Annotated in this window: 49 protein-coding genes, 1 tRNA gene and 1 pseudogene (2 of these 51 running past the window's edge); 17 read left to right on the top strand and 34 right to left on the bottom strand. The window is 62.9% G+C overall.

The genetic code is table 11. The features are described from left to right. From QZ634_RS21565 to QZ634_RS13780, 6 genes and pseudogenes are all read right to left on the bottom strand, one after another. A pseudogene (locus QZ634_RS21565) lies at nt 1–186 on the bottom strand (c-type cytochrome); its annotated part reaches 51 nt to the left of the window's first position; the annotation flags it as partial. Nucleotides 187–781: 595 nt separating this feature from the next. After that, nucleotides 782–1,018 carry a hypothetical protein gene (locus QZ634_RS13800; protein ID WP_291989272.1) on the bottom strand — a complete coding sequence of 79 codons (237 nt, stop codon included), beginning with the start codon at nt 1,016–1,018 and terminating at the stop codon, nt 782–784. 10 nt (nt 1,019–1,028) lie between these two features. Beyond that, nucleotides 1,029–2,546 (bottom strand): cytochrome c, encoded by a 1,518-nt coding sequence (locus QZ634_RS13795; RefSeq protein WP_291989271.1) that lies wholly within the window; start codon nt 2,544–2,546, stop codon nt 1,029–1,031. Between the two features lie 24 nt (nt 2,547–2,570). Beyond that, a complete protein-coding gene (locus QZ634_RS13790) occupies nt 2,571–4,778 on the bottom strand; it encodes a hypothetical protein (RefSeq protein WP_291989270.1) in 2,208 nt (735 codons plus the stop codon). A 31-nt stretch (nt 4,779–4,809) separates the two neighbouring features. Beyond that, a complete protein-coding gene (locus QZ634_RS13785) occupies nt 4,810–5,760 on the bottom strand; it encodes a hypothetical protein (RefSeq protein ID WP_291989269.1) in 951 nt (316 codons plus the stop codon). 19 nt (nt 5,761–5,779) lie between these two features. Continuing rightward, on the bottom strand, nt 5,780–8,401 hold the full coding sequence (locus QZ634_RS13780; protein WP_291989268.1) for a cytochrome c: 2,622 nt from the start codon (nt 8,399–8,401) through the stop codon (nt 5,780–5,782). Between the two features lie 432 nt (nt 8,402–8,833). Here QZ634_RS13780 and QZ634_RS13775 point away from each other — a divergent pair, with 432 nt between their 5' ends. Further along, a complete protein-coding gene (locus QZ634_RS13775; protein WP_291989267.1) occupies nt 8,834–11,806 on the top strand; it encodes a diguanylate cyclase in 2,973 nt (990 codons plus the stop codon). A 164-nt stretch (nt 11,807–11,970) separates the two neighbouring features. Next, on the top strand, nt 11,971–13,359 hold the full coding sequence (gltX, locus tag QZ634_RS13770; protein WP_291989266.1) for a glutamate--tRNA ligase: 1,389 nt from the start codon (nt 11,971–11,973) through the stop codon (nt 13,357–13,359). A gap of 21 nt (nt 13,360–13,380) precedes the next feature. On the opposite strand, the gene QZ634_RS13765 is transcribed toward gltX, so the two are convergent. The 6 genes from QZ634_RS13765 to QZ634_RS13740 all read right to left on the bottom strand — a co-directional run bounded on the left by QZ634_RS13765 (nt 13,381) and on the right by QZ634_RS13740 (nt 17,000). Continuing rightward, nucleotides 13,381–13,929: a peroxiredoxin-like family protein gene (locus QZ634_RS13765; protein ID WP_291989265.1), complete on the bottom strand. Its 549-nt coding sequence runs from the start codon at nt 13,927–13,929 to the stop codon at nt 13,381–13,383. Nucleotides 13,930–13,971: 42 nt separating this feature from the next. After that, a complete protein-coding gene (locus QZ634_RS13760) occupies nt 13,972–14,388 on the bottom strand; it encodes a GFA family protein (protein WP_291989264.1) in 417 nt (138 codons plus the stop codon). 33 nt (nt 14,389–14,421) lie between these two features. Continuing rightward, nucleotides 14,422–15,396: a zinc transporter ZntB gene (locus tag QZ634_RS13755; protein ID WP_291989262.1), complete on the bottom strand. Its 975-nt coding sequence runs from the start codon at nt 15,394–15,396 to the stop codon at nt 14,422–14,424. A 116-nt stretch (nt 15,397–15,512) separates the two neighbouring features. Further along, the gene (locus QZ634_RS13750; protein WP_291989260.1) at nt 15,513–15,716 is read right to left on the bottom strand and encodes a hypothetical protein; all 204 of its coding nucleotides are present in this window, start codon (nt 15,714–15,716) and stop codon (nt 15,513–15,515) included. Nucleotides 15,717–15,800: 84 nt separating this feature from the next. Then, nucleotides 15,801–16,706 carry a GGDEF domain-containing protein gene (locus QZ634_RS13745; RefSeq protein WP_291989258.1) on the bottom strand — a complete coding sequence of 302 codons (906 nt, stop codon included), beginning with the start codon at nt 16,704–16,706 and terminating at the stop codon, nt 15,801–15,803. Between the two features lie 117 nt (nt 16,707–16,823). Further along, a complete protein-coding gene (locus QZ634_RS13740; protein ID WP_291989256.1) occupies nt 16,824–17,000 on the bottom strand; it encodes a hypothetical protein in 177 nt (58 codons plus the stop codon). A 259-nt stretch (nt 17,001–17,259) separates the two neighbouring features. Between QZ634_RS13740 and hrpA the strand changes: the two genes are divergently transcribed. From hrpA to QZ634_RS13725, 3 genes are read left to right on the top strand one after another with little or no spacing between them, the layout of a single operon-like run. Continuing rightward, nucleotides 17,260–21,219 (top strand): ATP-dependent RNA helicase HrpA, encoded by a 3,960-nt coding sequence (gene hrpA, locus QZ634_RS13735; protein WP_291989254.1) that lies wholly within the window; start codon nt 17,260–17,262, stop codon nt 21,217–21,219. Between the two features lie 43 nt (nt 21,220–21,262). Then, on the top strand, nt 21,263–22,015 hold the full coding sequence (locus QZ634_RS13730; protein WP_291989252.1) for an EI24 domain-containing protein: 753 nt from the start codon (nt 21,263–21,265) through the stop codon (nt 22,013–22,015). Continuing rightward, nucleotides 22,012–22,770, top strand: coding sequence for a molybdopterin-binding protein (locus QZ634_RS13725; RefSeq protein WP_291989250.1), 759 nt, complete (start codon nt 22,012–22,014; stop codon nt 22,768–22,770). Before QZ634_RS13730 ends, QZ634_RS13725 begins: the two co-directional genes overlap by 4 nt. 92 nt (nt 22,771–22,862) lie before the next feature. On the opposite strand, the gene QZ634_RS13720 is transcribed toward QZ634_RS13725, so the two are convergent. From QZ634_RS13720 to QZ634_RS13700, 5 genes are all read right to left on the bottom strand, one after another. Then, nucleotides 22,863–23,411, bottom strand: coding sequence for a phasin family protein (locus QZ634_RS13720; protein ID WP_291989248.1), 549 nt, complete (start codon nt 23,409–23,411; stop codon nt 22,863–22,865). A gap of 215 nt (nt 23,412–23,626) precedes the next feature. Further along, nucleotides 23,627–24,178, bottom strand: coding sequence for a phasin family protein (locus tag QZ634_RS13715; protein WP_291989245.1), 552 nt, complete (start codon nt 24,176–24,178; stop codon nt 23,627–23,629). Between the two features lie 263 nt (nt 24,179–24,441). Then, nucleotides 24,442–25,038 carry a lipopolysaccharide transport periplasmic protein LptA gene (gene lptA, locus QZ634_RS13710; protein WP_291989243.1) on the bottom strand — a complete coding sequence of 199 codons (597 nt, stop codon included), beginning with the start codon at nt 25,036–25,038 and terminating at the stop codon, nt 24,442–24,444. Further along, nucleotides 25,035–25,631: an LPS export ABC transporter periplasmic protein LptC gene (gene lptC / locus QZ634_RS13705; RefSeq protein WP_291989242.1), complete on the bottom strand. Its 597-nt coding sequence runs from the start codon at nt 25,629–25,631 to the stop codon at nt 25,035–25,037. The genes lptA and lptC overlap by 4 nt, the downstream gene beginning before the upstream one ends. A gap of 76 nt (nt 25,632–25,707) precedes the next feature. Next, nucleotides 25,708–26,691 (bottom strand): KpsF/GutQ family sugar-phosphate isomerase, encoded by a 984-nt coding sequence (locus tag QZ634_RS13700; RefSeq protein ID WP_291989241.1) that lies wholly within the window; start codon nt 26,689–26,691, stop codon nt 25,708–25,710. Nucleotides 26,692–26,802: 111 nt separating this feature from the next. Here QZ634_RS13700 and QZ634_RS13695 point away from each other — a divergent pair, with 111 nt between their 5' ends. Further along, entirely contained in the window at nt 26,803–28,770 is a 1,968-nt protein-coding gene (locus QZ634_RS13695) for a monovalent cation:proton antiporter family protein (RefSeq protein ID WP_291989239.1), read from the top strand. Nucleotides 28,771–28,852: 82 nt separating this feature from the next. Here the strand turns inward: QZ634_RS13695 and QZ634_RS13690 are convergent, their stop codons facing one another. Continuing rightward, nucleotides 28,853–29,569, bottom strand: coding sequence for a prepilin-type N-terminal cleavage/methylation domain-containing protein (locus QZ634_RS13690; RefSeq protein ID WP_291989237.1), 717 nt, complete (start codon nt 29,567–29,569; stop codon nt 28,853–28,855). A 179-nt stretch (nt 29,570–29,748) separates the two neighbouring features. Between QZ634_RS13690 and QZ634_RS13685 the strand changes: the two genes are divergently transcribed. After that, nucleotides 29,749–31,485, top strand: coding sequence for an ATP-binding protein (locus QZ634_RS13685; protein ID WP_291989235.1), 1,737 nt, complete (start codon nt 29,749–29,751; stop codon nt 31,483–31,485). A 19-nt stretch (nt 31,486–31,504) separates the two neighbouring features. Here the strand turns inward: QZ634_RS13685 and QZ634_RS13680 are convergent, their stop codons facing one another. The 12 genes from QZ634_RS13680 to QZ634_RS13625 form a co-directional block, all read right to left on the bottom strand. After that, entirely contained in the window at nt 31,505–32,800 is a 1,296-nt protein-coding gene (locus QZ634_RS13680; protein ID WP_366145401.1) for an adenylate/guanylate cyclase domain-containing protein, read from the bottom strand. Between the two features lie 117 nt (nt 32,801–32,917). Next, nucleotides 32,918–33,706 carry a type II secretion system protein gene (locus QZ634_RS13675; RefSeq protein ID WP_291989233.1) on the bottom strand — a complete coding sequence of 263 codons (789 nt, stop codon included), beginning with the start codon at nt 33,704–33,706 and terminating at the stop codon, nt 32,918–32,920. Then, nucleotides 33,703–34,863 carry a hypothetical protein gene (locus QZ634_RS13670; protein ID WP_291989231.1) on the bottom strand — a complete coding sequence of 387 codons (1,161 nt, stop codon included), beginning with the start codon at nt 34,861–34,863 and terminating at the stop codon, nt 33,703–33,705. Before QZ634_RS13670 ends, QZ634_RS13675 begins: the two co-directional genes overlap by 4 nt. A 125-nt stretch (nt 34,864–34,988) precedes the next feature. Next, entirely contained in the window at nt 34,989–35,456 is a 468-nt protein-coding gene (locus tag QZ634_RS13665; RefSeq protein ID WP_291989230.1) for a hypothetical protein, read from the bottom strand. A 45-nt stretch (nt 35,457–35,501) separates the two neighbouring features. Beyond that, nucleotides 35,502–36,104: a hypothetical protein gene (locus QZ634_RS13660; RefSeq protein WP_291989228.1), complete on the bottom strand. Its 603-nt coding sequence runs from the start codon at nt 36,102–36,104 to the stop codon at nt 35,502–35,504. After that, the gene (locus QZ634_RS13655; protein WP_291989226.1) at nt 36,101–37,639 is read right to left on the bottom strand and encodes a hypothetical protein; all 1,539 of its coding nucleotides are present in this window, start codon (nt 37,637–37,639) and stop codon (nt 36,101–36,103) included. The genes QZ634_RS13660 and QZ634_RS13655 overlap by 4 nt, the downstream gene beginning before the upstream one ends. A gap of 4 nt (nt 37,640–37,643) precedes the next feature. Next, nucleotides 37,644–38,846, bottom strand: a complete 1,203-nt coding sequence (locus tag QZ634_RS13650) for a type II secretion system F family protein (protein ID WP_291989224.1) — start codon at nt 38,844–38,846, stop codon at nt 37,644–37,646. A gap of 5 nt (nt 38,847–38,851) precedes the next feature. Then, complete coding sequence (locus QZ634_RS13645) at nt 38,852–40,564, bottom strand: type II/IV secretion system protein (protein ID WP_291989222.1); 1,713 nt, start codon at nt 40,562–40,564, stop codon at nt 38,852–38,854. Nucleotides 40,565–40,615: 51 nt separating this feature from the next. Continuing rightward, nucleotides 40,616–41,905: a tetratricopeptide repeat protein gene (locus QZ634_RS13640; RefSeq protein ID WP_291989220.1), complete on the bottom strand. Its 1,290-nt coding sequence runs from the start codon at nt 41,903–41,905 to the stop codon at nt 40,616–40,618. Beyond that, nucleotides 41,902–43,722, bottom strand: coding sequence for a pilus (MSHA type) biogenesis protein MshL (mshL, locus tag QZ634_RS13635; protein ID WP_291989218.1), 1,821 nt, complete (start codon nt 43,720–43,722; stop codon nt 41,902–41,904). The genes QZ634_RS13640 and mshL overlap by 4 nt, the downstream gene beginning before the upstream one ends. Before the next feature lie 115 nt (nt 43,723–43,837). Beyond that, complete coding sequence (locus tag QZ634_RS13630) at nt 43,838–45,232, bottom strand: AAA family ATPase (protein ID WP_291989216.1); 1,395 nt, start codon at nt 45,230–45,232, stop codon at nt 43,838–43,840. Next, complete coding sequence (locus QZ634_RS13625; protein ID WP_291989213.1) at nt 45,232–46,683, bottom strand: sigma-54 dependent transcriptional regulator; 1,452 nt, start codon at nt 46,681–46,683, stop codon at nt 45,232–45,234. Before QZ634_RS13625 ends, QZ634_RS13630 begins: the two co-directional genes overlap by 1 nt. Before the next feature lie 140 nt (nt 46,684–46,823). On the opposite strand from QZ634_RS13625, the gene QZ634_RS13620 reads away from it, so the two are divergent. The 10 genes from QZ634_RS13620 (at nt 46,824) to murA (ending at nt 53,839) form a co-directional block, all read left to right on the top strand. Beyond that, complete coding sequence (locus tag QZ634_RS13620) at nt 46,824–47,642, top strand: ABC transporter ATP-binding protein (RefSeq protein WP_043569655.1); 819 nt, start codon at nt 46,824–46,826, stop codon at nt 47,640–47,642. Further along, a complete protein-coding gene (gene mlaE / locus QZ634_RS13615) occupies nt 47,629–48,444 on the top strand; it encodes a lipid asymmetry maintenance ABC transporter permease subunit MlaE (protein ID WP_043569652.1) in 816 nt (271 codons plus the stop codon). The genes QZ634_RS13620 and mlaE overlap by 14 nt, the downstream gene beginning before the upstream one ends. Continuing rightward, nucleotides 48,444–48,911: an outer membrane lipid asymmetry maintenance protein MlaD gene (gene mlaD, locus QZ634_RS13610; protein ID WP_043569650.1), complete on the top strand. Its 468-nt coding sequence runs from the start codon at nt 48,444–48,446 to the stop codon at nt 48,909–48,911. The genes mlaE and mlaD overlap by 1 nt, the downstream gene beginning before the upstream one ends. 18 nt (nt 48,912–48,929) lie before the next feature. Beyond that, a complete protein-coding gene (locus QZ634_RS13605; RefSeq protein ID WP_291989211.1) occupies nt 48,930–49,646 on the top strand; it encodes a VacJ family lipoprotein in 717 nt (238 codons plus the stop codon). 67 nt (nt 49,647–49,713) lie between these two features. Beyond that, on the top strand, nt 49,714–50,328 hold the full coding sequence (locus QZ634_RS13600) for a phospholipid-binding protein MlaC (RefSeq protein WP_291989209.1): 615 nt from the start codon (nt 49,714–49,716) through the stop codon (nt 50,326–50,328). Continuing rightward, nucleotides 50,325–50,618 carry an STAS domain-containing protein gene (locus QZ634_RS13595; protein WP_291989206.1) on the top strand — a complete coding sequence of 98 codons (294 nt, stop codon included), beginning with the start codon at nt 50,325–50,327 and terminating at the stop codon, nt 50,616–50,618. The genes QZ634_RS13600 and QZ634_RS13595 overlap by 4 nt, the downstream gene beginning before the upstream one ends. A 35-nt stretch (nt 50,619–50,653) precedes the next feature. Continuing rightward, the gene (locus QZ634_RS13590; protein ID WP_291989204.1) at nt 50,654–51,577 is read left to right on the top strand and encodes an ABC transporter ATP-binding protein; all 924 of its coding nucleotides are present in this window, start codon (nt 50,654–50,656) and stop codon (nt 51,575–51,577) included. Further along, a complete protein-coding gene (locus tag QZ634_RS13585) occupies nt 51,574–52,326 on the top strand; it encodes an ABC transporter permease (RefSeq protein ID WP_291989202.1) in 753 nt (250 codons plus the stop codon). The genes QZ634_RS13590 and QZ634_RS13585 overlap by 4 nt, the downstream gene beginning before the upstream one ends. Nucleotides 52,327–52,329: 3 nt before the next feature. Next, nucleotides 52,330–52,575, top strand: coding sequence for a BolA/IbaG family iron-sulfur metabolism protein (locus QZ634_RS13580; RefSeq protein ID WP_043569639.1), 246 nt, complete (start codon nt 52,330–52,332; stop codon nt 52,573–52,575). Continuing rightward, nucleotides 52,568–53,839 (top strand): UDP-N-acetylglucosamine 1-carboxyvinyltransferase, encoded by a 1,272-nt coding sequence (murA, locus tag QZ634_RS13575; protein WP_291989200.1) that lies wholly within the window; start codon nt 52,568–52,570, stop codon nt 53,837–53,839. The genes QZ634_RS13580 and murA overlap by 8 nt, the downstream gene beginning before the upstream one ends. 87 nt (nt 53,840–53,926) lie before the next feature. Here the strand turns inward: murA and QZ634_RS13570 are convergent, their stop codons facing one another. The 4 genes from QZ634_RS13570 to QZ634_RS13555 form a co-directional block, all read right to left on the bottom strand. Then, on the bottom strand, nt 53,927–54,217 hold the full coding sequence (locus tag QZ634_RS13570; protein ID WP_291989198.1) for a DUF3579 domain-containing protein: 291 nt from the start codon (nt 54,215–54,217) through the stop codon (nt 53,927–53,929). Nucleotides 54,218–54,461: 244 nt separating this feature from the next. After that, nucleotides 54,462–54,536: transfer RNA gene (locus tag QZ634_RS13565), tRNA-Val, on the bottom strand. Nucleotides 54,537–54,865: 329 nt separating this feature from the next. Further along, nucleotides 54,866–56,164, bottom strand: a complete 1,299-nt coding sequence (gltA, locus tag QZ634_RS13560) for a citrate synthase (protein ID WP_291989196.1) — start codon at nt 56,162–56,164, stop codon at nt 54,866–54,868. A gap of 299 nt (nt 56,165–56,463) precedes the next feature. Then, nucleotides 56,464–57,399: the 3' portion of a patatin-like phospholipase family protein gene (locus QZ634_RS13555; protein WP_291989194.1), read on the bottom strand. The gene runs 240 nt beyond the window's last position; 936 of the gene's 1,176 nt are visible here — the last part of the coding sequence; its start codon lies off the right edge, out of view; its stop codon occupies nt 56,464–56,466.

Below are 57,399 nucleotides of genomic sequence, written 5' to 3'. Positions count from 1 at the left end.
GGCGTGGCAGCTGGCACAGTGGGCGTCGAACAGCGTCTTGCCCTCGGCCACCTTTGCTGAATCGATGGCGAAGGGGTACTTCGGTGGCGGTAGTTCGGAGAGATAGCTGTGCAGCCACTGCACCTGCTCGACGAAGTCCTTTTTGTCGGCTGGCGCGGCGCCGAGCAGGCCGAGGGCCGAGTCCATGATCACCGAGTAGGCGTCGCTGCTGTCACCGGCGTAGTTCATGCGCTGGCCCTTGTCCCAGGCGTACTTCTTGAGGTTCCACACCGAGGGCATGTCGGTGGGGCCAAAGGTATCGTCCATCGGGGCGCCGATCATGAAGTACTTGGTGAGGTTCATCGCGTCGTCTCGACCACGTCCCCAGTCGGGGAAGTCGGGGCGATAGATCCAGGCGAACTGTTGCTCGCGTTCGAGCAGGCGCTTCCTGGTGATCGGGATGACGAAGAAGCGGTAGAGGACCTGGTCGATGATGTCGAGATCGGTGACGCGATTGATTTCGGCCATCAGGATGTCGGCGTTGAAGCGCGGGTCCTTGGCGCAGTCGATCAGATAGCGGAAAAAGCCTTCGACGTTGGTGGTGTGCGCCGGTCCGCCGACGACGAAGACCGGCGTGGAGTCGGGCGACTCCCGGTAGCTGGTCGTGTGGCAGACGGCGCAATTGTTCGCCACGCGTGGAAACCGATGGTTTTCTTGCTGAAGCCGGCCGGCAGTTCCTGGCCCTCTTCCCAGGGAACACCGAGCGAGGCGTAGCCACCGGGAAGCACCTTGCCGTCCTGCGTCAGCTTTTCGGGAAGACGCGCGGCAGGACGTAGAAGATCCAGTAGGGGATGCCGGCGTCGTGCTCGGCGCCGATCGATCCGTACTTGAAGCGTGTCTCGAAATCGGCGGTCACCCAGTCAGGTTGCGGGTGTTCGCGGAAGCCACGGTCCCAGGCGATCCAACCGCCAATGACCACGGCGACGATGATCACCACGCCGATGGCGCGGAACCAGGTTCTGCAGGATCGCATGCTCATCGTGGGCTCCTCAGAAGGTCTTCATGAATTCGACCAGCGCGGTCTTTTCGTCGGCACTCAGCTCGGTGCCGTAGGCCTTGCCCTCGTGGCCGCCGTTGCCGTTGCCGGGGACCGCGGTGTCGAGAAGGAAGAACGGCTGACCGTTGCCCTGCGCCTGCTCCGAGACGAAGCCGACCTTGACCGGGTCATAGACGTCGTTGCCGCGATAGAAAGTCGCGGGGCGCACGGCAGCGGGTTCGAGCAGGTCGCGCAGGCTGGGCACCGAGCCGTTGTGCAGGTAGGGCGCGCGCAGCCAGATGCCGTCGAGCGGCATGTTGGCGTAGCCGAAGGTCTTGCGGAAATGGGTGAACCGCCACGGGTAGCCGGCGTAGAGCGTCGCCTGGTTCACCGCCAGCGTGTAGGAGTAGGAATCGAGGCGTCGCCGGTCGGTGCCGATCTCGGCCAGCGGCGTCACCTTGCCGACCAGCTCGCCGCTGAAGTCGCTGCCCGAGGCGCCGTGGCAGCCGGCGCAGTAGGCCTTGTAGATCGGCGCGCCGCGCAATGCCAGTCCGGCGTCGACCGGGAAGAACTGGCTGAAGCTGGGCGGTGAGACATCGAGAATCCAGTCCTCGACGCGGCCGATACGTTCCAGGTCGATGGTCGGCGGCGTCGTGCCGGTGCCAAAGGCGGCGCTCTTGTTGCGCTCCTCGACGGTGGTGTTGTTGCCGTCCCAGTGCAGCTGCATCTCGTGCGGCTCTTTGCGCTGGCGTTGCCGCCACAGCGAGGGAAAATCGGCCGGCGCGTCGAACTCGTCGGGGTCGAGATGGGCCATCGGGAAGTTGAAGATCACTTTCGCCGAGTTGAAGGTGTCGACGCGTCCGGGCCCCCATTCGCGCTGCTTGAAGACCCAGTCGAAGCGCCCGGCGAGCGCCAGCACGCGGTCGCGCATGATGGCGATGGCCACCGGATAGACGATGTAGCGGTCGAGCAGGTCGAGTTGTCCACCCTGGCGTTCAATCTCCGGCAGGATGAATTCCTTGGCGAACTTCGGGTCGGCGGCGCAGCGGAAGAAGAACTCCTCGAAGCCCTTCATGTTGAAGGTCGCTGCCGGCATGCCGAGGACGATCGTCGGCGGCTGGTCGGCTGCCGTGCGCACAGTGCTCGTGTGGCAGACGGCACAGTTGACGAAGACACGGTCGATTCCCTGGTAGCGGCGCTGCGAGGTGCCGATCGGCAGGTCGCGGTCGCTGCCGTCGGCGTTCTTCTCGAAAACCATTCCCAGCGACTGGTAGCCCTTGCCGGGCAGGTATTGCGGGCAGACATTGGGCAGCGCACGCCAGATCCAGTAGGGGAAGCCCATCTCGTGCTCGCCACCGGTGGACCCGTACTTGAAGTGTTCGGTCGGGCTGGCATAATCCACCGCCACGTCACCGGCAAAGCGCTGGACCAACCAGATGACGACCAGCAGCGGCAAGACGACGGTGACGATGAAGAGAATGATGAAGCGTCGCTTCCAGGGGCTTCTTGCGGCTGCTTGCGGTTCGTTCATGCTGTGTTCCCCTTTTTCTCGTTCTCAGTGCGCTGGCAGGCACGGACGCAAAGCCTCGTAGCCGCCAGCCAGCAGGGTTGCGAGTTGCGGTGGGCGACCCGTCTCGGCGCGTAACCATTGCGTCACCTGAGCGAGCATGGCGGCGCGCACCGGGCTGCTGCGCCATGCTTGGGCGTCGCTGGCAAAAGCCGGCAACATGCTTTCCGGTGGCATTGGCGTCTTGGCGCGCTGCGCTGGCGCCAGGTCGGCCATTGCCAGACGGACGTAGAGGCGTTGGGCGCAGTGGCGGAGGCTGGCGCCGACTTCCGCCGGAGGGCCGTGCAGGAAATTCGGCGGAAAGGTTTCGGCGCTCTGGTGGCAGGCGGCACAGTAGGGTTGAAAGCCACGCAGGAGCGGATCACCGCTGCTGCCCGGCGCCTGTCCCGGCGCGACGGCGATTACTTCCAGCTGCGCTGGCGGCAGGTGCTCGGCGGCCGCGCAGCAGGGCGCCGCGGCCGGCGCGCCGAGTTCGGCGAACAGCGCCGAAAAAAGCAGCCGGCGCGGGAAGGGATCGGGTCCGAAAAGAGTCGCGGCTTGCGGACCGGTGGCGAGGCGGTCGATGGCCTGCTGCACGATGGCGAAATCCTCGCGGATTTCCAGCGTCGCTTCGCCGTCGACCAGCCCATCGCCGCCAGGGGTGGCGCCAGTGCCGGTGGCCAAGGTAGCTTCACTGCGACGAATGGCGATCGAGTGGATCACGTTGGCGGCGGCGTTTCTCGCCGGCAGCCCGTCTGCGCGTGGTGACAAGGTCGCGCCGGCTGCGTTCGCCGCAGTGAGAAGGGTCAGTTCCACATCATTCAGGGCGCTGCCGCCAGGCAGCGCCAGCCTTGCCAGCCGACCGCCACTCGGCCTTCCGGCATGCACCGACAGCGTTCCGGCGAGCAGGGTGCCATCCGCCGCGGAGCAGCGCAGCGACCAGCGCGAAGCGACTCTGGTGTCGATCCGGCAGGGAGCGCTGAGGCGCTGTGCCGCCAGTGGAGCCGATGGAGTGGGTGGTGTCAGCCGCTCCAGCGCACTCGCCAATTGGCGCCGGTCAGGGTCGGCGACGAACTCCGCCAGGCCGGCCACCAGCTGCCGCAGCGCGTCCGCAGCGTCGGGCCGCCAGAGCGCCCCGGGTGGACGCGGCAGGAGTGGATCGAAGCGCGCCTGCACCTCCGACAAAGCCACGCGAGCGGCCGCGTCTGCAGGCCAACTGCTCGTCCCCTGCAGGGGGTTGCGGTTGGGAATGTCGGGATTGCCGCTGGCCAGTCCGCCTGGCCAGCGGCGCCGCGCCTGCGCGCGCAGCGGCTGGTCGACCGAGCGCTCGAAACGGGCATCGGGCGTCCACGTCTGACCGCCGGCGAGGGCGTGCCGCAAGGCGGCCGCAAACAGACCCGCACGGCAGCCTTGCGCCTCGGCGCTATTGCCGCCGCAGCCTTCGCGCCACAGGCGCTGGGTGAGGGCAAAGCCGTTGGCGCGCTCACTGGCGTTGTCGATGGCGTAGGGAACGTCGATGCCGCGCTCGGGGGGAATGCCATAGAAGCTCTGGCCGCTGGCCAGCAGCGCTGCGGCGACCTTGGCGTTGGCGTTGGTCTCGTCCCATAGAGCGCGCGAAAAGATCGGCGCGCCGTTCTGGTGGCAGGCGAAGCAGATCGTCCGGTTGGCGTAGGCCAGACGCGGCTTGCCGCCGGCACGGTAATCCTTGAGCAACAGGAACTCGAAGCGGCCGGCAGGCTCGTTGTAGCTGATGATTTCGACGACCGCCGACTTTTCCTGGTAGCCAAGGTAGAGGCGATCCTTGAGCAGCGGCACATCGCCCGCTATCGGCGGGCTGTCGACGGCGACCACCACGCGGGGAGAGGCGAAGTAGTCGGGGGCGGCGGCTGTCCGCTGCAGCGAGCGGCCCAGCGGAATCAGGACGCGCTTGGCCGGTGGCAGTGGGCTGGCCGGATCGCGCTGGAGCTGGGCGTCGATGCGCGCGAGCAGAGCCTCGAAAGGAAACGGCACTTCTATCTCTGCCGCAACACCGCGCCGCACGGCAAACATCTGCTCGAAGAGCGAACGCCCGTGGCCGGGCAGATGCTCGCCGGGATCGGCCGGATCGACCACCGGCAGCGGCAGCGCTTCAGTCGCCCGCACCGGCATGGCGCAGATCGCTGCGGACCCCGCAGCGAGGCCGAGCAGGATCGCCAGCGAGGTTGCGGACAAGCGCATCGTCAGCCTCCATGCCCCGGGCGCGCCTTGCTCAGGGCTTGGCGGGCTTGGCGGGCGCAGCAGCGATGACGCTGCGTTGCTGCGTTCCCGGCCAGCAGTCTTCCTGCACCTTGCCGGTAGCAACGAAATTTGCCCGCGCCTTGTCGTCGGTGTCCTTGTCGTAGAGCGTGAAGTTGAGCGCGAAACCACGGTCCAGATAGGCGCGGCCAAGGTAGAAGCCGGGACGGATCATGCGGATCTCGTCGCGCACCTTGAGGCCTCGCCGACCGGCGAGATAGTCGGGGCTTTCCTGGTAACCGGCGATTTCGTCGCTAAAGAAGTAGTCGATGATGATCGATTCGCGCCGCGAGTCGAGCAGGCTCTGGCCGCAGTAAAGCTTGGCCGGGAAGAGCAGCCAGGTCTCCTTGCCAGCGTAGTTCATTTTCTTCGGATCGCCTTCGACCAGGCCGACCTTCTTGAGCAGCGACAGATCCTCGATGCGGTTGCGCAGCACGCCCTCGTCGCGGAAGAAAACCTTGCCGCGCCAGAGCACTTCGCCGATTTCCTCGACGACCAGCCCCTTGAGGTGCAGGACGGTGCCTCCGAAGCCACCGACCAGCTCGGAAAGCCGGAACTTGCCGCTGCTTCCGCGCGGCAGGAGAATGCGGCCCTCGAAAGCACCATCCGGGATCGGGCCGGCAGTCAGGCGGGCGTAGATCTGATCGATCTGCTCCTCGTCGAGCGTCGCCAGGTAGTCGGGTGTGATCTTGGCCAGTTCGGCCGGCGGAATCGGGAACTTGTAGTCCACCTGCGCCAGGCTCATTTTCGTTTGGTAGCTCTTGGCGTAGGGCGCGAAAGTAATCTCCGGGGGTTCGGGCTTGCTGCACGACGCCACGCCGAGGGCGGCGAGGGCGGCGAGGGCGATACGGGCAATCCGACCGAAACGTACTCCGCCAGGCAGCGAATCCAGGCAACTCGGGGTCAAGGTGTGCGGCAGTCGCATGATGTGATCTCCCGTTTCCTTACAGCGTGGCGAGGAAAGCGGTGAGCGCTTTCTTGTCGGCCTCGGAAAGGTCCTCGCCGAAGCGGTGACCCTGATTCTCGATCTCCTCGGTGCACGTCTGGTAATTGGCACTGATGAAATCGCGTTGCTCGCGCAGAATGTCGACGAAGCGCGACGGATTCTTGATGATCTCGTCGGCGATCGTCTGCAGCGTCGGCAGAAGGCTCGCCTTGCCAACTGCTTCGAGCCGGTCCGGGTGGCGCTTGGCGAGGAAGAGGTCGCCGATCAGCTGTTTGTGCATCAGTCCATTCAGGAAACCGGCGCTGGTGCCGGCCGGGATCTTCACCTGCCCGAAACCGAACAGCGGCTTCTCGGTCTTGCCGTCGAGCGGACGGATGCCGACATCGATGAGCAGATCGGCGTTGGTCAGCGTTCGTTTGCTGCCTCTCTCCTTCGGGTGGAGAAGTTCGAACATCGACAGCTTGTAGAGGTCGAAGCGGCCCTCGACGCTGGGATCGTAGCGCAGGCAGTCGGGCTGTTGGGCGAGCAACTGGCCGCCGCTGTCGATATAGCGTGCGCGGTGGAAATCGTTGGCCTTGTTCGCCGGCTTGCCACAGATTTCCGGCCCGATGGCGTTGTTGTGCATGAATGGCGCGGTCGCCCAGATATTGACCAGCGAGACGTTGCGCATGTAGCCACGACCGGCGTCCTTGAGTTCGTCGCGTTCCGGAATGTCGGCGACCACCGGGCGCTCACGCAGCGTGTCCGATGCGGATTCCATGTACAGGTTTCCTGCCTTGTGGTTGGAGTGCAGCGAGCGGCAACGGAAAGTGCCGACTTCAGTCACCGGTGTCGCCTGATCGTTACCCAGGAAATCCGCCCTGATCTTGCGCGGATGCGCTTCGCTGGCGGCGGCGAAATCGCGGTTATTGAACGAGCCACCTTCGCTCTCTGGAATGCTCGAATGGCAGCGTGCGCAGTTTTCGGCGAAAACGAGCTGGCCGCGGCCCACGGCACCGGCACCGAATTCGGTTTCCAGGTCGCGGACCAGATCGGCACGGCTGTAAGCCAGGCTACTTGTTCCCGCCTGGCGAACGTTGGCCAGCGCTGCGTAGAGGTCGGCCTGGTCCGACTCGGCCGAGGCAAAGAAGTCGAGCACGTTCTGCAGCCGGTCCTCGACGGCCCGGAAGTTCGGGCAATCGCGCCGGCACTGGCCGATATCGAAGGGCGTCTGCCCGAAACCACGTTGCTCCGGATCCACCTCGCGCATGTCGGCGAGGTGATTGACCCAGCACTGCTCGGAGCACGAGCCAATGTTGAAGTACACGCGCTGGATCGCCTCCAGCGCACCGGTCGAATCCTCGCCGCCCTTCAGGATGTGATGGACGCCGGGCAGGACCACTTTCTTGCCGCCCAGGTTGACCGGCGTGACGTCGTCGTTGCGGGTGCTGCGCTGCCAGCACTTGCCGTCGCGACCCGGCTCGCACCAGCACTTGCTCTCGTCGCTCTCGCTTCCGCAGCTCGCCGCCTTGCGCCATTTGGTCACCACCTCGCCCTTGAAAACCGGCCGCTGGGCGACATTGATCAGCGCGTTGATGGTCCCCGGATTGTTGACCTGGTCGTGCGAAATCGCCGAAGTGTCGGTAACACCGGGACGGGCGTGCGCGAACATCTGATACTCCAGGCTGCTCATCGGCAGGCCCGAGCCGAGCAGTTCGGACATCCGCGTGTATTGATTGCCGATCAGTCCCTTGATGTTCTCCCACCTGGGATGCGCCGGGTCGGCGGGCGGGTTGAGCGGGTCGAAGGCGATATGGCAGGAGCCGCAGGAGGTGCCGATAAGGAAGGGCGGCTCCACGGAGCCGTCGGCAAGCCGGCTCACCCGCTGGTCCGATTCGATGCCGGTCTTGGCGATGAGCGGGCTGTCAAAGCCCGACCAGCTGCCTGACTCACCGTTCAGCGCCTGCCACTTCGCGGCGTCGAAGCGCGGGTTGGGAAACTTGCGAATTCCCAGTGCACCGGTCGAGGTGCCGAACTTCAGATCGCAGGCCGAGTGCCGCTGATCCACCTTGCCGCCCTGACTGTGCGGGTCGTCCGGGTCGAGGGCCGCGTCCTTGAGGCCGCAGGCCGGGTCGACGTAGCCGGGCTTGCCGACGTACTTCAGGAGCACGTCGTCGCCAGGGCACCAGTCGAAGCCGTAGGTTTCCGCGGCTGACTTGGCCGGGCAGTCTGGGTCGCCCGGCTTGCAGCACGAGGGGTCGTTGATGATTCCCCAGGCCCAGAAACGATCGTCGCGCTGGTCGGCACGCAAGACGCGGAACCAGTCGACCAGGACGCCAATGCGCTGCTGAAAGGTATAGGTATGGAAGCGGTCGTTGCCGGCAGTGGCCTTGAACCAGATCAGCCGTCCGACGCATTCCGATTCACTGAGTCCTTCGCGGGCGCAGGCTTCGTGATACGGAGCATCCTGATCGATGATCGACGCTTCCGGAAGCGCTTGCGCGGAAGCGGCGGCAACCAGGCCTGCTGGCGCGCCTTGCGCATGTGCATCGCCGATATTGACACTGCGCTGGTGGAAAACGCCAACACCAGTGCCGAGAATGAGTGTGGCCACAAGAGCGGCAAACAGATTACGTTTCATGCGTTCTCTCCTGACGGGCACAAATAGCTTGAAACCCCAAAGGCGGTAAACTCGACGGCAGTGTCGTCGCCGGCAGGGCAGTATCTGTTCGGGTGTCAGCCCTGTCAAGCGCTGGCACTTTCCGCGTCGCACAGATTTCAGTCACCGATTGTGCGCCAAGCACGCTTGTTAAATGATCGCGCTAGCGTTCCAGCGAGCGAAGGTGACCGATGCCGGTTTGGCAGTCGCTGAGCAAGGTGGTTCCGCGCGCCAATGCGACCGGCACGCCTCCGCTGCCCGGTTATTGGCATGCAAGAAGGAACTGCCGCCAGTATCAGCGACAGGCCGGCACTGGCAATGCGCGTTGTCGCTGACGAGAAACCATACTCGGAAAAAATATATTAAGCTTCCGCATCGTGACTTCCGCAGGATTATCGACTGCGTGCAAACTGAATGAACTGGACTCGCCTTCAACGGAGCTCGCTCAAGACGAGAATCACTCTGTTTACGCTGGCCATTTTTCTGATCGGCATCTGGTCACTGGCTTTTTACAGCAGTCGGATGCTGCTCAAGGACATGGAGCGCGTATTGGGTGACCAGCAGTTGTCGACGGTTTCCCTGCTCGCCGACGAGCTGAATCACGAATTGGGCGACCGCCTGGCGTTTCTGGCCAGAGTTGCCAGCCGAGTCACTCCGGCGATGCTGACCGATAGCACGGCCTTGCCGGCGCTCCTGGCGCAGAGCCTGATTCCGGAAGACGAGCCGTTCAACGGCGGTATCATTGCGCATCGACTCGACGGTACGGCTGTTGCCGAATTTCCTCCCCCATCAGGGCGGCTGAGTGTCAATTACATGGACATCGACAGCATCGCGGCTGCGCTGCAGGAGGGAAAATCGACCATCAGCCGGCCGGTGATGGGAAAGCAGCTACCGGTGCCCGTTTTTGGCATGACCGTACCCATTCGAGAACCCGGTGGCAAAGTCATTGGCGCCGTAAGTGGCGTCGTCAATCTGGCCCTGGCGAGTTTTCTCGACCGTTTTACCGACAGCCGCTACGGCAGGACGGGGGGTTACCTTCTCGTTGCGTCGCATGACCGGCAGATCATCACCGCTACCGACAGGAACCAGGTCATCGGCCACCTGCCGCCGCCAGGCGTCGATCCGACCGTCGATCGCCTGGTCGTAGGTTCCGAGGGCCCCACCGTCGCTGTCACCAGCGGCGGCTCCGAAGTCCTCACCTCGGCCAAGCGAATTCCCGTTTCCGGCTGGGAGATGGTGGCAGTGCTTCCGACCGCCGAAGCCTTTGCGCCGATTCACGGCATGCAGCAGCGCATGCTCCTGGCTGCATTACTCCTCTCCATGCTGGCCGCCGCCGCGACCTGGTGGATATTGGGCCGCGAGCTTGCCCCGATGCTTTCTGCTGCGAAAATGCTGTCCAGCCTGTCGGAGAGCCAACGGCCCCCGCCGTTGCTGCCCATCGCCCACGAGGACGAAGTCGGCGAACTGATTGCCGGCTTCAATTCCCTCCTGAAAACCCTGGGAAGTCGGGAGAAAGCAGTACAGGAAAGTGAAGCCTTCAAGAACGTCATCCTCAATTCCATGGCTGCCGAAATCGTCGTTCTCGACCGTCACGGGGTCATCCGAGCGGTCAACAAGCGCTGGCGGCGGTTTTCATGGGAAAACCGTGCAAAGTCCGGACAACTGCCGGCGAATACCGAGATCGGCGGGAATTACCTCGATTTTTGCGACCTCGACGCTGAGGTCCAGGACGACGAAGCCAGTAACGCCCGGCGCGGGATCGAGTCGGTTCTTGAGCGCCGTTTGCCCTCCTTCAGCCTCGAATACGCCTGCCACTCGGCGCAGGAACGGCGCTGGTTCACGATGGCCGTCATGCCTCTGGGGACCGACCTCGAGAGCGGCGTGGTGATCACCCATACCGACATCACGGCCCTCAAACGAGCCGAGCAATACGAGCAGTTTCGCAGCCGCATTCTGCAACTACTGGCCGAAGGCGAGCTGTTGCGTGGCCTTCTCGAAGCGCTGGCGCAGGGCGTCGAGGAGCTCAATCCGGGAATGCTGTGCAGCATTCTCCTGGTGGACAATGAAGGCATGCGCCTCACCACCGGCGCGGCACCGAGCCTGCCCGAGGCCTTCAACGCGGCCGTCAACGGCATGAAAATCCGCGCCGGAGCCGGTTCCTGCGGAACGGCCGCGTTCACCGGTCAGCGGGTCATCGTCGAAGACATCGCCAGCCATCGCTACTGGGAGCGCGCCCGGGAGCTGGCGGCCAGCGCCGGGCTTGGCTCGTGCTGGTCGGAACCGATTCGTTCATCCTCTGGCAAGGTTCTCGGCACCTTCGCCCTCTATCATCGGCACGCGCACAGCCCGAGCGCAGCGCATATCGAGCTGATCGAGCAGTCCGCCCGTCTGGCCAGCATCGCCATCGAGCGAAATCTCGCCGCCGAGCGGTTGCGTACCAGCGAGGCGCATTTCCGCCTGCTGACCGAGAATATTTCCGACATTGTCTGGCGACAGGACCGCGATCATCGCTTCACCTATATCAGCCCGGCGGATGAACGCTTGCGCGGCTACCGGGCCGAGGAGGTGATCGGGCGGCACGTGACCGAGGTGTTGACCGACGAGGGAATCGCCATTCTCAAGGCGAAGCAAGAAATGCGCGCAGAAGCCGAGCGGCGCGGCGCAAGAACCAGGATCAGCCGCTTCGAACTGCCGCAGCGCTGCCGGGACGGCAGGCTGATCTGGCTGGAGGTCCTGTCCACTCCCGAACGCGACGCGCGCGGCGCGATCATTGGCTATTACGGCGTCAGCCGGGAAATCACCGAACGCAAGCACGCCGAGGAGAAGGTTCGCCAACTGGCGTTTCATGATCCGCTGACGGCGCTGCCCAACCGGCGCCTGCTCGACGACCGTCTGAACCAGACCATGGCCGCAAGTTCGCGGCTACCCTGCCACGGCGCGGTGATGTTCGTCGACCTGGACAACTTCAAGCCCCTGAACGATGCGCATGGGCACGTCGTTGGCGATATCCTCCTGGTCGAGGCGGCGGCGCGGCTGAAGAGCTGTGTCCGCGAGGTGGACACGGTCGCCCGCTTTGGCGGCGACGAGTTCGTGGTGATGATCAGCGAGCTCGCTGCGGACAGGACCGAGTCAATGGAGAAAGCCGCCATCATCGCGGAAAAGATTCGCCTTGCCCTTCTGGAAGAATATCGACTGACCCTCAAGTCCGACGCGAAGGCCGGAACGACGCTCACCCACCAGTCCTCGGCGAGCATTGGCGTCGCTCTGTTCATCGGTCATGAAGCCAGCCGCGACGAGATCCTGCAGTGGGCCGATGCGGCAATGTATGAGGCGAAGCAGGCAGGGCGGAATTTCATTCGCTTTCACGACGGGGGGCAGCGCGGCTGAAAGCCTGCCCGCCGGCGACGCTGCGGCCGTGAAGGGAAGCGCCGATCCGGCCGTGGGTCCAGCGTGCTTTACGGGCGGGACGCCGATGAAAGCGGAGCGACAAGGGATTCGCTACCGGCGTCTGGGTCTAGAATGGGCGCTTTGCCAGACTGCGACCCGTCACCATGATCCGTACCCGCTTTGCGCCTTCCCCGACCGGTTTCCTGCACATTGGCGGCGCCCGCACCGCGCTGTTCTCGTGGGCCTACGCTCGCCACCACGGCGGCAGCTTCATCCTGCGCATCGAGGATACCGACCTGGCGCGTTCGACGCCGGAAGCCGTGCAGGCGATTCTTGACGGCATGAACTGGCTGGGACTCGAACACGACGAAGGTCCGTTCTACCAGACCCGGCGCATGGCGCGTTACCAGACCGTGATCGGAGAGATGCTCGCCGCCGGCACGGCCTACCATTGCTACATGGCGCCCGACGAACTCGATCGGCTGCGCGAGGAGCAGCGCGCACAAGGGCTGAAGGCGCGCTACAACGGCGCCTGGCGGCCTGAACCGGGCAAGGTCCTGCCGCCGCCACCGGCTGGCGTATCGCCAGCCGTGCGGTTCCGTAATCCGGGTGACGGCGTCGTCGCCTGGGACGACCTGGTCAAGGGGCGTATCGAGATCGCCAACGCCGAACTCGACGATCTGGTCATCGCCCGTGCCGATGGCACGCCGACGTACAACTTCTGTGTCGTCGTCGATGATTTCGATATGGGCATTACGCACGTCATTCGCGGCGATGACCACGTCAATAACACGCCGCGGCAGATCAACATTCTGCGGGCGCTTGGCGTGCCGGTGCCGCTCTATGCCCACCTGTCGATGATCCTTGGCGACGATGGGCAAAAACTGTCCAAGCGCCACGGTGCGGTCAGCGTCATGCAGTACGACGACGAAGGCTATCTGCCGGAAGCCGTGCTCAACTATCTGGCGCGCCTGGGCTGGTCGCACGGCGATGACGAGATCTTCTCGATGGCGCAGTTCTGCGCGTGGTTCGACCTTGACCACATCACGCCGTCGGCGGCGCAGTTCAATACCGAGAAACTCAACTGGCTCAATGCGCACTATCTCAAGCGCGCCGAGCCGGCGCGACTGGCGGCATTGGTGCTGCCGCGTCTGCAGGCGCGTGGCGTGACGGTCAGCGCGACGCCTTCGCTGCCAGCGATCGTTACCCTGTACCAGGAGCGCGTCGCAAACCTCAACGAGCTGGCCGACGCCGCCGAAGTGTTCTACATCGACATCGCGCCGAAAGCTGAACTCCGGGCCAAGCATATGACGCCCGAAGCGTTGCCGGCGCTGGCCGACTTCGTCGCCGGACTGCCGGACATCGCCTGGGAAGCGGCGGCGATCGGCGCCCTGATCAAGCAGAGCGTCGCCGCCCACGGCCTGAAGATGCCGAAGCTGGCGATGCCCCTGCGGGTGCTGCTCACCGGCCAGGAACAGACGCCGTCGGTAGACGCGCTGGTCGTCCTTTTCCCGCGCGAACAGGTGCTCCGGCGACTCTCCGGCGCCGGTTAGCGGCGAGTCTTCCCCGCCTTCCTAGACTTCGCCGGTGTATTCGCCACGCGCCGGGTAATCCTTGCTGATCGCAAAGTCGATGGCGCCGAGCAGATCCTGGAACTGCGGGCGCGCGAAGGGCATCGTCTGAACCGCTCCGTAGTACAGCGTTCCGTCCGGGCGAACCAGGAAAACACCGGGTTCGCTGAACAGCCCGGGTTCCTCGATCCCGATCGACGTCTGGCCGCGCGAGGTGCTGATGTACAGGCCCCACTGGCGCGCGCTGCGCAGGCTCAGGCCATAGGCAAATTGCACGCCCCTGGCAGCCACTTTCTCGGCCATTTGCCGGCCACGTTCCTCGCCGTCACTGCTCACCGCCACGATCTGCACGCCACGCGACGAGAACTCGGGCGCCAGGCGCTCGAGCTCGAGCAGGTATTTGGCACAGATCGGGCAATGCAGCCCGCGATAGAAAACCAGCAGATCGAAGTGCTCGGCCGGCGACGCGCCGAGGACGAAACGTCCGCCGGAGGTCAGCGGAACGTTGAGGGCGGGAACCGGGTGGCGTGGGAGCAGTGCGTTGAGGTGCATGTGGATCTCCTTGTGCAGGGTGGCTTGCGGGCGGAACTCAGCTCAGGTTGGCGGTGACACGCGACTGGACGCGCTTGCCGTGGGGGTGCCTGCGTCACCACCGATGTGGTCCCAGGGCGCCTTCGATGCAACGAGCAAATGCAGCGCAAGGCCGACGCCCGGGTCGCCGTCCACGTTGCCCAGGGCGACCCCGTGGATCGTCCCGTTCAGGATACCGCACAGGGTCGAGCCGCAGACGCCGCAGAACGCCAGGCCCCAATCGTTTTTTCGGCGATATCGGGCAAGCTGCTCTGCGCCGCTTTCCCAGGTCAGCGTGCTGCCGCCGGACAGCGCCGCGTAAGCCGACGACGCACCGCTGAAGGCCTTGCGACATCGCGAACAATGGCAGGCGCGCGCTGCTTGCAGGTGGCCGTTAATCTGATAGCGTACCGCCCCGCAAAAACATCCGCCTTCAAGCACGGGGCCCACCGCGCAGGGTCATTGCCTTGGCGGTCAGATCCACTTCATTTTCTTGAAGACGAGATACTGCGCAACGGCAAAGGCGACCAGCATGCCGCTGACGAGTACAAATGCCGAGTCATTCTCGGTCCCCGGAATGCCGCCAACGTTGATTCCCAGAAGTCCCGTAAACAGTCCCAGCGGAAGAAAGATGGCGGCGACGATCGACAGCACGTACATCGTCTTGTTCATTTTCTCCGAGAGGTGGTTGTTCAGCTCTTCCTGGGTAATTGCCGCCCGATCACGGGCCGAATCGAGGTCATCGACGAAGCGTGCCGTGCGTTCGGCGAGTTCGCGGACGCGCACCCGGTCAGCATCGTCCAGCCAGGGTACGCGCTCGTTCTGCAAGCGGGCGAGCACGTCGCGCTGCGGCGATATGTAGCGCCTCATGCTGATCGTCTGTCGGCGGAGATGCGCGAGCTTGGGGCGCAGTCCCTTGGTTTCCTCGGTCAATACCGCGTCTTCCAGCTCATCGACGCTGTCATCGATGTCGCTGATCACATCGGCCATGCGATCGGTGAGCTTGCTGGCCGCCATGATCAGAAAGTCGCTGATCGAGTCCGGGCCCTTGCCGGCCTGGATACTCCTGTTGATGTCGTCCATGGCCATTACCCGCCGATGCCGCATGCTGATGATGCGATGCTCGTCGAACCACATGCGGATGGCGACCATGTCTTCGAGATCGGCGCCGGGGTTGAAGTTCACTCCGCGCAGGATCAGGAGCAGAGCATTTCCGGATGACACGACGCGTGGGCGGGTTTCCTCGGCCATCAAGGCGGCACAGGACACTTCGTCGAGTCCGCTTTCTTCGATCAGCCATTGCTTTGCCCCGTCGTCAGCATAATCGAGATGCAGCCACAGAATGCCCTGGCCCGGTTCCCAACTGCTGATTCGATCCCAGTTCATCGGTGTTCCGGACCCTCCATCCAGAAGGTACGCAAAGACCAGGCCGCTCTTCTTCTTTCCCATGCTCAAAATCCAGTCATCTCGTTAATCGATAATCGCGGCGGGTCAGTCCCGGACCACGTCAGGTTTCCCGACTTCCTCGGGCAGGGAAAAGTTCGACCGTATGATGCGTGATACAACTATTGGCCAGGCATTCCCGACTTCTCGCAGCGCGCATCCCGGTACGGCCCGCCGGCCCGTACCCAACCGGCGCCGGGGAGCGTCTGGGCGCAGAATATCTGACCATCGAGTTTGCTGCGCCAGAGATACCATGGCGCTGGCTCGGCAAGGACAGACGACCACCACAGCAGGCATGGAAGCAAAATGGTAAAGCCGGTTCTCATGCCGCCTCCCGGGGCGATCGATCGACCGCGGGTGCAGTGGTCGGCAGCTCGCCGGGCGCACGTTCCACGCCGGGACGGCCGAAGTCAGGCGCCACCTGTCGACGCTCCGCCGTCGCGAAATCCGTCCGGAGGTGCGCCGCCGAAGACACGAAAAGCCACCGCCGCCTTGCCCTGACGCTTCACTTCGTACATCAGTGCATCGGCGGCGGCAAGGGCATCGGTTGCCGACACGCCCGGCTCCAGAAAGCTGACCACGCCAATGCTGCACGTGATCTCCAGGCTGCTGGCCGAAAACGCCTCACGTAGCTCACGGTCAAGATTCTCGACAACCCGCTGCGCGCCCTGCCCGTCGCTTTCCGGCAAGAGCAGCGCGAACTCGTCACCACCCAGGCGCGCCGCGATGTCCGTCTTGCGCAGCGCTTTCTTCAACGCCTGCCCGGTCGTGCGCAGCACGCGATCGCCTTCGGCATGCCCCAAGCTGTCGTTGACCGCCTTGAAATCGTCGAGGTCCGCGTAGGCCAGCGTGAGCGGAGTGCAGCGTCGCTGTGCCATCGCCAGCTCGTGTTCGAGCCGATCCTCGAACGCCCGCCTGCTGTACAGGCCGGTCAGGACGTCGGTCCGCGCCAGGTAGCGTTGCTCGACAAGGCTGCCACGCAGCGCGATGAGCAGCGAACTGGTGACGCAGAAGAAACCGAAACGGATGAGCGCGTTCCAGACCGGGATCGCCGGATGCGAATACGGAAAGCCGCTGGCCAACTGAGTGCCGTACCAGAGCACACAGCTGATTGACGCAATGCCGATGCCGGCGCGGCGTCCACGGTACCAGGTGGCCAGCGCCACCGGCCCCAGGTAGAAGAGCGACATCGATATCTCGTAACCGGTGAGGTAGTCCGCCACTCCGACAAGGAGCGCGCCAAGCAGGGACAGCGCTATGATTCGTCGGCCTTCCAGACGATCGAGAAAGCGATCGGCAGCCGCGAGTATGGGCACAGCTGTCAGCGCGCGCGCAGGGAACGAGGACAGGCGGTGCCGCCATTTTCATCGCCGCCAAGCGCAACACTGTCCAAGGCAGGATCGCCAGCGATGGCGAAGCCGCCGCGCATGGCCCTACTGGCTGGCGACTGCCGCATCGTTCTTGCGCCGCGTCTCCGGCTCCGTCCAGCGCTGCTTCACCCATGCCATTCCGGGCCTCGTCGCGATCCACTGCTTACTTGCTTGCTTGCTCGCACGGACGAGGATGTCCGTCAGCCAATCGTTGTTTGGCGTGATAGTTTGCAGTGGCATTGAGGTTCTCCCGTTGGAAACTGCAACTGTTACGATAGCGCGGAATGGCAAGCTCCGGGGTCTCGGTTTTGTCGTCGGCACGCCAATGCTCGACAAGGGCACGCAGCAAGCAGTACACAGCCCGTGCACCGCACTGGGGTAAAATGGCGGCCCTTACGGACGACGCGCGAGCCGACGATCTCTGCCTTGTTTGGTGCTCGAGACGCCTCCGAGCACCAAGCTCCTTGACTGCCCCGCCTGCACCCGCTTTCCCTGACCGATGACCGCCACAAGCGCCGCTGCCCCAACACCTTCGCAGGACCCTTTCGCCGACTGCCTGGCGCTCGACCAGCGTCGACTGCGCGCGCTGACGCGGGATCTGCGGCATGGCTTCGGCGCCAAGCGTGACGCGCTGCTCGCCGAGCGCGACAGCCTGGTCGAGAAATCCCGTGCGGCGGTGGCCGAGCGGCGCGCGCGCCTGCCGAAACCGGTCTTTGCCGACGATCTGCCGGTCAATAGGCGGCGCGCCGAGATCGCGGCGCTGATTGTCAGGCACCAGGTGGTGATCGTGTGCGGTGAAACCGGATCCGGGAAGACGACGCAGATTCCCAAAATCTGCCTGGAAATCGGTCGTGGTACCACGGGACTGATCGGTCACACGCAACCGCGCCGAATCGCCGCGCGGTCGACGGCGGCGCGAATTGCTCAGGAACTGCAGAGCGAGGTCGGGCGGCTGGTCGGCTACAAGATCCGCTTCAGCGACCGGACCACGCCCGATGCCTTGATCAAGCTGATGACCGACGGCATTCTGCTCGCCGAGACGCAGGGTGATTCCTGGCTCGAGCAGTACGACACGCTGATCATCGACGAGGCGCACGAGCGCAGTCTGAACATCGACTTCCTGCTTGGCTACCTCAAGCAGTTGTTGCCCAAACGCCGCGATCTGAAGCTGATCATCACTTCGGCAACGATCGACGCGCAGCGTTTTGCGCAGCACTTCGACGATGCTCCGGTGATCGAGGTCTCGGGCCGATTGCATCCGGTGGAGTTGCGCTATCGACCACTGCAGAAAGACGACGGCAACGAAGCCGGCGGCGCGGCTAGCGGACGCAGCGAACGCGGTGACGACCAGCGTGACCTCTGTGAGGCGATCGTCGACGCCTGTGACGAGCTCGATCGCGCCGGTCCGGGCGATGTGCTGGTCTTTCTGCCCGGCGAACGCGAGATTCGCGAGGCCGCCGAGGCGCTGCGCAAGCATCACCCGCCGCATACCGAAATCCTGCCGCTCTTCGCCCGCCTGTCGGCCGAAGAGCAGGGACGGATCTTCAAGCCGCACGTCGGACGACGCATCGTGCTGGCGACCAACGTCGCCGAAACCTCATTGACCGTGCCGGGAATCCGCTACGTCGTCGATAGCGGCCTGGCGCGCATCAAGCGCTATTCGTACCGCAACAAGGTCGAGCAACTGCAGATCGAGAAGATCGCGCAGGCCTCGGCCAACCAGCGCGCCGGGCGCTGCGGGCGGGTCGCGGCCGGGGTGTGCATCCGTCTTTACGAAGAACAGGACTTCGCGCTGCGTCCGGAATATTCGGAACCGGAAATCCTGCGTTCGTCGCTGGCCGGGGTGATCCTGCGCATGAAGGCGCTGCGCCTTGGCGACATCGAGGAGTTCCCTTTTCTCGAAGCGCCGCCGCGCAAGGCCATCGGCGACGGCTACCAGTCGTTGCTCGAACTCGGCGCGGTGACTGCCGACAACGCGCTGACCGCCACCGGCCAGGAGCTGGCGCGGATGCCGCTCGACCCGCGCCTGGGGCGGATGATCGTCGCCGCTCGCGACGAAGGCTGTCTGCGCGAAGTGCTGGTCATCGCTGCCGCGCTGAGCGTCCAGGATCCGCGTGAGCGCCCACAGGACAGGCAGGGCAGCGCCGACACCGCGCACCAGAAGTTCGCCGACCCGAAATCCGAGTTCCTCTCGTGGCTGAAACTGTGGGACTGGTACCAGGCCGAGGTCGAGCACCGCAAATCGCAGCGCAAGCTGGTGCAGACCTGTCACGACAACTTCCTCTCCGCACTGCGCATGCGCGAGTGGCGGGACATTCATGCGCAGCTGCATAGCGCCGCGGCCGAGTACGGATGGCGCGTGAACCAGGTCCCGGCGAGTTACGACGCCGTGCACCGCGCGCTGCTCGCCGGGCTGCTCGGCAACATCGGCTGCAAGTCCGAGGATTCGGCGCATTACCTTGGCGCGCGCGGCATCAAGATGCTGATCCATCCCGGCTCGGCTTTGCAGAAGAAGGCCGGCAAGTGGATTGTCGCCGCCGAGATCAGCGAAACGACGCGCCTGTTCGCGCGGTGCGTCGCGCGTATCGAACCCGGGTGGCTGGAGCTGGTCGGTGCGCATCTGCTCAAGCGCAGCCATTTCGACCCGCACTGGGAAAAGAAGGCGATGCAGGTGGTCGCTTTCGAGCGCATCACGCTTTACGGGATCGTCGTCGACCCGCGCCGACGGGTGAATTTCGGGCCGCTTAACCCGCCCGCGGCACGCGAGCTGTTCATCCGCCAGGCCCTGGTCGCCGGCGAGGTCAGCGAGGAGCTGGCGCGGCGCTGGGACTTCTTCAAAAACAACCAGCAACTGGTACTCGACATAGAGACGTTGGAGCACAAGTCGCGCCGACCCGACGTGCTGGTCGACGACGAACTGATCTTTGCCTTCTACGACCAGATCGTTCCCGAGGGCATCTACAGCGGCGCCAGCTTCGACAAGTGGCGGCGCGGCGCCGAGCGCGGGCAGCCGCGACTGCTGCACCTGGTGCGCGAGGACTTGATGCGCCACGAGGCCGCCGGCATCACCAGCGAGGCTTTTCCGCATCAACTGCAACTGGGCAGCGTCGACTACCCGCTGGCCTACCACTTCGAACCCGGCAGCGCGCGCGACGGCGTCACGCTGACCCTGCCGCTGGCGCAACTGAATCAGATTCCTGCCGCGCGCTGCGAGTGGCTGGTGCCTGGACTGCTCAAGGAGAAAGTGCAGCAGCTGGTGAAAACGCTGCCGCAGCGAATTCGCGCCAAGCTGGTGCCGGTGCCTGACTTCGCCAGCGAGTTCGTCGACCAGGTGCCGCCGGCGGACAAGCCGCTGGTCGGCGCCCTGGTCAGTTTCATCCTGCAAAGCCGCGGACTCAACGCGCGCGGCTGGGACCTCACTCCGGACGCTTTTCGCCCCGACGCGGTGCCGGCACATCTCAGCTTCAACTTTCGATTGGTCGACGAAAACGGCCGACAACTTGGCGTCAGCCGAAGCTTGAGCGAACTGCGCAGCGAATGGGGACGCGAGGCGAAGCAGGAGTTTGCCGAGTTGCATGATAAGCCGGCGGAGTTTTCGGGAATGACCGACTGGAGTTTCGGTGAGTTGGCCGAGCTGATCGAAGTCGAGGTCGGTGGCGGCCAGACGGTTTTCGGCTACCCTGGCTTGACCGACGACGGCGATAGCGTCTCGGTGTGCGTCTTCGATTCTCCCGAGGAGGCGCTGCAGGCGCATGCGAGCGGGCTGCTGCGACTGTTCATGCTGCAGTTTCGCGAGCAGATCAAGTACCTCGAGAAGAACTTGCCCGGACTGACGCAGATGGCCATGCAGTTCATGGCACTGGGGACGCTCGACGAGCTGCGCCGCCAGTTGCTGGAACTGACTTTCACACGCGCCTGTCTGAACGATCCGTGGCCGACCGACGCGGAGAGTTTCAACGTCCGCTGCCTGGAAGCCAAACAGCGGGTGGGCTTGCTGGCGCAGGAGGTCTGCCGACTGGTCGGCCAGATCCTCGGCGACTGGCTGGCCCTGCACAAGAAGCTGCCGGCGTTCAAGGCCTACGGCAGTACGGTGCATGACATCGAGGGACAGCTGGCGCGACTGATCGGCAAGCGCTTCATCGTCAACACGCCTTTCGAACGTCTGCAACAATTTCCGCGCTACCTGCAGGCGATCTCCGTGCGCCTCGACAAACTGAAGACGGGCGGCGCCCATGGCGCAGCCCGCGACACCCGCCTGCTGGCCGAATACCTGCCGTTGTGGACCAACTATCAACGACGCGCCACGGTGCTCGCCAAGCAGGGGGTCAGCGACCCACAGGTCGAGCAGTTCCGCTGGTTGCTCGAGGAATTGCGCGTGCACCTCTTTGCGCAGGCGCTGCGCACACCGGTTCCGGTGTCGAGCAAGCGGCTGCAGAAGATGTGGGAGGGGATCCAGTGATCGCCCAACGGCGATCAGACCGTTAGAGATGGAGAGTGACTAAGTGACTGAAATTGTTCTTGCGCTGGGGCGCAGCTTGCGAACGCTTGGGCGTGGGCGCGTCTGGCTGTTGTTCTTCGGGCCGGCAGCGGTGGCGCTGGTCATCTGGATAGCGCTGATGGTGTTTGCGCTGGAAAGCCTGATTGCCACCCTCGTCGAGCAGCCGCCGATGACCTGGCTGGCTGGCTGGGGCGCTGTCTGGCTGGCCAAGCTCGGCGCGGTGCTCGGCGGCTGGCTGCTGATTCTCGCGGCGGCATTCATCACCGCCATGTTGCTGGCGGCGATCTTCGTCATGCCGCTGCTGCTCGATCATGTCGCCCTGGCGGACTACCCCGAGCTGGCACGTGTCGGCAAGGACAGTGTGGTCGCCGGAGCGTGGAACAGCATTGCGGCGCTTCTGCTGTACATCGTTGGCATGCTGCTGACGCTGCCGCTATGGCTGGTGCCGGGACTGGGATTGGTGCTGCCGATCCTGTGGATGGCCTGGCTGACGCGGCGCACCTTTGCCTTCGACGCGCTCACCGTCCATGCCACCGATCAGGAATGGCGTGAGCTTAGGCGACAGCACGGCATCCCGCTGCTCGTGCTCGGTGTCACTCTGGCGCTGCTGGCGCATATCCCGCTCCTCGGCCTGCTCACGCCGACGCTGGCAGCGCTGGCCTATTCGCACTTCTGTCTCGAGGCGCTGCGGGGCCTGCGGAAGGGTGCGCTGGTGGCGGTGATCGACGAGCAGCCGAAGATCGAGGAGATCAAATGAGGAGCTTCGCGGCGATCATCATTGGCGACGAGATCCTGTCGGGAAAGCGTGCCGACCAGCACTTTGCGAAAGTGGCCGAGTTGCTCGCCGCGCGTGGTTTGCGCCTGGCGTGGGTCGAATACCTGGGTGACTCACGCGCACGTATCGCGGCGACGCTGCGCCGGACCCTGGGTGCCGGAGACGTGGTGTTCAGCTTCGGCGGCATCGGCAACACGCCCGACGACCAGACCCGGCAGGCCGCGGCGGAAGCGCTGGGCGTCGATCTGGTTCTGCACCCCGACGCGGAACGCGAAATTCGCACCCGTTTCGGAGACCAGACCAACGATGTTCGCCTGCTGCTCGGTACTTTTCCGCGCGGCGTGGACATCATTCCGAACCCCTTCAACCGCATTCCGGGCTTTCGTGTCCGCGATCATCACTTCCTTCCCGGGTTCCCGCAGATGGCGCATCCGATGGTCGAATGGGCGCTCGAAACCTTCTATAGCGATCTTTTCGATTGCCATGCGACCGTTGAGCAGGCGTTCCTGTTGACCGGCGCCAACAGCTACGAGAGCGCGCTGCTCGATCTGATGGAAGGCATCGTCGCCGACTTCCCGACGCTGCGGCTGTTCAGTCTGCCGTCGATTACACCTGACGGACAAAGGCGGCACCTCGAATTGGGAGTCGAAGGCGAACACGCGCTGGTCGATCAGGCAATGACGCGCATTCGCCTGGAGGTCGAACGGCGCGGCATCGACTGGCGGTGGCGGCCATAAGCAGCGACGGGCCGCTGACCAGGCGCTGCCGGCAAACGAGAAACCCCGGCCGCAGCCGGGGCCTGGGCAGCGCCGAACGGCGGCGCCGTTGCTTACTTCTTCGGGGTCAGCGCTGCGGCGGCCTTGGCGGTCGCGCTACTGGCGGCCTTGACATTGGTGTCGACGATGTCGGTCATCTGCTTGGCCATTTGCGAGATGTTTTCGAAGGCCGTGCTCGAAGCGTTCATCATCTGCTGCATGGCTGCACCGAAGACGTCGCCAGCGATCGGGGTGGCGACGCCACCCTTGCCGACCAGGCCGGACGCTTGCTGCGACATGCTGCTGTACTGCTGCTCCATCACCGAGGTGATCTCGCGCTGCATGTTGGCGGCCAGATCGTAGAGGCCACGCGAGTACTCGAGAAGCTTCTCTACGTTGGGCTGGGCCATCGAACCGGCGACATTGCTCAATTGCGCCGGGTCCTTGAGTTCCATCAACTGTTGTGCGCCGCTGGCACTGTTGTTGAACAGCTCACGGCTGGCGGCCAGGTTGAGGGCAGAAAGCTGCTCCATGCCGTGAAAGGCCGTGCGCACCAGGGTCATCATGACCTGTGCGTTGGCTTTCTGGCTTTCGGCGAGTTTTTCGAGATCGATGGTGTTCATATGTGTTTACCTCCGTGTATGGCAGTGATGAGACGCGTGACGGAGACGCAGCGACACGCTTTCTCTGCTCCCGCCGTGGGCACTACGGTTCAGGCCAGGCCAGGATGCCAGTTGCGCAGCGTCTAAAAAGAAACCCCCGAGGAATGTCGGGGGCTCTGTACACGCTTGCTGCTCAGACAGCCACTGCGAGCCCGATACTCAGGATGCTGTCAGACCTATTTCTTGGCGGCGGCGGCGGTGGCGCCAACTGCCTTGACCGTCGCGTTGGTCGCTGCGGCAACGTTCGATTCGGCGATATCGGCAACCTGCTTGGCAGCCTTGTTCATGCTGTCGAAAGCGGACGTCGCCGAAGCGATCGCCGACTTGACGGCGGAAACGGCAACTTCAGAGCCGACCGGTGAATTCTTGGCGGCTTGCTCAAGCAAGGTGAAGACCTGCTTCTGGAAATCCGCAAACTGCGCTTCGAGAAGCTTGGAGACTTCTTCCTTCGATTGCGCGGAGATTTCATAGACGCTACGCGTGTAGGCGACGGCCTTTTCGAGATTGGGCTGGGCCAGCGAAGCCTGCACCGAGAACAACTCCTGTGCGTTCTTGGCGCCGAGCATCGCCTTGGCGTTGGAAACGCCGTCTTCCAGCATCGAGCGGGCGGTATTCAGGTTCAGCGCAGCAATGCGCTCGGCGCTCGCCAGAGCGGTGTTGGCAAGAGTCAGCATGGCGTCAACGGAAGCCTTGTTGGCTGCGGCGAATTGCTCGGGTTTGGTAAACATGGTCAATCTCCTAAAAAGATGGGGGTACAACACGTGCAATGTCAAACTCGGTGATCCCGCCGGTATTGGCATCCGGATCGTTTGCTGCACTGCACCATGAGCTGAATTATAGACTTCCGACGGAACTTGTCAAGTGTTTTTTGGTGCGCCGCAACAAATTCCGTAGGTTACTGGTTTTATGATGTTTAGTGGGTTTATGGACGTATTCACGAAGGCCTTGAATGGGCTTTCTGTTGCGCCGCCCCCCCCCGGTGTCGGGCGCCCTACTTGCCACTTTGCGCAGGCTTGAGGGTCAGCGGGTCGCCTTTCGGCGCCGCAGGATTCTCGTTCTTGCTGCGTGGCTGGATGATTGCCCGTACCCGTGCCTGAGCGGCGCCAGTGGCGCTCTTGCTTGCGCCGCTGCCGGTGGTCACCAGGTACTTCTCATTGAGCGCGTCATAGGAGATGTAGGCACCCCTGACTTCATCGAGCCCGCTCTTCACCCAGGCGCGATTGAAGAATTCGCTTTTTTCGGCGCGTGCGTCGTAGTCGATCCGCTCGGCCTCGCCTTCGACGTAGTCGTCTTTCCCGTCGCGTTTCTGCTTGAAACGGGCAAGCCCGTTGGCCCCTCCGGTGGCGGTACCCTTCTGGAAACCATCGGCATCCTGGGTGACCACCAGTCGATTGGTGAGAATCTGCAGGGTGCCCTGGATCAGGATCACGTTGCCTTCGAGGACCTGCACCTTGTTGAGGTCGTCGATGCTCATGCGGTCGGCTTCGAGCTGAACCGGTTTCTCACGATCCGCGCGTTCGGCCTGTGCCGGCATCGACACGATGGCCAGGAGGCAGCTCGCGCAGGCGAGGCGGAATGTCTTCTTCATGGCTGTGCTTTCTTTTTCTTGGCCGAACGGCTTTCAAATTGCCCGGTGACGCTGGATTCCAGCAAATAAGTCTGCAACTTGTTATCAACCTGCATACCGATCCCCTGCACCCATGAGCCGCCCTGCGTGATCAGCACCTGGCTCTTGGTAAACGCTTTTTCCTCGTTGGTAAGCACCGTCAATTCGGAGGTTTCGACGAGCAACGGCGCGTTCTTGCCGCTGCCAGCACGGCGCACTTCAACCTGCTCGCTGAGATCCACCCGTTCGCCCTTCGGGCCCAGGTGACCGTGGACGGCGCTGATGGTGACCGGCGGTCTGGTCGGATGCAGGTAAACCAGCTTTGGTCTGTCCATGGTGGTGGTGTCGTCGTCGGGATAGTGACGAATCTCGTCGGCAATCAGCGTGTATTCGAGGTTTCCCGAGTGGTCTATCTTGCGCAAGGTCGCGCCGCTGACGATGTAGTCAGGATCATGGCGGAGCTTGCCATTGGCCGGCGTTTCGGTGAATTCGGTCACATAGCGTAGCCAGAAAGTCAGCGCTGCCAGAATCAACAAAATACCGATGGGCAGGGCTGCGCTGCTCCACTGTCTCATTGCCCGCACTCCGCAGGAAAGGACGAGGAAAGAAACGGCCGCACCGGCAGGGTCAGGGCGACGGCGTCAAAGGCCATCAGATAACCTTCGCCTGGAAGAGGTCGTGCATGTTCAGGGCGCCGAGCAGAACGCCGCCTTCGTCGACGACCGGCAGCTGATTGATCTTGTACTGCTCCATCATCTGAACCGCTTCGACGGCGAGGTGGTCCGGACCGATCGAGTGCGGCTTCCGGCCCATGATGTCGGCTACCGAGAGCGAGCGCAAATCGACGCCCCTGGCAAACGCGCGCCGCAAGTCGCCATCGGTGACCACTCCGATCACCCGCCGCTCGGGCGTGACCACTGCCGTCATGCCGATACCGCCGCGCGAAATTTCGAGAATCGCATCGGGAACGCTGGTCGCGGAAACGACTTCGGCAAGCGCGGTCCCGGTGCGCATGACGTCGCGAACGTGCGTCAGCAAGCGCCGTCCGAGGCTGCCGCCGGGGTGGGAACGGGCAAAGTCTTCGGCGCCGAAGCCGCGCGAATCGAGCAAGGCGACCGCCAGTGCGTCGCCGAGGGCGAGGACGGCGGTGGTGCTCGCGGTCGGCGCGAGATTGAGCGGGCAGGCTTCCAGCGCGACCGCTGCGTCGAGATGCACATCGGCCTCGACGGCCAGCGCCGACTGCCGGTTGCCGGTGATGCTGATCAGCTTGGCACCGAGGCGCTTGACGATGGGCACGATCATCAGCAGCTCGGCGCTTTCGCCGGAATTCGAAATCGCGATCAGCACGTCGTCACGGGTGATCATCCCCAGATCACCGTGACTGGCCTCGGCAGGATGAACGAAATACGCGGGCGTCCCGGTGCTTGACAGCGTCGAGGCGATCTTGCGCCCGACATGACCGGATTTCCCCATGCCGCTGACGATCACCCGGCCGTGGCAATTGAGGATCAGTGCCAGCGCCTGCACGAAGGCTCCGTCGATGCGCTCGGCCAGGGCCATCACGGCGTCGGCTTCAATGCGCAGAACCTGGCGGGCAAGGTCTAGCGCCTTCGATGATGGCAGGGTTTGGTTCATCGCAAGACAGCGGTTATCATCCGGCGAGTATAACAGAAGCCCCAGGCGCTCCCATCGCCCGCCAGCACGACGCGCGGGGTCAAAAAGTGAAGTCGACGACATAAGGGACAGATGGATACGCTACCCACAATTGTGATGCTGCTCGGCGCCTCGGTGGTCTCGGTGATCGTCTTTCGTTCCGCCAACCTGCCGCCGGTTCTCGGCTATCTGCTCGTCGGCACGGTGATCGGCCCGCATGCGCTCGACCTGGTCGGCGGCGTCAGCGGCATGCAGCATCTGGCTGAGTTCGGTGTCGTCTTTCTGATGTTCTCGATCGGACTGGAATTCTCGCTGCCGAAACTGTACGCGATGAAGCGCATCGTCTTCGGTCTCGGCCTGCTGCAGGTCATGGTGACCATTGCCGTGGTCACCGCCATCGTCACTGCGCTGAAGCTGAGCTGGCAGGAAGGGGTCGCTCTCGGCGGCGCGCTGGCCATGTCGTCTACGGCGGTGCTGACCAAGCTGCTCACCGAGCGTCTCGAGCTCGACAAGGCGCATGGCCGCGAGGTGATGGGCGTACTGCTCTTCCAGGACATCGCCGTGGTGCCGCTGCTGATCCTGATTCCGTCGTTTTCCGAGTCGCCCGAGCGGATGGCGACGATGATGGGCCTGGCCATGCTCAAGGCCGTCGTCGTTCTCTCGCTGGTGCTGTTTTTCGGGCAGCGCCTGATGAGCAAGTGGTTCTTCATCGTCGCCCGCGGCAAGTCAGCGGAACTGTTCATGCTCAACGTTCTGCTCATTACCCTGGGACTCGCCTACCTGACCGAGGTGGCCGGACTGTCGCTGGCGCTGGGCGCTTTTGTGGCCGGTATCCTGATCTCGGAAACCCAGTACCGGCATCACGTCGAAGAGGACATAAAACCGTTCCGAGACGTCCTGATGGGACTGTTCTTCGTGACCATCGGCATGATGCTCGACATCCCGCTGGTGCTGGCCAACGCGCCGCTGGTTCTCGGCGTGCTGGGCGCTCTGCTGGCCGTCAAGTTTGCCCTGGTGCTCGGTCTCTCGCGGCTCTTCGGCTCGACTTTCGGCGGCGCCATGCGTACCGGGCTGTGGCTTTGTGCTGGTGGCGAGTTCGGTTTCGTCCTGCTCTCGGAAATGCGCCACCTGCAGCTGCTGCCGGCGATGGTCCTGCAGGCGGTGCTGGCGGCGTTGGTCCTGTCGATGCTGCTGGCGCCGCTGATCGTCCAGTACAGCAACCAGATCGTGCTGCGCTTTGCTGCCGGCGAGTGGCTGATGCGTTCCATGCAAATGACGCAGCTGGCGGCAAGAACGATGAATACCGACAAACACGTGGTGATCTGTGGCTACGGCAGAACCGGCCAGTATCTGGCCCGTTTCATGGAACAGGAAGACGTCAACTACCTGGCTCTCGACCTCGATCCGGAGCGTATCCGTGAGGCGACGGCAGCCGGGGAAAACGTCATCTACGGCGACGCTGCCCGGCGTGAAACGCTGGCCGCTGCCGGCGTCGGACGGGCCAGCGTACTGATCATTTCCTTTGCCGACGCACGGGCTGCGGAGCGCGTCCTGGAGCACGCTCGTCAGATCAATCCCGACTTGCCGATTGTCGTTCGCACGCTCGACGAGAAGGATCTCGACGTCCTGCTGCATGCGGGCGCTGCCGAGGTCGTCCCGGAAACACTGGAAACGAGCATGGTGCTCGCCTCGCACGCATTACGCCACCTCGGCGTGCCGCACGCGCAGGTTCTCGAACATTTTCGCCAGACGCGGATCGGTCACTACAAGACGCTGCGTGGCTTTTTTCACGGCGAGAGTGATTTCGAAGAAGAGGCGCACGATAGCGACGAAGCGCGCCTGCACTCGATTCTCCTCGGCGAAGGCGCGCATGCCATTGGCCGGACGCTTGGCGAACTGGCCTTGCAGGAACTCGGCGTGGAAGTGACGGCCGTCCGTCGACGCAAGATCAGGGCTCTCGAGCCGTCGCCGGAAACCCGTTTCGGCGCTGGCGACGTGGTTGTCCTGCGCGGCACGTCAGGCGCCTTGAGCGCTGCCGAGGAGCGCTTGCTGCAGGGGTAGAAGGCAAGAAAGCCCGTGCTGCTGGCGGGCTTTTCCTTTCTTGTCCTCGCCCGCTCCGCGTCCGATGGCGCGGGCGAAAGGCTCAGTAGGCGGCGCAGACGGTGTACTGGCTGCCGTCGACGATCAAGTTCGTTGCCACGGCGGCGGTACCGCGGGCAGCGCCGTCGGCGACGGCCTGCACCGAGCCGCCGGCGGTATTGCCGTCGTCCATGGTCGAGTCGATCTGCTTGACATAGCGACCGAGGATGCCTGCGGAGCAGATGAAGAACGCTCCGCGCATTCCGGCTATGTACGGTGCCGCAGCGCCGGCAGCGTCAATCCCGCTTTCGACACCGATGAAACCACCATCGGCGTTGCGCGGCCGGTATTCGACCGCAGCGAGGGTCGTGCTCCCGGTCGCCAGATTGGCCAAGCGGACATGCTGCCAGAATACAGAGCTTTCGTCGGTGGCGACGCCGGTGCCGGCGCCACCAGCGTTCCATGCTCCATCGACGCGGCCGTTGTTCTGGGCGCACAAGCCGTTGGCCGCCGGGGCGCAGGCAGTCGGTGCCATTGGCGCAGGAAACGCCAGGTTCAGCTGCGCCTGCGTCTGGTCGCCCGGGAACGACTTGAAACGGTCCTGATAGCCATACGCCAGGCTGGAAACGGTGCGGAAGTCACCGATCATGTTCTTCACCTTGGCGCTGTTGATCAGCTCCTGGCCTTTCAGTACCCCGCCGAGCAGCAGGCCGATGATGACGAGTACAATGGCAATCTCTACCAAAGTAAAACCCGCCTGTCGCGGTTGCAGCTGGTTCATCTCGTTCTCCCGTGTGTATCAAAAGTGATATGGGGTAACAAGCATGTTTCATGCCAGCCTGAGTGGGCTTTTCCAGCCACGAAAGTCGTCCGAACTGTCGGGTTTTCGACACTTGTGTCCGGAGTCGGACTGATGAAGGACATTCCCGGCACGCCGCGCATCGCCGTCTGGAACGGTCCATGAACCTGCTCCAGCGCCTGGCCGGGGCATTGCGCCAGCGCCAGCGCTGGCTGCTCATCGCCTTGCTCGGCCTCTTGCATCTGGCGCTTCTGGCCGACGCCGACAGGGCGTTCGGAATGCTCTGCTGGCTGGTGCATGTTGGCCTGTTCATTCTCTGGCAGCCCTTCATTTACGCCGAGCGAAGGCTCGATATCAGCGCTTTGGCGGTGATTGCGCTGCTCCTTGGCTGTGGCATCGTCTTCTATGGTTGGTGGCTGCTGATCGTCTGGGTGGTCATCCTGGCGGCTCTCGTCGGCGGACGCGTGATGTTCATCGATCATCGGCCGACACGAATCTTCTACCTGATCGCTTTTGCCTACCTGCTCGCCGCGCTGCTCTTCTGGCTGGTACCGCGCGTGGTCCCGAATGCGGCGCTGATCGGGCCTTCGCTGGATCGTGAATTTGCCTGGGGAATGCCGCTGTTCCTGCTGCTGATGACCCTGCTGCCGCTGTCGAAGGATAGTGACCGGCCGGGCGGCGCTATGGTCGACCTGTTCTACAGCCTGTTCATTTTTCTGCTCATTGCCGTTCTGGTACTTGGCAGCCTGGCCTTCATGCTGCTCCGCCAGTCGGGCTATTTCGAAGCCGTATTCAACACCTTGACGTCGATTGCCCTGCTCCTCCTGCTCATCGGCTGGACGTGGAACACGCGCCCCGGTTTCACCGGCATCGACGTTTTCTTCTCGCGCTACCTGCTGACTATCGGACTGCCGTTCGAGAACTGGCTGCACCGCTTGACGACGCTGGCCGGCAGTGAAAGCGACCCGGAGCGGTTTCTCTCAAAAGCGCTCAACGAGATGCTTGATCTGCCGTGGGTCGAAGGCGGCACCTGGGTCGCCGAGGCACGCTCCGGCACCTTTGGCTGCCAGTCGAATTCTTGCCACGAGTTCTTCGGGCAACCGCTACGCCTGACCCTGCACACCCGTCACAAGCTCAGCCCGGCACTGGTCTGGCACTTTCACCTGCTGGCCCAACTGGCCAACGAGCACTATATCGCCAAACTGCGCGCGCGCGAGTTGCAGCAGGTCAGCTACCTGCGCGCGATCCACGAAACCGGCGCCCGCCTGACGCATGACGTCAAGAACCTGCTGCAATCGCTGAACAATCTGTGTTACCTGGCGCAGACCGCCAACGGTCAGGATGGCAGGCGTCTCGAACTGCTGCTGGAGCGCCAGTTGCCGCAGATCACGCAACGCCTGCAACAAACCCTGGCCAAGCTTCAGAAGCCGCAGAGCGAGGCCGGCGGGGCGCTACCGGCGGCCATGTGGTGGAAGATCCAGCAACAACGCTACGCCGGCCTGGCCATCAGCTTCGCTCCAGCCGAACTCGACCCGGAGGTCCTTGTGCCCACCGCCCTGTTCGACAGCGTTGCCGACAATCTGCTGCAGAACGCCTTGCTCAAACGGCAAACGGAAAGTGATCTACGGGTACACATCGCGCTCGCCTCTGACGCCTCGGTGCTCAGCGTCTGCGATACCGGCAGCGCGATCCGGGAGGAAGTCCTTGCCGACTTGCTGCGCGCGCCGCTGGCGTCGGAGAACGGCCTGGGCATCGGCCTCTATCACGCGGCGCGCCAGGCTGAGAGTTGCGGCCACGAATTGCGTCTGGCCTGCAACCAGCCCGGCAGGGTGTGCTTCGAGTTGCGCCGGTGCGGCCAGGGCACCGCAGCCACGGACCTGGGCGCCGGCCTGTCCTAGTGGTCCCGGGGAGGTCGGTCTATGCGCGTGGCGCCGCGACAGCGCTGCCGGTCCGGCGGCCGATCAGCCGGTGGACGACCATGTTTCCCTTGCCTTTCAGGTAAATCGTCTGCGCCTGATGAAATTCGAAACGCTGCTGCAGGCGCCGGTAGGTTCGCTCATCGACCTGGACCACGCCGGGAGCACCTTCGCTGGTGACCCGACTGGCAATGTTGACGGTGTCGCCCCACAGATCGTAGATGAACTTCTTCTTGCCGACCACTCCGGCCACTACCGGCCCGGTGCCAATACCAATGCGCAATTCGAGGCGCATCTCGTTGAGCTGGAGATCGTCGTGCAGCAGCTGGCACATCTCCAGCGCCATCTCGGCCAAAGCGCCGGAGAAGTCGCTTCGCGCATCGTTGAGGCCGCCGGCCACCATGTACGCGTCGCCGATGGTCTTGATCTTTTCCAGCCCATACTTTTCCGCCAGCTCGTCGAAGCACGAGAAAATCTTGTTGAGCATGGCGAAAACCTGCTGCGGCGCCATTCCTTCGGCGACCCTGGTGAAGTTCACGATATCGGCGAACATGACCGAGACCTCGGCAAAGCCGTCGGCAATCGGCTGACTGCTATTTTTCAGACGTTCGGCGATGGGCGCTGGCAGGATGTTGAGCAGCAGTCGCTCCGAACGCTCCTGCTCGACTTGCAGCAAACGGTGCGCTTCCTGCAGGCGTTGCTGTGCGCGGTGCTTTTCGCTGTCCGAGTAGCGCAGCAGCAGGTAAACGATGCTCGATACGGCGGTGAAGTTGAGGGCGAAGAAGAATGCCGTCGTCGCCGCTGGCACCTCGTATGGCGGAGCGCTCGCCGAGTCGGCCAGGTAGTAATCGAAGGCTCCGGAAAGAGTGGTCAGAAAGACATAGGCGAAAAACCACGCCCCCGACTCACGCGGGCCGATGAACAGCACGGCACCGATCGGTGCCAGCAAAGCCCACAGGCTGATACCACTGGCGGTGATGAAGCTGCCGATAGTCCACTGCGCCACGAAGGGCGTAAACAGGAACAGCGACAACTGGATCAGGCGGAAGGCATTGAAGTTCAGAGTCTTCAGGTAGACCAGCAGATTCCCGACGAGCAGCAGCTGCAGGGCAAAGGGAAGGTTCGACGAGAAACGCGGCCCGAGTTGCCAGTAGATCGACAGCCAGACCATCGACGCCAGGCTGATCAGGCCGGTCGCGAAGAAGAGCAGCGACTTCTGCAGACGCAGCTCTTCAGAGTCGCCCGCACAGATGCCGGCGTTGCGCAGGCGGTCGACGAAGGTCCGGGTGGCCATCATTGCGCAGTTCGCTGAAGGTAGAACGTAGGCATAGGCCTATTGAACCCCAATCGACGGGGAGGGTCAATGCGTCGATGCAATGCCGAGGCGAGACGCTCCTGGGTCATCTCCAAGCCGCTAGGGCAACTTGCCGGCCCTGATCATGCGGCTGAAAAGCACCCCCGTGGGAATCCACACGACCTCGTCGTCAAAGGCATCGGTCGCTGTCCTGTACACGAAATCGCGGTTGGCGGTGTTGATCCCGCCGCCGGTCAACTGGTTGTCCACTTCATCGGCGTCGGCACCGGCCGCCATTTGCGTTCCCAGGACCGTGTATGCTCCGTTGCCGTTCTTGCCGTGCGAGACAACGACGGCCGGTACGTCGGTCGCGATTCTTGCGCCAGCGGCGACGTTTGCGAACACCGTCAGGTCGCCCGGCGAGCAGAGCGCAAAGGCCGCGCTCAGGGGTGGCGAAGGCGGGGGCGGAAAGCATTCAGTGAAATCGGCGGTGGGGACGGTTTTGGTAAAAGCGCGGGTCACCCGATAAGTGAAGCGCCGTCCCCAGGCATCGGTCTCCGGCACTCCCAGGGTCGCCCACGGAACAACTCCGGCGAGATTGGCGCAGCCGGGAGGAAGGCCCCCGCCTCCCGGACCCCACGCCCCTTCAAGCCCGGCACCGACCGCGCCGCTGACCAGGGTCGCCGACGCCGGGCACGGCAAGCGGCCGTTGACTACCAGATAGCCCAGCATCGTCTCGCGGATCTCGGTCAGTGCTCTTCTGGTGTCAGCAACATTGCGAATATCGATCTGCGTCGACAGGGGGGTCAGCAGGCCACCGATGAGCAGCGCGACGATGACCAGCACAACGGCCAGCTCGGCCAGCGTGAAGCCGTCGTGTCGCGCTCGCGGAGAAGGGCAGTGGCTCATGGCAGGCAGCGCACGACATCGGTCGCCGGCGTGCGATAGTCGAATACCGACACACCGCTGAAGTTGGCGGCGGCAGCCGTCGGGACATTGAATGAGGCGAGGTTGGGGTTCTCGAGGTAGTTGTTCTTGTTGGCCCTTTCGACACCGTCGTTGCGACTCTGGCCAGCTCCTCTGCGGCCGGCGAAGATGAGGACGCGACTACAGATGGCCGAGGCAGCGTCGTCAATGGTGATCGGTGCCGGCGCCGGGAGTTGGGTCAAGAACAGCATTTCCTTCCAGTTTGTGCAGAAGGCGGGATTGGGAGCCTGGTTGCAGAGCAGGTTGTCGGTTCCCTTGTTGCCGGTGAGCGTGATCGCCTGCAAGTGGGCCTGGAAAGTTGCATCATCGAGCAAGTTGGCAATCTCGCCGGAAAAGTCGCGGCGCCTGATTAGCGGGTCGAAGATGTCGGCTGCGGTAATGAACAGGAGACGGTCGTTGTAGAAGTCGGTCTCGGCCATCACGAAGCGCTTGTTGTTATTGCCCGAGGCGACTCTATTGTTGGTGCTGCCGGCGAAGTAGTTGACCTCTCCGCTGATCGCATTGGTGTTGTCGAAAGTGTCCAGGTAATTGCGCGCGTCGTAGTTGCCGCCACACTGACTGTAGGCGGCGTCAGCCAGATCCCGCGCCTGGCCACCCAGTGAGCGTCCGGGAGCGACGATCAGCGCTGCGAGATTGATTGCCACGACCGCCCCGTTGCTGTCGATCACGTCGATCTGCCCCTGCGTGTCCCAGTTGAACACCGCCGTCTTGACAACCCTCTGGAAGCGCCCCGCGACCACATACCAGAGGCACTCACCCTGGCTGCGAAGCGGCCCGCTGGTCAGCGTCTTCCAGGGAAGTTTGCCGATCACCGAGCGATCCTGGCCGTTGCCGGCAAAGTTTGCCGAAGCTCCGCCCTCGGCTGCGACGCCGAAGCCGTCGACACCCAGGTCAGGCAATCGCAAATAGCCAGCGTCGCTTATCGAAGGCTGTGCGATGGCGTCAGCGATGAGCGCGTCGCGGCCCTGGGCCAGCGCGTCTGTCGTCTCCAGTGCCCGCGCCGTCAGGAACTGGGTGGTACTGAGTTGCCCGACGAATACGTACAGCCCGAGCAGCGTCAACAGGGTCAGCATGGCCATCAGCGCGATTCCGCTCTGCTGCGGCCGGAGCGGCAGTCGGTGGTGGTCGTTGCGCAGCTGCCTCATTAGCCGGCACGACTGGTCACGATCGCCAGGCAAAGTTCTTGCGCAGCCCGGAACATCGCCTACTTCGCCCCCGTTGTCGCTGAATGAATGCTGATCCGGCCGCCGTTGAGCAGATCGCTGGCCACGCCGGAGTTGCGGTTGACGGTCTGTCCGACACGGGCTCTCGCCGTTGGCGAATCGCTGAGTTCGAGCAGCACCTTGCCGGGGTCGCCGTGCCGCGGCGTAACCGTCAGGTCGCTCAACCATTCGTTTTCATGCTGCGGGTGGCCGTTTACCCACGCCGTACGCCGACCACTGCTGCGCGTGACGACGCCGTCGATGGTCAGCGTCGGGTCGGGGGGGAGTTGCTGCTGGTCGAGAAGGTTCATTTCGCGCTGGCGATCAAGCTGCTGGCGGCGCTCCGGGGTGAAGAACAGGCGACCGAGCGCTTCCTCATCGGCGCCAGCTGGCGGGCAGGTCGCGACGAGGAGCAGCGCGGCGCACACTGCCGGCACGGCGAGCCTAGCTGATCGGACGAACTCGGTCATCGGCTGTTTCCCCGCCTTTCTGGTCCATTTCTGCTCATCTCCCGCTCACTTGCTGCGCACGTCACGCAAGGTCAGCCACTCGATTTCACAATCAGCCATCAGATTTGCCCGGCCACCACCACGCTCGTCGCCAGTCACCGGCAGACGTTCGATCCGGCAGCTCTTCACCCTGATCAGAGCCTTCGCCTGCCGCTGCAAGTCGTCGAGCAGGCGGGTAAGGTCTTCTTCATGCAACAGCTTCAATTCCAGCCTCATGCTGCTGGCAAAGACAACGAAATCGTTTCCGGCCTGGCCGTCAAGCATGCGTTGCGGCGCGATCTCGTAGCGCAGATCAATCAGACGATGCTTGTCGCGAATATCCTTGAGCAGCTCCACCCAATCGAGGCGCTGCTCGTTGCCAATGATGCCACGCTCGCGTAGCGTGTTGAAGACAATCGATTTCTGCTTGACCTCGCTTTCTTCGTCACGGACCTGCTTCAGCTTTCCGTCGGCTTCGGCGAACTGGGCAGCGATTTGGACCCTGGCCTGCTCGGCGCTTTTCCTGGCGTCGAAGGAGACGTAGAGGGCGAGCCCGCCGGCGGCGACCATCAGGATGCCAGCGAAGGCGCTCGCTTGCAGCTTGCGAAAATCAGTGCGCACGATCTTCATGAGCCGATCGTCCGCCGGATCTGCACCTTGAATGATCGCGACTCCTTGCCTTCCAGTGCCGCGTCGCCACCTTTGAGCGACTTTCCCGACTCGACGTCGAAGGGCTGCTGCAAGACCTCGACCTGCAGTTGCCGGTTGCCTCTGAGGGCGGCGACGAGACGATTGAAAACAGCCAGCACCTGCCGCGGGTTGCTGCCTTCACCAAGACGCAGGGTGCCATGGATAATGGCCGTCTCCTGATCGACGGGCTGCAACTCGCCGCCCGGAACATTGCCGCCAGGCACTGGCGGGCGTTGCACAGTCCCGGCTTCCCAGTCGATGGCCTCGAGGTCGACCCACTCCGCGCTGCCCAGCGCGCGGCTGATCTCGCGGAACATGGTCGTTGGTGACGCGCTGTTCCTTTCCAGCTCGACGTAGCGGTTGATGACCCGACGCAGGTTTTCGTTGCTGGTTGGAATCGCTGGAAAAGTCTTGACTATGTCGGCATAACGCTGGCGAGTGAGCCCGGTCTCGGTGGTGAGAACCTCGACCTCGTTCCTGATCTGCGCGGCGTCGAAAAGCTGCTTGCCGGCGAGCAGCAGACAGCTCAGCAAGGCGAACGTACCGACTCGGCGCACGATCGAGCGCAGCAGCCATAGATGGTAGTCGTGTCGCTGATCGTCGTTGGCAAACTGTGCGCGTGGAGGATCTGTGGCCAGCAGGTGCAGGAAAAGCGGCTCACAGCGCGTTTCCGTGGGCAGCGTCTTGAGTTTGCACTTGCGCGCGCTGTCTTCGATGTCGAGGATGACGAAGGACAGGGCTTCGCTATCGACACAACTGCTGGCAATGGCCTTGCGCGCGCTGGCGTGTGCCAGGAGGTAGGCCGTGATCGGCTGCCGGCGGCCGATCAGGCGCTGACCGACCAGATATTGCTGCAGTTTCAGGGCTTCGCTCGAGAAGGTCTGCGCGATGCCGCCAATACTGCTGTTGTGCAACGGCGTCAGGCGGCTGAAATGCAGTTCGCCGTTGTCCAGGTAACTCTGCCGAAGGCTCTGGTCCTGGATGGTCAGCAAGAGGCACGGTTGCGCTGGGATGCCGAGCTTGCGCAGGAGCAGCGGTGCCAGTAGTGGCAGCGAATAAACGCCGGCGAGGGGCAGTTCGGCGCTGGCCAGGGCGTCGAGCCAGGGGGCAAAAACCTCTGGCCTGGTCAGGGCGGCAAGCATGATGCGTTCGTCCTTGCGGCGCGACTTCTGGTGCCCGAGCGAAAGCGCCGTCTGCAGCTTGGCATTGAAGAACAGCTGCCCGAGCTTGCGCGCGATGATCGCCTGGCGATCATTGCCGCGCAGGAAGGGAATGGTCTCGATATGAAAACCCTCTTCCGAGACGTTGGCCAGGAGCGCGAAGACACTGCTCGAGTTGGCCGCCAGGTAGTCGGCGAACGCCGCTTGCCCGCTTTCGCTGGCGTCGAACGAGCGCTCGTCGGTCAACTCTCCCGATTGCCAGGCGAAGGCCGACAAATGATGGGTGCTGAGGTAGAGGAGGCGAGTGGCAGCCATCGTGCTATACCTGAATCTTGCTGATCACGTCGTAGACCGGTCCGAGAACGGAGAGCATGATCCAGCCGAGCAGCGCACCCATGACGACGGTAAGCAGTGGTTCGATCAGCTGCTGCATGCGCGCCACCGATTCCTTGACGTCGCGATTGTAGAAGTAGCTGACGTTCATCAGGGCGTCGTCGAGCGCGCCGGTATTCTCGCCGACGCGCAGCATGCGGATGACCAGCGGCGGAAAGAAACCGGTGGCGTGAAAGGCAGCGGTCACGTTCTGCCCCTCGCCGATCAGCTGTTCGACACGTTCCAGGCCGCGGCGAATGACCAGGTTGCCGACGACGTCCTGCGTCGTACGGATGGACTCGAGAATCGGGATGCCGGAGGCGTAGAGCAGCGCGAAGGTGTTGGCGAAGCGGGAGAGGGCGATCTTGCGCAGGATGTTGCCCAGAAACGGCAAGGCGAGCTTGACGCCATCGAAGCGAAAGCGGGCCAGCGGATTGCTGTGCAACAGGGCGCGCACGCCAAGCGCCAGGATCGCCGGCAGTACGAGCAGCAGATACCAGTAGTCGACCATCAGATCGGAGACGAAGAAAAGGACGACCGTCTGCGTGGGCAGGACCTGTCCCATGTTCGTCACAAACATCTTCAGCTGCGGAACCATGTACACCATCAGGAAAAAGCTGGCGGCCAGGACGATGACGCCAACGAAGGCGGGGTAGGCGATCATCTTCTTGGTTTGCGAGGCGAGTTCATCCTCCCATTTCAGTGACTCGTTCAGACTGTGCAGGACTTCCGGCAGGCGCCCGGTCGTTTCGCCGGCGCGGATCAGGCTGACGAAGACGGCGTTGAAAACGCTTCGATGCCCGTCCATCGCCTGCGACAGCGTCTGCCCCCCCTCGATGGCTTCGATCAGGCTGGCCACCACCTCCCGAAAGCGTGCGTGCTCAAGACTGTCGCGCAGATCGGTCAGTCCCTCGATGACCGGCACGCCAGCACGCACCAGTTGCTGCAGATGGAAGCAGAAGTGAATCATTTCCCGGCGCGGCACGCCGCCGCTGGCGAACAAGGTGCGCTGGCTGAGCGGTTCGCCGCTGACCAGATCCAGTTCCATGCGCCGCAAACGCATTTCGAGGTCAACCAGGTTGAGGGCGTCGATCCTGCCGAGCAGCATCCGCCCCTCGGGATTGACCGCCTTGTAGGTGTAGAGCGGCACCGATCCTACATCCGGTCAGTCAGGTCGACCACCCGGCCCACTTCCTCGAGCGCCGTCGATCCGTCGAGAACGCGGCGCAGCCCGTCGTCGGCCAGCGTGGCAAAGCCCTGGCGGCTGGCCAGCGTGCGCATTTCCCGGAAGGTGCTGCGCCTGGCGATCAGCTCGTCCATGTCGGCATTGATGCGTAGCAGCTCCATGATCGCCAGGCGCCCACGGTAGCCCTGAAATTCGCAGCGCTCGCAACCGCCCGGTCGATAGACCACCGGCCGCGGCCCGTCGGCCAGGGTGCCGAGCAGGCGGGCCTCGTGCGCTTCGGCCTGGTAGGGGAGCTTGCAGTGCACGCACAGCCGCCGGACCAGCCGCTGAGCGATGATGCCGATGATATTCCCGGCCATGATGTCCGGGACGATACCGATATCGAGCAGGCGGGGGATGGCGCCAATCGCCGAATTGGTATGCAGGGTCGAATACACCTGGTGCCCGGTCATCGCCGCGCGCAAGGCCATCTCGGCGGTTTCTGCGTCGCGCACTTCGCCGACCAGAATGATGTCCGGGTCCTGACGCATCATCGAGCGGATGCCGTTGGCGAAATCGAGTTTCACCGAATCGGCGGCCGAAGTCTGCCGAACCATGGTCATCGGATACTCGACCGGATCTTCCAGGGTCATGATGTTCACGCCCTCGGAGTTGATGTGGTTGAGCACCGAATAGAGCGTGGTCGTCTTGCCGCTACCGGTGGGGCCGGTGACGAAGACGATTCCTTCGGGCCGGGCGATCATCAGCTTCAGTTGGTCGAGCTGCTTGTCGGCGAGCCCCAGTCCCTCCAGCGGCACGATGCCTTTTTGCCGGTCAAGGATGCGCAGGACGATGTTCTCGCCGTGAATCGTCGGTTGTGCGGAAACGCGAAAGTCGATCTGCCGACCGCGCAGGTTGAGCGAAATGCGGCCGTCCTGGGGGGCGCGGGTTTCGGCGATGTTCATTCCGGAGAGGACCTTGATGCGCACCGCCATCGCCGGCCAGTAGGTTTTGTGCAGCGAGCGGATCTGCCGCAGCATGCCGTCGATGCGGTAACGAATGCGCAGGAAACTGGCTTCCGGCTCGAAGTGGATGTCCGAGGACTCGCGCTTGACGGCGTCGGTGAGGATCGAGTCGATCAGCCGAACAACCGGCTGGCTGTACTCGTCAGCCGATGATTGCAGTCCACGGAAGTCGATCTCGCCGGTCTCGATCTCGTGCAGGATGCCGTCGATCGACAACTCGTGACCGTAGTACTGGTCGATGGCGCGGTCGATTTCGGTTTCGCCGGCGAGCAGGGTTTCGATTTCGATTTCGTCGCTGGCCAGCGTACGTATTCTGTCCAGCGCGACGATGTCGTTGCTGTCGGCAATGGCGACCGTCAAACGCAGGTTTTCAGCGTCGTAGTCGAGCGGCAGCAGGTGGTGGCGTTTGGCAAGATCGCGCGGAACGAATTTCAGCGCCGACGGGTCGATGATCGCATTCGAGAGATCGACGCTCTGCTTGCCCAGACTCTCCGAAAGTGCGTCGCGTAGCGTCGCCTCGGAGACGAAGCCGAGTGACACCAGGAGCTTGCCGATCGGCCGGTTGGACTTCATCTGCTCGAGCAGGGCGATACGCAGCTGGTCCTCGCTGAGAATTCCCTTGCCGAGCAGGATCTGGCCGAGTGGCCGGGAATGGACGGGAGTAGCTGCAGCGTTCATGAGCGCGTGGACGGGCACTTCAGTGATAGCGATCGTCGCGGAGGATCGCGATCATTGCTGCAGTTCAAGGATGCGCTGTGTGGCCGCATTCCTGTCGAAGGCGGAGGGCGAGGTGTCGGCGGCGCTCAGGGCCATCTGGTAGTACTGCGCAGCCAGCTTCTTCTGGCGCAGGTGGTCGAGACTGACGGCGACGTTGAAAACATGGTCAGCGTTTCCCGGCTCCAGCGAATAGGCCTGGAAATAGGCCTGCTGGGCGTCGCTCCAGCGGCTTTGCCCGGCGTAGAGGTTGCCGAGGGCGAAGAACAAGGCCGACGAGTCGGGCTGGCGGGCGATCAAGGTCTTCAGACGACTCTCGGATTGACTGGCGCCGCTCTGCCCGCGCATGTTGATCAGCGCCGCCTGCGCAGTCACGTTGCCGGGATCGGATTCGAGAACTTGCAGAAACAGTCCCTGCGCACGCTCAAGCTGGCCCTGTCGGTTGGCAATTGCTGCCAGGCCGAGCAGGGCATCGGCATTTCTGGGGTCGCCGCGCAGGACCTGTTCGTAGCCGCGGCGCGCGTCGTCGAGACGGTCCGCAAGCCAGGCGTCGTAGGCCTTTTCAAGGGTCTGCGTCGCTTGCTTGCGGCCGGAGCTGCGTTGGAAAACCTCCGCCGCCGCTGCTCGCGGAGTCATGGTGCCGTCGCTCGGTGCGCGCCTTGTGGGCGAGGATGAGGAGGCGTCCGGCTGTCGGTTCGCCGGCGTTGATCGCTCGGGCGCTTCTCCGGCGGGCGTTGCCGCGGGCGGCTGATCACCTTGCGCTTCTGCGGCCATCTGCAGTGTGCTGGCCGGTGAGTGGGCGAGCGGCGTTGCTTGCTGCATTGCCGGTGTTGCGGGATAGGCCGGCGGCCGCGCGGCGGCCGTCGGTGCGACCAGTGTTGCGCCGGAAATGGACTGCAATTGCCACCAGAAATAGCCGCCGATGGCGATCGTCGCCACGCCGAGCAGGCCGAGAAAGAGCCATAACGAGGTGCGTGACCTAGGTGTCTGCTTGACGGCAAACAGGTTCCTCGCTGCTGTCCGCTCGTCCGCCTGCTGACTGTCGAAGGCGGCTGCCGAGCGTGCCGCTGTGGGTGCACGTCCTGTCGCCGCTGCCGACGGGCGTCGCGAAGCCAGATCGGCTTCGACTGCATCGAGGTCCTCGGCAAGCGACGAGAATGGCTGTTCGTCGGATGGTGCCGGCGTTTCCAGCGGCAGAGGGTCGAGGCGCAGTTCGCCCGCCACCGTGGCGGTTGGCCGAGCGTTGGCGCTGGCCTTGCGCTTGGCTTCCTCGGCGCGCCGCAGCGCGTCCATCAGCAGACTCACTGCAGTGGCTCCGGAGTGCGCTCGGGGAGCGAGAACGGCCGATAGACCTGGTCGGTCTTGAAGAAATCCTTGCCCGGCAGGACGTCTCTGAAGCTGCTGAAGTCGCCATCGATCGAGGCATCCTTGATCACCGTTGGGCGGATCAGGACGACCAGTTCCGTCTTGGCAGACGAGTTGTTGCGAGTGTTGAACACTTCCCCGATAAACGGAATGTCGCCGAGGCCGGGCAGGCGCCCGGCCCGGTTATCCAGGCGGTCTTCCATCAGCCCGCCAAGGACAGCGATGTCACCGCTTTCGACACGCATGATCGACTCGATTTCGCGCATGCGAATCTGCGGCACGAGGTTCTTGATGTTGTTGGCGGCCAGGCTCGGGTTGGGATCCTGCTTTAGCTCGGCAATGCTGGAAATCGACGGGCGAACGTTCAAGGTGACCGTGCCGTTGTCGCTGATCTGTGGCGTCAGGCTCATGAAGAAACCGATCGACACCGACTGTGGCGTGGTCGTCGTGGTTACCGTGGCGTTGGTGTTGGTGTTGCCCGGAACGACGTCCTGCTTGACGTTGAAGTAAACGAAATCCTCCGATACCTTGAGCGTCGCGGTCTGGTTGTTGAGCACGGTCAGTTTCGGGCTGGAGAGCACCTTGACGGTGCCAAAGGCACGCAGCAGTTCCACGGTCGACAAGAGATTCAAGGGGTCGAGGTTCCGGTACTTGAGGACGTAGGGGGTGACCACACTACCGACGTTGGTCGTCAAGGCGGGTTTGGTCACGCTGTAGTCGCTGCCACTGGTGAAACGACTCCATTCGATACCTTGCTGGTAGCCATCGCTCAGGCCAACCTCGATGATCGTCGCCTCGATCAGCACCTGCCGCCGGGCGCTGCCCATCACCCGATCAAGGAATTCCTGGACTCTTTCGTGTTGTCGAGACGTCGCTCTGACGTTGATCACCCCGGTTTCCGGATTGGCGATCACCGACGCCGCCTCGCGGAAAGTCATGCGCTTGACGACCGTGGCGCCGGCATTCTGCAAGGTCGCCGGGTTCGGACTGCCGGCCAGGTTCTGTGCGAGTTGCGTCAGGCGAGCCGTAGTGCCCGCTGCCGTGGCTGTTCCGCCGGTGCCGGTTGTGCTTTGCGACGCACTTTGCTCGGTCACTGTCTCGGTCGTTCCTTCCGGGAAAATCTTGTCGGTCTCATGCAGCAGGTCTTTCAGGTTTTTCTCGAGAGAAGCCCAGAAACGGTTGTTCGATTTGTTCTCGATCTGAATTCGCGAGGTGTTGCCAGTTCCCGCAGCGCCGCCACTGCCGGTGGCCAGCGCGCTGGTCGAAATCTGCGTATTGGTCGACACGGTACCGGTCACATCGCGAGAGATGTTGACGTAGTCGACCTTGTAGTTCTTGAGATAGGGGGTGTCGGGCATCACCGCCAGGTTCGGGCCATCGAGTTCGAAGCGCATATCGACCTGCTTGGAAATGCGCGTAAGCAACTGCGGAAGGGTCTGATCGATGGCGTTGAGGGTCACTTCTCCGACAATGCCGGGATGGATGTCGACGTTGAGTTTGGCATCGCGGGCCAGGGCAAAGAGCAGATCATGAACCTGCACGTTGTTCACCACCACGCTGTAGGTTTCAGTCTTGGCAGCCGGCCGTGGTCTCGGTAGCGAGAGGCTCTGTTGCACCGGGGCAGGAATGGTGCCCGGCGTACTCGGCGCGCTGTCTTGCTGCAGGTGAGCGGCTGCCGGCCCGCTGCTCAGCGTCGTTGGCGTACACGCGCCGAGGAGAAGGGCAAGAAGGATGGCGCTGAGAATTGGCAGAGGCACGCTCGAGCTTGCTCCGGTTAACAGTGGAGTTGATGATACCACGACAGAACTTCGATGCAAGTGCATGATTTTTATTGTGTTACGACCAGGCTCGTAGCTGCTTCCGAGGGGCTGGTCAGCGTAGTCTGCTGACCGATCGAACGTAGGGCTTGCTCGCCGGGCTGACCTCGGCGAGCTTGGCCAGCGCCGCGTTGGCCAGCTCGCGCGACGGGTAGTCGCCGTAAATGACGCCGAGCCGGTCTTTGCCGCTCAGATTCGAGCGATAGATCCGAAGCTGACGAAGATCCAGCGTCGTTGCATTCTTGTCAATGAAATCAAGTACTTCTTTCTCACTGCTGGCATCGACAACGAGCAACTGAATGAAGAAATGGCTATCCGGAGTCTTTGCCAGCCAGGCTTTGCTTGCCGCGCTGCGCTCGGCCAGCGTCAGTGGCGGTTGCGCGTACGGCGCCTCGGCAACGCCGACAGGCGGCGCCGCGAGCGCTGCGCCGGAAGGCGCCTCCGGTGGCGAAGTCGGCGCGCCAGCTTTCGGCTCGACGGCCTGCTCCGCCGGCACAGCGAGCGGCGGAGCGGTAACGATCGGTGCCGCGAGAGGCGTGCTGCCAAGGCTCTGCTTTCCGGCAGAGTAGGCCAGGAAGGCGATGGCACAGACGCCTGCCGCGGCTCCTGCCCAGGCCCAGCCAACGTCGAAACGGCGACCGAGGCGCCTGAATCCGGCATCGCGAATCGCGCTGCGCACCTGCCGTCGATCGACCTGATGCACGCCTTCGGAGAAGGCGGCGAGCAGCGCCTTGTCGGCAAGTATGTTGATACGTCGACTGAGCCCTTCGGAGGCCTTGCTGATCAGCTCTATGGCCCCTTTGGTGAACGGATCCGGACCCCGATAACCGGCAGCGCGCAGGCGGAAGAGCAGGTAAACGGATACATCATTGTGGCGCAACGGTTCCAGCCTGAAATTTTGTGTGATGCGGTCATTGAGCTGGCGCATGTCTGCCTGCTGCAGGCGGAAATCGAGCTCGGGTTGACCAAAGAGGGCAATCTGCAGCAGTTTGTGACGATTGGACTCGAGGTTGGAAAGCAGGCGGATTTCTTCCAGAGCCTCTGGAGGCATGGCATGGGCCTCGTCGATCAGGGCCACCACCTGGCGCCCGCTGCCATAGATTTCCAGGAGACGTTCCTGCAGTGAGCGCAGGAGCAGATGGCTGCGCCCTTCCGCTGGCGGGATGCCAAGCTCGTCGGCGATGGCGAAGAGAATTTCTTCGCGCGAGAGCATCGGATTGGCCAGATAGATCGTCTCGACGTTGTCCGGCAGCTTCTCGAGCAACATCCGGCAGAGCATGGTCTTGCCGCTACCGACCTCGCCGCTCACCTTGACGATCCCCTCATCGTGCGTAATCGCGTAGATCAGCGCCTCGAGCGTCGCACCGCGCTTGCCGCCAGAGAAAAAGAACTCGGTATGTGGCGTGATGCGAAAGGGGGGTTGATGCAGGCCGAAATGCTCGAGGTACATCACAGTTCCCGCGCCGACGATTCCATGCGGTTGTAGAGTGTCGTGCGATGGATGCCGAGCAGGCGCGCGGCCTGGCTGACATTGCCATGCGCCAGCTTCAGCGCGGCCTCGATATAGCCGCGTTCGGTGGCGTTGAGCAGCCCATCGAGGCTGAACGGCTCGCGTTGCCGCAAACGCTGTGTTGCCGCCGCGACGATGGCCTCGCTAGCGGCCTCGTCGCTGCCCGGAGCGATGTTGGCCGAAGCGGCCAGCGGCTCGTCGGGGACGTCAAGCTCGGCTTCCAGCGCGGCGACGTCGACGATCTGCCCCGACTGCTTGCTGGCCAAACGAATGACGATATTGCGCAACTCGCGGACGTTGCCTGGAAAAGCGTAGTCGAGCCAAAGAAGTCTTGCCTCGGCCGAAAGGGTGAATGGCAGCTGCCGCGTCTGTGCCGCGTACAGTTGCCGGAAGTGCTCGAGCAGGAGCAGCTTGTCGTCGCCCATCTCGCGTAAGGGCGGAGCAACGATCGCGCATACCGACAGGCGGTGATAGAGATCGGCCCGAAAATTGCCGGCGCGCACCTCCTTGCGCAGGTCGCGGTTGGTGGCGGCAATGATACGTGCCCGGCTGAAGCGCTGCTGGGTTTCGCCGACCCGCTGATATTCGCCGTTTTCGAGTACCCGCAGCAGCTTGGCCTGGAGTTCGAGTGCCAGTTCGCCGATCTCGTCAAGGAACAGCGTGCCGTCGGTCGCGTCTTCAAAGTAGCCCGCCTTGGTGGCGACTGCGCCGGTAAACGCGCCGCGAGCGTAGCCAAAGAGCGTCGCTTCAACTAGGTTTGGCGAGATGGCAGCGCAATTCAGCGCCAGAAACGGCTTCTCGCGGCGGCGCGTATCGTAGTGCAGACAGGCAGAGGCGATTATCTCCTTGCCGCTGCCCGACTCGCCTTCTATCAGCACCGCGAAAGGCAGGTCGGCATACTGGCGCAGCTGCACGCGCAGCTTCTCGATGGCCGGGCTGTGACCGATCAGCGGCGAGGCATCCTCGCCCTGGCGTCTTGCGTCGAGGGCGCGAAAGGCCAGGGCGCCCTGGAGAACCTGCTGCAGGTCGCCCGGGTTGCACGGCTTGGCCACGAAATCAGCAGCGCCGAGTGTACGTGCGTGGCGAGCATTGCCGTCCTCGCTTTGCCCGGAGAGAACGACGATGCGGATCTCGGGAGCGATCTTGAGCAGGTCCGATATCAGCGCAAAGCCCTCGTCCGGACGATGCGGCAGCGGCGGCAGGCCGAGATCGACCAGAGCCAGCTCCGGCGGTCTGCGCAACTGGCGAAGCAGCTGCAGGCAATGCGGACGAGAATGGCTGGTGACCACTGCGAAGAGCGAACTCAGCGAAAAACTCAAGGTGTCACAGATGAGCGGGTCGTCGTCAACGATCAGCAGTAGGGGTTTTTCGGGCAGGAAGATTTCCGTCATGGGAAAGTGAAAGAGCGGGCGGTCGTTTCGGGATAGCCTAACACGTCATTGTTCCACCATTGCACCGGGCGCCAAGCAATTCACGCGGCCTCCTCTGGCTATCCGTTATAATCGGCTTTTTTTCGTCTCAGGATGCAGAAGTGTCTGACGATAATCTTGTCGAGATCAAGGATCTTGATTTCGCCTACGACGATCGACCGATCCTCAAGGGCATCAGCATGCAGATCCCGCGCGGGAAGGTCGTCGCCATCATGGGTGGTTCGGGTTGCGGCAAGACGACCCTGCTCCGGCTGATCGGCGGCCAGCTCAAGCCCAGTCGCGGCGACGTTCTCGTCGACGGTCGGTCGGTACCCGAGTTGCGCGCCGACGAACTCTACGCCCTGCGCCGGCGCATGGGGATGCTGTTTCAGTTCGGTGCCCTATTCACCGATATCTCGGTGTTCGATAACGTCGCCTATCAGATGCGCGAGCACACCGACCTGCCCGAAGATCTGATTCGCGACATGGTGCTGCTCAAGCTCAATGCCGTCGGCTTGCGCGGCGCCAGCCGGCTGATGCCCGCTGAACTCTCTGGCGGCATGGCCAGGCGGGTGGCGCTGGCACGGGCGATTGCCCTTGATCCGATGCTGATCATGTACGATGAACCCTTTGCCGGTCTCGATCCGATCTCGCTCGGAGTCATCGGACAACTGATTCGCAAGCTCAACGATGCGCTTGGCGCGACATCGATCATGGTCACCCACGACATTCAGGAATCCCTGCAGATCGTCGATTACATCTACTTCATGTCGGACGGAAAAGTGGTCGCCCTGGGTACGCCCGACGAAATCCGCGCTTCGCAACACCCCTTTGTTCACCAGTTCGTTTTCGCGCAGGCGGACGGACCGGTTCCCTTCCACTATCCGGCAGAGCCGCTCGATCGCGAACTGCTGGCGAAAGACGCGTATGAGCAATCCTAGGCAGAACAGTCGCGCTTCGGTGCTCTCGGGAGTCACCCGTCTGGGACACCGCGTCAACGACGCGCTGCAGCGACTCGGCTTCGCTGCGCGCTTTTTTGTCATGCTCCTGCTGCTCTCCGGGCAATCATTCCGGCGCCTGCACCTGACCATCCGGGAACTCTACTTTTCCGGCTTCCAGTCGCTGCTGATCATCATGGTTTCGGGGCTGTTCATCGGCATGGTGCTGGGCATGCAGGGCTACGAGACCCTGCAACGCTACGGTTCGGCCGAGGCGCTCGGGGTCCTCGTGGCGCTGTCGCTGGTGCGCGAACTTGGCCCGGTCGTCGCTGCCCTGCTTTTCGCTTCGCGCGCCGGTTCTTCGATCACCGCCGAAATCGGCCTGATGAAGGCCACCGAGCAGCTGACCGCGATGGATATGATGGCCGTAAATCCGATTGCCCGCGTCGTGGCGCCGCGGTTCTGGGGCGGGGTCATCTCGATGCCCTTGCTGGCCGCCCTGTTCTCGACCGCCGGTGTCTTTGGTGGCTACCTGATCGGGGTAGTCTTCATTGGCGTCGATGAAGGTGCCTTCTGGTCGCAGATGCAGGCTTCGGTCGATTTTCGCTATGACATCTGGAGCGGCATCATCAAGAGCTTCGTCTTCGGTGTCGCCGTTTCGTTGATTGCAGTCTTCGAGGGCTACGATGCCGTACCGACCGCAGAAGGTGTTTCCAGTTCGATCAAGAGCACCGTCGTCCAGTCGGCACTGGCAATCCTGGCCCTCGACTTCGTACTAACCTCGTTCATGTTCCGGGAGGCTTGATGAGTCGCAAGTTGCTCGACCTGTGGGTCGGAATTTTTGTTGCCGTGGGGCTGGCTGGCATGCTCTTTCTGGCACTCAAGGTCGGCAATCTGTCGGCCGGAAATTTCGCCGAAACGTACCCGGTGACGGCCAAGTTTGCTAACATCGGCGGCCTGAAAGTCAGGGCGCCGGTAAAGAGCGCCGGTGTCGTCGTTGGGCGGGTGGTCGACATCCATTTCGATCCCAGTGAGTACGAAGCGGTGGTGACATTCAATATTGACGAGCGTTATCGCTTTCCGAAAGATACGTTTGCCTTGATCCTGACCGCTGGTCTGCTCGGTGAACAGTACGTCGGGCTTGACCCGGGCGGTGACGAAAAAATGCTGGCCGCGAACGATGTCATCTCGAAAACGCAGTCGGCGGTAGTTCTGGAAAGCCTGATCAGTCAGTTCATGTTCAGCAAGGCTTCAGAAGCTCCGAGCGAATAGCAGATAGAAAGGAAGATCGTGAAACCACAGCTTTCAAGGCGTCTATCGGCGTACGTCTGTGCAACGGCCATCACCGTCGCCAGTGGCTGCGCAAGCACGCACAATGATCCGGCGGACCCCTTCGAGGGTTTCAACCGCGCCATGTTCGCCGTCAATGAAGGCCTCGACACGGTGGCCATCAAACCGGTTGCCCAAGGCTACGACGCGGTGACTCCGCTGCCGGTAAAAGTCGGGGTGGGCAACTTTTTCGGTAACATCTGGGACTCGTGGACAGCGATCAATAATCTTCTGCAGGGCAAGGGAGGCGACGCTCTTTCGGATGTCGGTCGGGTGCTGATCAACAGCACCATCGGCATTGGCGGCGTCTTCGATGTGGCCAGCGAAATGGGTCTGACCAAGCACTCCGAGGAATTCGGCCAGACGCTCGGCAAGTGGGGGGTCCCGGACGGGCCTTACTTCTACTGGCCGATCATCGGTCCGCGCACCACTCGCGACACCTTCGGCTGGATGGTCGACACCTATTACGATCCGGTCTGGCGCGTGGACAACATACCCTTGCGCAACAGCCTGGTTGCCGTCCGTTACGTTGATTTGCGCGCCAGCGTCCTGCCCACCGACAAGGTGATCGAAGAGGCGGCGTTCGACAAATACTCGTACATCAGGGATGCCTACCTGCAGCACCGGCGCAACGAGATCTTCGACGGCGACCCGCCACGCATTCCACTTGACTACTGATCGACCGCGCAGGCTAATGCCAACCCGCCTGCGCGGGGTCGAATCCTCTATTGCACGGAAAGATGCCATGAAATATCTGTTTTCGTTGTTATTCGCCCTGACGGTCCTGTCCGGCAACGCGGGGGCGCAGCAAGGGTCGCCTGACGCACTGGTCCAGAAGGTCACCGATGACGTTCTGACCATCGTTCGCCAGGACAAGGACATTCAAAGCGGTGACACCAGAAAGGCGATCAAACTTGTCGAGACCAAGGTCCTGCCGTATTTCGATTTCCACCGCATGACTGCCCTGGCCGTCGGACGCAACTGGAGCAAGGCGACGCCCGAGCAGAAGAAGCGCTTGGCGGAAGAGTTCAAGAAGCTGCTGGTACGCACCTACTCGAACGCGCTGACCTCGTACAAGGACCAGACCATCACCTATCGCCCGAGCAAGATCGACGCTGCCGAGACTGACGTGGTGATCAAGACCGAGATCGTCCAGCCAGGCAGCAAGCCGGTGCAGCTCAGTTACGCGCTCGAGAAACAGGGCGACGGTTGGAAGGTTTACGATGTCATCGTCGCCGGTGTCAGCCTGGTCACCAACTATCGAGGCTCCTTTGCCCAGGAAGTCCGCAACAAGGGAATCGATGGCCTGATCCAGATGCTCAGCGAGCGCAACACGCAGCTGGAAACCAGCAACTCGTGATCGAGCAAGCGGAAGGCGGGCTGCGCGTCACTGCGCCGATGGTCATCGCCAACGCGCGCGCGCTTTACGAGGCCGGGCGCCGCGCCTTGAACTCTGCCCAACGCTCGGCGAGCGTGCTGCTTGATCTGGCCGGGGTTGCCGAGGTCGATTCGTCAGCCCTGGCGACCCTTTTTGCCTGGCAGCGCAAGGCGGCGGAGCGTGCCGTGAAGTTGCGCGTCGTCAATCCGCCAGCAAGCTTGATCAGCCTGGCAGCGCTGTACGGCGTCTCCGAACTGCTTCCCCTCGCCTGAACGGGCGAGTTGGTTTCGATGCCGTTCCCGATGCCATGAGCGTCGCTGTCGCCATTTCTCGGGTGGAAAAGCGCTTTGGTTCGCTGCGTGCGCTTGCCGGTGTTTCGCTGCAGATCGCCGAAGGTGAGTTCTTCGGTCTGCTCGGCCCGAACGGTGCCGGCAAGACGACCCTGATCTCGTGCCTCGCCGGTCTCGTCCGCCCCGACGCCGGCCAGCTGACGGTGATGGGCCACGACGTGGTCAGCGATTATCGCGAAGCCAGACGCCGGCTTGGGGTGGTGCCGCAGGAGCTGGTTTTTGACCCCTTCTTTTCGGTCCGTGAAACCTTGCGCATTCAGTCCGGCTACTTCGGCATTCGTCGCAATGATGACTGGATCGACGAGATTCTCGCCAACCTTGATCTGACCGCCAAGGCGGACACCAATATGCGCCGCTTGTCCGGCGGCATGAAGCGGCGCGTTCTCGTGGCGCAGGCGCTGGTGCACAGGCCGCCGGTGATCGTCCTCGACGAACCTACCGCCGGCGTCGATGTCGAGTTGCGCCAGGGTTTGTGGCAATTCATCCGCCGCCTCAATCACGACGGCCACACGGTCATCCTGACCACGCACTATCTCGAGGAAGCCGAAGCCCTGTGCGCCCGGATCGCGATGCTCAAAGCGGGACGGGTGGTGGCCCTGGACACGACGCGCAACCTGCTCGCGCGCTTCTCGGGCCAGACGCTTAACCTGCGCCTGGCGGGGCCGGTGCAACTGCCGCCCGTGATGCGCATGCGCGCGAGCGAAAGCGGCGGCACCTGGACATTCCAGCTCGCCGGTCTCGACGAGCTGGAACCGCTGCTCGCAGGGTTGCGTGTCGGCGGCTGCGTGATCGAAGAAATGCGCTTGACGCAACCCGACCTCGAGGACGTCTTCCTTGGCGTCATGCAAGGCCCTGCCGGCAAGGAGGAGGCGCCGTGTTGAGTGGTTTTCGGACCCTGCTCTACAAGGAGCTGCTGCGTTTCTGGAAAGTCAGCTTCCAGACCGTCGGCGCACCGGTACTGACTGCGTTGCTCTACCTGCTCATCTTCTCGCACGTACTGGAGTCGCATGTGCAGGTCCACGGCGTGCCGTACGGCGCCTTTCTGATTCCCGGGCTGGTGATCATGTCGGCCCTGCAGAACGCCTTCGCCAACAGCTCGTCGAGCCTGATCCAGTCGAAAGTCACCGGCAGCGTCGTGTTCGTTCTACTGCCGCCGATCTCCTACGTCGAGTTTTTTCTCGCCTATGTCGTTGCAGCGATGCTGCGCGGCGTGATGGTCGGGGTCGGGGTGCTGCTGGTGACCATGTGGCTGGCACCGCTGACTTTCGTTGCCCCGCAATGGATTCTCGTGTTCATCGTCCTCGGTGGCGGGATCATGGGAACGCTGGGGATGATCGCCGGCATCTGGGCCGACAAGTTCGACCAGTTGGCGGGTTTTCAGAACTTTCTGATCATGCCGCTGACCATGCTCTCCGGCGTCTTCTACTCGATTCATTCGCTGCCCGAGTTCTGGCAGCTGGTTTCTCGTTTCAATCCCGTGTTCTATATGATCGACGGCTTTCGCTTCGGCTTTTTCGGCGTCTCCGACGTGGCTCCGGAAAACAGCCTGGTAGTGGTCACCGCAAGTCTCCTGCTGGTCTCGGCGGCGACGCTGGCGCTGCTCAGGAGCGGCTACAAACTGAGGTCCTGACTCATGATGCACCCTGAACAAGTCCAAGCCATCATCGCCGAAGGCATTGCCTGCGCGCATCTGGAAGTTGCCGGCGATGGCCACCATTTCGAAGCGCTGATCGTCAGCGCCGAGTTCATCGGCAAGAACCGTGTGCAACGACAACAAGCGGTGAATGAAGTGCTACGTCAGCACTTCGACAGCGGCCAACTGCACGCGCTGTCGATGAAAACGCAAACGCCCGAAGAGTGGGGTGCAACGCGTGGATAAGCTGCTGATCGAGGGTGGCATCCCACTTTCCGGCGAAATCGCCATCTCCGGCGCCAAGAACGCCGCCCTTCCGATTCTCTGCGCCAGCCTGCTTTCTTCCGAACCGCTGCATCTGACCAACGTTCCCCGGCTGAAAGACATCGCGACGATGTTGCGCCTGCTTGTACAGATGGGCGTCGAGGTTGAGGACCTGGGTGTCGATGGGCTGGTCCTGAATAGTCGCGGGCTCGACAACCCGCTTGCCCCTTACGACATGGTCAAGACGATGCGTGCGGCGATCCTGGTCCTCGGCCCGCTGGTCGCGCGCCACGGCGAGGCGCGGGTCTCCTTGCCCGGTGGCTGCGCAATCGGCGCGCGGCCGGTCGAGCAGCACATCAAGGGGTTGCAGGCAATGGGCGCACAGCTACGCGTCGAGCATGGCTACATCCATGCCACGGCCGGCGCCAAAGCCGGGCAGCGCGGCCTGGCCGGCGCGCGTATTTTTACCGACATGGTCACCGTCACCGGGACCGAGAATCTGATGATGGCCGCGGTATTGGCCAAGGGGGAAACGGTCATCGAGAATGCGGCACGCGAACCCGAGGTCGTCGATCTGGCCAATTGCCTGGTCTCGATGGGCGCGCGGATTGCCGGTGCCGGCACCGACAAGATCCGCATTCAGGGCGTCGAACGTCTGCACGGAGCGACACACGCCATCATGGCCGACCGTATCGAGACCGGAACCTATCTGTGTGCTGCCGCGGCGACCGGCGGCCACGTTCGTCTGACCAATACCTCGGCGGCTTATCTCGATGCAGTGGTCGACAAGCTGTTCGACGCCGGCTGCGAGGTGCTCAGCGAACGCACAGCGATCACCCTGCAGGCGCCGCCGCGACTCAAGGCGGTGAGCATCCGCACGTCGCCTTACCCGGCTTTTCCGACGGACATGCAGGCCCAGTTCATGGCCATCAACTGTGTCGCCGAAGGGTCGTCGGTGATCCGAGAGACGATCTTCGAGAACCGATTCATGCACGCCGTGGAGTTGATTCGCCTGGGTGCGGACATCAAGATCGATGCCAGCAACGCCATGGTTACCGGCGTCGACCACCTCGACGGGGCGACCGTAATGGCCACCGATCTGCGCGCCTCGGCCAGTCTGGTCATCGCCGGCCTGGTGGCGCAAGGCGAGACGAAGATCGAACGCATCTATCACCTTGACCGTGGCTACGAACGCATCGAGGAGAAACTCGGTCAGCTTGGCGCGCGCGTTCGACGGATCAGCTGACAAAGCCAGCAGCAAGGCAGAGGAACGCGGTGGGCCAAAGTGGCCAGGGTGCGCTGGCCACTACACTACCACCAACTACCCCGGCCTTCAGCGAGCGGGCGATGGGCCTTCAATCAGTTGCAGGTCGTTGTCCTGGGCGAAATTCAGGACGAAACGATAGGCCATGGGTTCCACTTCGTACAGGCTACCGTCGACGAAAACAGCCTTTTCACCTTTGTAGCTCCGCGGGCCGACGTACGGCGAATACCTCATTCGCTTCTCGGCGCCAAAAGCCGACAGAACTCCGCAGAGTCTCTCTGCCCAATCGCTTGGACGGAACTTCTTGCCGGCGGTAGTCAGCCCGACGATAGTGAACGAGGCGTGCGACGAAGTGGTCATATCTGGGTGAGATCGTAACAAGAGAAGCCGCGAATCATGCGCGGATCGTCGTTGAACGGCTGGAAAAGGCAGCGACGGCCCGATTCTACCAGAAAGGCGTCTGCAAGGCGGCGCTTGCCGCTCTCGGTAGGCAACGTGATGCGCCGCGGAGGGCAAACACGGCTTGCGCTGGTATCTCGGGGGCCCGGCCGCGGCTTGTTGTTGCCGCGAGAGGCCCGCTTAGCCGAGGAGCGTCGCTTGCGGATGGTGGGCGATAGTGGGATCGAACCACTGACTTCCACCGTGTGAAGGTGGCACTCTACCCCTGAGTTAATCGCCCAGCTTGTTGTTTCGTGGATGGTCCGCGCTGCGGAGGCCGGCTCAGCTGCGATCCCCTGCGCATCAATCTCGTCCGATTTGCGCCGGAAGGAATGCAATTGCCTGCCCCAACCTAGCCATTCAGCCTGTCCGACCTCGCCGCGTTCAGGCGCCAAGCCGACAGCAGGCGGGATTAGATCACAAGTCGATAGACGGGTCAATCGACCGTGTCGCCTGCGCAGCAGCAGCGGTTGGAAGTCGGTACGGTCGTGGTTGCGGGCGACGGGTCAGCGCAGGTAGCGTACACGCAAGCTCAGCCAGCCGTCGGGGATGCGCAGTCTGCCGCCGCGCTCAGACCCGCGCCGATGCGGCAGGCACGTCGCGCCGTGTCGGGCCGACGTAGAGCTGGCGCGGACGGGCAATCTTGTATTCCGGATCGGCGCGCATCTCTTCCCACTGCGCCATCCAGCCGGCGGTGCGCGCCACGGCAACGATGCAGGCAAACATCGAAGCGGGCAGACCAAGCGCTTTCTGCAGGATTCCCGAGTAGAAATCGACGTTCGGATAGAGCTTGTTCTCGACGAAGTAAGGGTCTTCGAGGGCTATCCTGTCGAGTTCTATGGCCAGCTTGAACAGTGGATCATTTTCGAGACCGAGTTCTGTCAGCACTTCGGTGCACAGTCTGCGCATCAGCTTTGCACGCGGGTCGAAATTTCGGTAAACGTAGAGACCAAAGCCGGTGACCTTGGAACGGTCGCTCTCGATTCTCGAGCGGCTGATCATCGCCGCGACTTTCCGCACATCGCCGACTTCCTCAAGCATTGCCAGACAGGCTTCGCTGGCGCCACCGTGCTCGCGACCCGACAGGCAGGCAATCGCGGCAGAAATACAGGCGAAGGGGTTGGCCCCGGACGAGCCCGCCATGCGTACCGTCGAGGTTGAAGCGTCCTGAGCGTGGTCGGCGTGCAGGATCAGAAGCCGGTCGAATGCCCGCATCAGAACCGGGTTGAGCTTGAACTTCTCGGCCGGATTGGCAAACATCATGTTCACGAAGTTGGCCGCGTAATCGAGGTCGGCGCGTGGGCTTATCGGCGGATGACCCATGGTGTACTTGTAGGCCATGGCCGCCAACGTCGGCATCTTGGCAATGATCCGATGAATGGTAAGACTGCGCTGCTCGACATCGGAAAAGTCGGCAGCTTCGCGATGAAAGGCTGACAGCGCGCCGACAACCCCAACCATCACCGGCATGGTATGCGCGTCGCGGCGAAAGCCATGGTAGAAGTTCACCATCTGGTTATGTACGGGAGTGTGCTTCGTGATCGTCGCCGCAAAGCCTGCCTTCTGCTCGGCATTCGGCAGTTCGCCGTTCTTCAGCAGATAAGCAACCTCAAGGAAGTCGCAGTGCTCGGTGAGTTGCTCGATCGGATAGCCTCGATAAAGGAGCTCACCCTTGGCGCCGTCAACGTAGGTAATGCTCGATTTGCAACTGGCCGTCGACTCGAAGCCGGAGTCGTACCCGAAACGATCGGTGTTGCCGCCGAGTGTACGAATATCTACACATTCGTTGCCGTGCGTTGGCGTCAGAATCGGAAAGTGCACCGGAGGTTCGCCGGTAATGGTCAAAGTCGCCTTATGTTCGCTGCTCATCACTCAATTCCCCTTCAGATACTCGACATCACGACGTGCAGGTGGAAGACGGGACAGTCGTAACGCTCCCGGTTGATGCTTGCCAAGGCCCACGGACTCGGCACCTTCACCTGCGCTCACTTGGAACATTTTCCGCCCCTGGCGGGGTGGCGATCGGCAATCAGACGACTTGTCCGGATGACGGTCTTGGCCAGCAAGTGTACCGCAGTTCCGGCCAGAAAGCCCTCGCCGGCCCACCAGCAGATGTCGCCAACCCCTGCTCCGGGCGGCGTGGCCATCGGTAGCGCGAGTTGGCTCGCTCACTGCCTTTCGAGGTCGCTGATCAGGCGTTGAAATTCTGCGTTGCTGAGGAGCAACTCGCGACCCGCCGCGATGAGTCCATCGACCTGCTCTTTTTTCAAGGCAAAGCTCGTTGGGATCTGGTTCAGGAAGCGTCGTCGCTCGGCCTGTCTAATGCTCTTGAAATCAATTTCGACGAAATACGATTCGACCGCCTGCTCCGGCGTTGATAGGTCTGCTGCCCAACGCTCGATGCTGCTGCGCAGCAGTGTCATCGTTGCGGCGTTGGTGCGATGAAGCTGGATGTCAGTCACCAGATTGACCGTGTCGGCCATCGACGGAGCTGCGGTTGTCAGTTCCATTCCGTATTGCGGTGAGGTGGAGGCGTTCACCGAGATGACAACGAAACGTCGTGGCGGGGCGCCGCCAAGCGAGTCGAGCAACTTGGTTGCGCCCCCGGCCAGCTCGATCATCTCGTAGATGGCCAGCAGCCCCAGGTTGTCGGTAATGCCGCCGTCGACCAGGTGAATATAGCGGCGCTGGTCCTTGAGCGTGTAGCTGTTGAGTCCGTCGACCACCTGCGACAGCTGCGCTGAGCGGCTTGCAAGGTGTTGCAAGCCGCTGAGAAAGTTCTGCGCGCGATCGTTACAGCCTTGGCGATTCTCGAGCACCAGCGGATGGAACAGAACCGGCACCGCCGATGACGCGGTGACCGCACTGGCAATTGGGAACGAAGAAAGGTCCGAGCACAGCAGATCAAAATAATCCTGCAGGAAGGAAAAGCGCACTCCTCGACCGAGGTCGGTGGCATTGATCACGATCAGCGGCCCGTCCCGGCTCTGCAGATCAGCAAAGGTTGCGCCCTTGAAGACGTTGCCATCGTAATAATTGGCTGCCATCTCGGTACGCCCACGTTCGGAGAGCAGCAGCGCTGGATCCAGGAGTCCTTGCATCAG

Origin of the sequence: Candidatus Accumulibacter sp. ACC007 (assembly GCF_907163205.1) — a bacterium.
GTDB classification, from domain to species: domain Bacteria; phylum Pseudomonadota; class Gammaproteobacteria; order Burkholderiales; family Rhodocyclaceae; genus Accumulibacter; species Accumulibacter regalis.
The sequence above is the reverse complement of the archived record's forward strand: the minus strand, read 5'-3'. Positions and strand labels throughout refer to the sequence as shown.

What these genes read in the sequence shown, in the direction of transcription:
- QZ634_RS13800 (WP_291989272.1), bottom strand. Translation starts at nt 1,018, where the DNA reads ATGAGCATGCGATCCTGCAGAACCTGGTTCCGCGCCATCGGCGTGGTG.
- QZ634_RS13795 (WP_291989271.1), bottom strand. Translation starts at nt 2,546, where the DNA reads ATGAACGAACCGCAAGCAGCCGCAAGAAGCCCCTGGAAGCGACGCTTC.
- QZ634_RS13790 (WP_291989270.1), bottom strand. Translation starts at nt 4,778, where the DNA reads ATGCGCTTGTCCGCAACCTCGCTGGCGATCCTGCTCGGCCTCGCTGCG.
- QZ634_RS13785 (WP_291989269.1), bottom strand. Translation starts at nt 5,760, where the DNA reads ATGCGACTGCCGCACACCTTGACCCCGAGTTGCCTGGATTCGCTGCCT.
- QZ634_RS13780 (WP_291989268.1), bottom strand. Translation starts at nt 8,401, where the DNA reads ATGAAACGTAATCTGTTTGCCGCTCTTGTGGCCACACTCATTCTCGGC.
- QZ634_RS13775 (WP_291989267.1), top strand. Translation starts at nt 8,834, where the DNA reads ATGAACTGGACTCGCCTTCAACGGAGCTCGCTCAAGACGAGAATCACT.
- gltX (WP_291989266.1), top strand. Translation starts at nt 11,971, where the DNA reads ATGATCCGTACCCGCTTTGCGCCTTCCCCGACCGGTTTCCTGCACATT.
- QZ634_RS13765 (WP_291989265.1), bottom strand. Translation starts at nt 13,929, where the DNA reads ATGCACCTCAACGCACTGCTCCCACGCCACCCGGTTCCCGCCCTCAAC.
- QZ634_RS13755 (WP_291989262.1), bottom strand. Translation starts at nt 15,396, where the DNA reads ATGGGAAAGAAGAAGAGCGGCCTGGTCTTTGCGTACCTTCTGGATGGA.
- QZ634_RS13750 (WP_291989260.1), bottom strand. Translation starts at nt 15,716, where the DNA reads ATGAGAACCGGCTTTACCATTTTGCTTCCATGCCTGCTGTGGTGGTCG.
- QZ634_RS13740 (WP_291989256.1), bottom strand. Translation starts at nt 17,000, where the DNA reads ATGCCACTGCAAACTATCACGCCAAACAACGATTGGCTGACGGACATC.
- hrpA (WP_291989254.1), top strand. Translation starts at nt 17,260, where the DNA reads ATGACCGCCACAAGCGCCGCTGCCCCAACACCTTCGCAGGACCCTTTC.
- QZ634_RS13725 (WP_291989250.1), top strand. Translation starts at nt 22,012, where the DNA reads ATGAGGAGCTTCGCGGCGATCATCATTGGCGACGAGATCCTGTCGGGA.
- QZ634_RS13720 (WP_291989248.1), bottom strand. Translation starts at nt 23,411, where the DNA reads ATGAACACCATCGATCTCGAAAAACTCGCCGAAAGCCAGAAAGCCAAC.
- QZ634_RS13715 (WP_291989245.1), bottom strand. Translation starts at nt 24,178, where the DNA reads ATGTTTACCAAACCCGAGCAATTCGCCGCAGCCAACAAGGCTTCCGTT.
- lptA (WP_291989243.1), bottom strand. Translation starts at nt 25,038, where the DNA reads ATGAAGAAGACATTCCGCCTCGCCTGCGCGAGCTGCCTCCTGGCCATC.
- lptC (WP_291989242.1), bottom strand. Translation starts at nt 25,631, where the DNA reads ATGAGACAGTGGAGCAGCGCAGCCCTGCCCATCGGTATTTTGTTGATT.
- QZ634_RS13700 (WP_291989241.1), bottom strand. Translation starts at nt 26,691, where the DNA reads ATGAACCAAACCCTGCCATCATCGAAGGCGCTAGACCTTGCCCGCCAG.
- QZ634_RS13695 (WP_291989239.1), top strand. Translation starts at nt 26,803, where the DNA reads ATGGATACGCTACCCACAATTGTGATGCTGCTCGGCGCCTCGGTGGTC.
- QZ634_RS13690 (WP_291989237.1), bottom strand. Translation starts at nt 29,569, where the DNA reads ATGAACCAGCTGCAACCGCGACAGGCGGGTTTTACTTTGGTAGAGATT.
- QZ634_RS13685 (WP_291989235.1), top strand. Translation starts at nt 29,749, where the DNA reads ATGAACCTGCTCCAGCGCCTGGCCGGGGCATTGCGCCAGCGCCAGCGC.
- QZ634_RS13680 (WP_366145401.1), bottom strand. Translation starts at nt 32,800, where the DNA reads ATGATGGCCACCCGGACCTTCGTCGACCGCCTGCGCAACGCCGGCATC.
- QZ634_RS13675 (WP_291989233.1), bottom strand. Translation starts at nt 33,706, where the DNA reads ATGAGCCACTGCCCTTCTCCGCGAGCGCGACACGACGGCTTCACGCTG.
- QZ634_RS13670 (WP_291989231.1), bottom strand. Translation starts at nt 34,863, where the DNA reads ATGGCCATGCTGACCCTGTTGACGCTGCTCGGGCTGTACGTATTCGTC.
- QZ634_RS13665 (WP_291989230.1), bottom strand. Translation starts at nt 35,456, where the DNA reads ATGACCGAGTTCGTCCGATCAGCTAGGCTCGCCGTGCCGGCAGTGTGC.
- QZ634_RS13660 (WP_291989228.1), bottom strand. Translation starts at nt 36,104, where the DNA reads ATGAAGATCGTGCGCACTGATTTTCGCAAGCTGCAAGCGAGCGCCTTC.
- QZ634_RS13655 (WP_291989226.1), bottom strand. Translation starts at nt 37,639, where the DNA reads ATGGCTGCCACTCGCCTCCTCTACCTCAGCACCCATCATTTGTCGGCC.
- QZ634_RS13645 (WP_291989222.1), bottom strand. Translation starts at nt 40,564, where the DNA reads ATGAACGCTGCAGCTACTCCCGTCCATTCCCGGCCACTCGGCCAGATC.
- QZ634_RS13630 (WP_291989216.1), bottom strand. Translation starts at nt 45,232, where the DNA reads ATGTACCTCGAGCATTTCGGCCTGCATCAACCCCCCTTTCGCATCACG.
- QZ634_RS13625 (WP_291989213.1), bottom strand. Translation starts at nt 46,683, where the DNA reads ATGACGGAAATCTTCCTGCCCGAAAAACCCCTACTGCTGATCGTTGAC.
- mlaE (WP_043569652.1), top strand. Translation starts at nt 47,629, where the DNA reads ATGAGCAATCCTAGGCAGAACAGTCGCGCTTCGGTGCTCTCGGGAGTC.
- mlaD (WP_043569650.1), top strand. Translation starts at nt 48,444, where the DNA reads ATGAGTCGCAAGTTGCTCGACCTGTGGGTCGGAATTTTTGTTGCCGTG.
- QZ634_RS13600 (WP_291989209.1), top strand. Translation starts at nt 49,714, where the DNA reads ATGAAATATCTGTTTTCGTTGTTATTCGCCCTGACGGTCCTGTCCGGC.
- QZ634_RS13590 (WP_291989204.1), top strand. Translation starts at nt 50,654, where the DNA reads ATGAGCGTCGCTGTCGCCATTTCTCGGGTGGAAAAGCGCTTTGGTTCG.
- QZ634_RS13580 (WP_043569639.1), top strand. Translation starts at nt 52,330, where the DNA reads ATGATGCACCCTGAACAAGTCCAAGCCATCATCGCCGAAGGCATTGCC.
- QZ634_RS13570 (WP_291989198.1), bottom strand. Translation starts at nt 54,217, where the DNA reads ATGACCACTTCGTCGCACGCCTCGTTCACTATCGTCGGGCTGACTACC.
- gltA (WP_291989196.1), bottom strand. Translation starts at nt 56,164, where the DNA reads ATGAGCAGCGAACATAAGGCGACTTTGACCATTACCGGCGAACCTCCG.